General features: G+C 41.9%; 63 protein-coding genes and 1 riboswitch (1 of these 64 only partly in view). Of the genes, 13 read left to right on the forward strand and 50 right to left on the reverse strand.

Annotated features, from left to right (window positions below; genetic code table 11):
- Positions 1–13 precede the first annotated feature (13 nt).
- From MKZ05_RS14900 to MKZ05_RS14940, 9 genes are all read right to left on the reverse strand, one after another.
- Positions 14–1,051 (reverse strand): iron ABC transporter permease, encoded by a 1,038-nt coding sequence (locus MKZ05_RS14900; RefSeq protein WP_310425780.1) that lies wholly within the window; start codon positions 1,049–1,051, stop codon positions 14–16.
- Positions 1,044–2,060, reverse strand: coding sequence for an iron ABC transporter permease (locus MKZ05_RS14905; RefSeq protein WP_003213394.1), 1,017 nt, complete (start codon positions 2,058–2,060; stop codon positions 1,044–1,046). Before MKZ05_RS14905 ends, MKZ05_RS14900 begins: the two co-directional genes overlap by 8 nt.
- Before the next feature lie 70 nt (positions 2,061–2,130).
- Positions 2,131–3,084 carry an iron-siderophore ABC transporter substrate-binding protein gene (locus MKZ05_RS14910; protein WP_253622261.1) on the reverse strand — a complete coding sequence of 318 codons (954 nt, stop codon included), beginning with the start codon at positions 3,082–3,084 and terminating at the stop codon, positions 2,131–2,133.
- A gap of 139 nt (positions 3,085–3,223) precedes the next feature.
- On the reverse strand, positions 3,224–4,132 hold the full coding sequence (locus MKZ05_RS14915) for an alpha/beta fold hydrolase (protein ID WP_339160453.1): 909 nt from the start codon (positions 4,130–4,132) through the stop codon (positions 3,224–3,226).
- A gap of 581 nt (positions 4,133–4,713) precedes the next feature.
- On the reverse strand, positions 4,714–5,460 hold the full coding sequence (locus MKZ05_RS14920; protein ID WP_339160454.1) for a transporter: 747 nt from the start codon (positions 5,458–5,460) through the stop codon (positions 4,714–4,716).
- On the reverse strand, positions 5,453–5,998 hold the full coding sequence (locus MKZ05_RS14925; protein ID WP_106035554.1) for a PadR family transcriptional regulator: 546 nt from the start codon (positions 5,996–5,998) through the stop codon (positions 5,453–5,455). Before MKZ05_RS14925 ends, MKZ05_RS14920 begins: the two co-directional genes overlap by 8 nt.
- A 228-nt stretch (positions 5,999–6,226) precedes the next feature.
- Positions 6,227–6,655 carry a phosphate-starvation-inducible protein PsiE gene (gene psiE, locus MKZ05_RS14930; RefSeq protein ID WP_003212694.1) on the reverse strand — a complete coding sequence of 143 codons (429 nt, stop codon included), beginning with the start codon at positions 6,653–6,655 and terminating at the stop codon, positions 6,227–6,229.
- Positions 6,656–6,692: 37 nt separating this feature from the next.
- Entirely contained in the window at positions 6,693–8,000 is a 1,308-nt protein-coding gene (locus tag MKZ05_RS14935; protein ID WP_339160455.1) for a HAMP domain-containing sensor histidine kinase, read from the reverse strand.
- Positions 7,987–8,682, reverse strand: coding sequence for a response regulator transcription factor (locus MKZ05_RS14940; RefSeq protein ID WP_050944081.1), 696 nt, complete (start codon positions 8,680–8,682; stop codon positions 7,987–7,989). Before MKZ05_RS14940 ends, MKZ05_RS14935 begins: the two co-directional genes overlap by 14 nt.
- A gap of 252 nt (positions 8,683–8,934) precedes the next feature.
- Between MKZ05_RS14940 and MKZ05_RS14945 the strand changes: the two genes are divergently transcribed.
- Complete coding sequence (locus MKZ05_RS14945) at positions 8,935–10,134, forward strand: DUF418 domain-containing protein (protein WP_339160456.1); 1,200 nt, start codon at positions 8,935–8,937, stop codon at positions 10,132–10,134.
- A gap of 76 nt (positions 10,135–10,210) precedes the next feature.
- On the opposite strand, the gene MKZ05_RS14950 is transcribed toward MKZ05_RS14945, so the two are convergent.
- Positions 10,211–11,143 carry a WYL domain-containing protein gene (locus MKZ05_RS14950; protein ID WP_339160457.1) on the reverse strand — a complete coding sequence of 311 codons (933 nt, stop codon included), beginning with the start codon at positions 11,141–11,143 and terminating at the stop codon, positions 10,211–10,213.
- Positions 11,144–11,226: 83 nt separating this feature from the next.
- Between MKZ05_RS14950 and MKZ05_RS14955 the strand changes: the two genes are divergently transcribed.
- Positions 11,227–11,877, forward strand: coding sequence for an NAD(P)H-dependent oxidoreductase (locus MKZ05_RS14955; RefSeq protein ID WP_339160458.1), 651 nt, complete (start codon positions 11,227–11,229; stop codon positions 11,875–11,877).
- 66 nt (positions 11,878–11,943) lie between these two features.
- Here the strand turns inward: MKZ05_RS14955 and sufB are convergent, their stop codons facing one another.
- The 19 genes from sufB to MKZ05_RS15050 form a co-directional block, all read right to left on the reverse strand.
- Positions 11,944–13,341 carry a Fe-S cluster assembly protein SufB gene (gene sufB / locus MKZ05_RS14960; protein WP_003213112.1) on the reverse strand — a complete coding sequence of 466 codons (1,398 nt, stop codon included), beginning with the start codon at positions 13,339–13,341 and terminating at the stop codon, positions 11,944–11,946.
- A 17-nt stretch (positions 13,342–13,358) separates the two neighbouring features.
- Entirely contained in the window at positions 13,359–13,805 is a 447-nt protein-coding gene (gene sufU, locus MKZ05_RS14965) for a Fe-S cluster assembly sulfur transfer protein SufU (protein ID WP_003212941.1), read from the reverse strand.
- Positions 13,795–15,015 (reverse strand): cysteine desulfurase, encoded by a 1,221-nt coding sequence (locus MKZ05_RS14970; protein ID WP_339160459.1) that lies wholly within the window; start codon positions 15,013–15,015, stop codon positions 13,795–13,797. Before MKZ05_RS14970 ends, sufU begins: the two co-directional genes overlap by 11 nt.
- Positions 15,015–16,328: a Fe-S cluster assembly protein SufD gene (gene sufD, locus MKZ05_RS14975; RefSeq protein WP_050944088.1), complete on the reverse strand. Its 1,314-nt coding sequence runs from the start codon at positions 16,326–16,328 to the stop codon at positions 15,015–15,017. The genes MKZ05_RS14970 and sufD overlap by 1 nt, the downstream gene beginning before the upstream one ends.
- 18 nt (positions 16,329–16,346) lie before the next feature.
- A complete protein-coding gene (sufC, locus tag MKZ05_RS14980; protein WP_003213654.1) occupies positions 16,347–17,132 on the reverse strand; it encodes a Fe-S cluster assembly ATPase SufC in 786 nt (261 codons plus the stop codon).
- A 211-nt stretch (positions 17,133–17,343) separates the two neighbouring features.
- On the reverse strand, positions 17,344–17,481 hold the full coding sequence (locus tag MKZ05_RS14985) for a hypothetical protein (protein ID WP_162839378.1): 138 nt from the start codon (positions 17,479–17,481) through the stop codon (positions 17,344–17,346).
- Between the two features lie 215 nt (positions 17,482–17,696).
- On the reverse strand, positions 17,697–18,065 hold the full coding sequence (locus tag MKZ05_RS14990; RefSeq protein ID WP_003212803.1) for a carboxymuconolactone decarboxylase family protein: 369 nt from the start codon (positions 18,063–18,065) through the stop codon (positions 17,697–17,699).
- 104 nt (positions 18,066–18,169) lie between these two features.
- The gene (metQ, locus tag MKZ05_RS14995) at positions 18,170–18,991 is read right to left on the reverse strand and encodes a methionine ABC transporter substrate-binding lipoprotein MetQ (protein WP_003212678.1); all 822 of its coding nucleotides are present in this window, start codon (positions 18,989–18,991) and stop codon (positions 18,170–18,172) included.
- Positions 18,992–19,005: 14 nt separating this feature from the next.
- A complete protein-coding gene (locus tag MKZ05_RS15000; protein ID WP_024423401.1) occupies positions 19,006–19,674 on the reverse strand; it encodes a methionine ABC transporter permease in 669 nt (222 codons plus the stop codon).
- Positions 19,667–20,692: a methionine ABC transporter ATP-binding protein gene (locus tag MKZ05_RS15005; RefSeq protein WP_137054426.1), complete on the reverse strand. Its 1,026-nt coding sequence runs from the start codon at positions 20,690–20,692 to the stop codon at positions 19,667–19,669. Before MKZ05_RS15005 ends, MKZ05_RS15000 begins: the two co-directional genes overlap by 8 nt.
- A gap of 154 nt (positions 20,693–20,846) precedes the next feature.
- Positions 20,847–20,955: riboswitch (SAM riboswitch) on the reverse strand.
- A 102-nt stretch (positions 20,956–21,057) separates the two neighbouring features.
- Entirely contained in the window at positions 21,058–21,399 is a 342-nt protein-coding gene (locus MKZ05_RS15010) for an SCP2 sterol-binding domain-containing protein (RefSeq protein ID WP_003212918.1), read from the reverse strand.
- A gap of 120 nt (positions 21,400–21,519) precedes the next feature.
- Complete coding sequence (locus tag MKZ05_RS15015) at positions 21,520–21,822, reverse strand: thioredoxin family protein (protein WP_339160460.1); 303 nt, start codon at positions 21,820–21,822, stop codon at positions 21,520–21,522.
- Between the two features lie 12 nt (positions 21,823–21,834).
- Positions 21,835–22,179, reverse strand: a complete 345-nt coding sequence (locus MKZ05_RS15020; protein ID WP_339160461.1) for a toprim domain-containing protein — start codon at positions 22,177–22,179, stop codon at positions 21,835–21,837.
- Positions 22,180–22,307: 128 nt separating this feature from the next.
- Positions 22,308–22,544 carry a YusG family protein gene (locus MKZ05_RS15025; RefSeq protein WP_044140883.1) on the reverse strand — a complete coding sequence of 79 codons (237 nt, stop codon included), beginning with the start codon at positions 22,542–22,544 and terminating at the stop codon, positions 22,308–22,310.
- A gap of 44 nt (positions 22,545–22,588) precedes the next feature.
- On the reverse strand, positions 22,589–22,972 hold the full coding sequence (gene gcvH / locus MKZ05_RS15030; RefSeq protein ID WP_003213614.1) for a glycine cleavage system protein GcvH: 384 nt from the start codon (positions 22,970–22,972) through the stop codon (positions 22,589–22,591).
- 66 nt (positions 22,973–23,038) lie between these two features.
- Positions 23,039–23,395, reverse strand: a complete 357-nt coding sequence (locus MKZ05_RS15035; RefSeq protein ID WP_003213086.1) for an arsenate reductase family protein — start codon at positions 23,393–23,395, stop codon at positions 23,039–23,041.
- A gap of 276 nt (positions 23,396–23,671) precedes the next feature.
- Positions 23,672–25,453, reverse strand: coding sequence for an acyl-CoA dehydrogenase family protein (locus MKZ05_RS15040; protein WP_003213312.1), 1,782 nt, complete (start codon positions 25,451–25,453; stop codon positions 23,672–23,674).
- A gap of 14 nt (positions 25,454–25,467) precedes the next feature.
- Complete coding sequence (locus MKZ05_RS15045) at positions 25,468–26,643, reverse strand: acetyl-CoA C-acetyltransferase (protein ID WP_339160462.1); 1,176 nt, start codon at positions 26,641–26,643, stop codon at positions 25,468–25,470.
- Between the two features lie 12 nt (positions 26,644–26,655).
- On the reverse strand, positions 26,656–29,043 hold the full coding sequence (locus MKZ05_RS15050; protein WP_339160463.1) for a 3-hydroxyacyl-CoA dehydrogenase NAD-binding domain-containing protein: 2,388 nt from the start codon (positions 29,041–29,043) through the stop codon (positions 26,656–26,658).
- Positions 29,044–29,242: 199 nt separating this feature from the next.
- Here MKZ05_RS15050 and MKZ05_RS15055 point away from each other — a divergent pair, with 199 nt between their 5' ends.
- Genes MKZ05_RS15055 through MKZ05_RS15065 form a run of 3 tightly spaced genes read left to right on the forward strand, consistent with a single transcriptional unit; the run spans position 29,243 to position 30,017 of the window.
- Positions 29,243–29,380, forward strand: coding sequence for a YuzL family protein (locus tag MKZ05_RS15055; protein WP_003212904.1), 138 nt, complete (start codon positions 29,243–29,245; stop codon positions 29,378–29,380).
- A gap of 44 nt (positions 29,381–29,424) precedes the next feature.
- Positions 29,425–29,658 carry a hypothetical protein gene (locus MKZ05_RS15060; RefSeq protein WP_223250686.1) on the forward strand — a complete coding sequence of 78 codons (234 nt, stop codon included), beginning with the start codon at positions 29,425–29,427 and terminating at the stop codon, positions 29,656–29,658.
- A gap of 11 nt (positions 29,659–29,669) precedes the next feature.
- Complete coding sequence (locus tag MKZ05_RS15065) at positions 29,670–30,017, forward strand: spore coat protein (protein ID WP_058013724.1); 348 nt, start codon at positions 29,670–29,672, stop codon at positions 30,015–30,017.
- A gap of 33 nt (positions 30,018–30,050) precedes the next feature.
- Here MKZ05_RS15065 and MKZ05_RS15070 read toward each other — a convergent pair whose 3' ends face one another.
- The 3 genes from MKZ05_RS15070 to MKZ05_RS15080 form a co-directional block, all read right to left on the reverse strand.
- On the reverse strand, positions 30,051–30,302 hold the full coding sequence (locus MKZ05_RS15070; protein WP_003213733.1) for a YusU family protein: 252 nt from the start codon (positions 30,300–30,302) through the stop codon (positions 30,051–30,053).
- A gap of 71 nt (positions 30,303–30,373) precedes the next feature.
- Positions 30,374–31,204 (reverse strand): ABC transporter ATP-binding protein, encoded by an 831-nt coding sequence (locus MKZ05_RS15075; RefSeq protein ID WP_003213584.1) that lies wholly within the window; start codon positions 31,202–31,204, stop codon positions 30,374–30,376.
- A 148-nt stretch (positions 31,205–31,352) separates the two neighbouring features.
- Positions 31,353–31,799 (reverse strand): YusW family protein, encoded by a 447-nt coding sequence (locus MKZ05_RS15080; protein WP_339162428.1) that lies wholly within the window; start codon positions 31,797–31,799, stop codon positions 31,353–31,355.
- 111 nt (positions 31,800–31,910) lie between these two features.
- On the opposite strand from MKZ05_RS15080, the gene MKZ05_RS15085 reads away from it, so the two are divergent.
- Complete coding sequence (locus MKZ05_RS15085) at positions 31,911–32,756, forward strand: oxidoreductase (protein ID WP_339160464.1); 846 nt, start codon at positions 31,911–31,913, stop codon at positions 32,754–32,756.
- 45 nt (positions 32,757–32,801) lie between these two features.
- Here MKZ05_RS15085 and MKZ05_RS15090 read toward each other — a convergent pair whose 3' ends face one another.
- Complete coding sequence (locus tag MKZ05_RS15090; RefSeq protein ID WP_226804020.1) at positions 32,802–34,172, reverse strand: trypsin-like peptidase domain-containing protein; 1,371 nt, start codon at positions 34,170–34,172, stop codon at positions 32,802–32,804.
- A gap of 336 nt (positions 34,173–34,508) precedes the next feature.
- Between MKZ05_RS15090 and MKZ05_RS15095 the strand changes: the two genes are divergently transcribed.
- Positions 34,509–35,186 (forward strand): response regulator transcription factor, encoded by a 678-nt coding sequence (locus MKZ05_RS15095; RefSeq protein ID WP_339160465.1) that lies wholly within the window; start codon positions 34,509–34,511, stop codon positions 35,184–35,186.
- The gene (locus MKZ05_RS15100; protein WP_106032222.1) at positions 35,183–36,514 is read left to right on the forward strand and encodes a HAMP domain-containing sensor histidine kinase; all 1,332 of its coding nucleotides are present in this window, start codon (positions 35,183–35,185) and stop codon (positions 36,512–36,514) included. Before MKZ05_RS15095 ends, MKZ05_RS15100 begins: the two co-directional genes overlap by 4 nt.
- A 20-nt stretch (positions 36,515–36,534) precedes the next feature.
- Here MKZ05_RS15100 and spxO read toward each other — a convergent pair whose 3' ends face one another.
- Entirely contained in the window at positions 36,535–36,699 is a 165-nt protein-coding gene (spxO, locus tag MKZ05_RS15105) for an anti-adapter protein SpxO (RefSeq protein ID WP_003212782.1), read from the reverse strand.
- Between the two features lie 192 nt (positions 36,700–36,891).
- On the opposite strand from spxO, the gene MKZ05_RS15110 reads away from it, so the two are divergent.
- Positions 36,892–37,770 carry a TetR/AcrR family transcriptional regulator gene (locus tag MKZ05_RS15110; protein WP_050944099.1) on the forward strand — a complete coding sequence of 293 codons (879 nt, stop codon included), beginning with the start codon at positions 36,892–36,894 and terminating at the stop codon, positions 37,768–37,770.
- 79 nt (positions 37,771–37,849) lie between these two features.
- On the opposite strand, the gene fumC is transcribed toward MKZ05_RS15110, so the two are convergent.
- Positions 37,850–39,244, reverse strand: coding sequence for a class II fumarate hydratase (fumC, locus tag MKZ05_RS15115; RefSeq protein WP_137054422.1), 1,395 nt, complete (start codon positions 39,242–39,244; stop codon positions 37,850–37,852).
- A gap of 88 nt (positions 39,245–39,332) precedes the next feature.
- Positions 39,333–39,500 (reverse strand): YvzF family protein, encoded by a 168-nt coding sequence (locus MKZ05_RS15120; protein ID WP_003213147.1) that lies wholly within the window; start codon positions 39,498–39,500, stop codon positions 39,333–39,335.
- Between the two features lie 114 nt (positions 39,501–39,614).
- Here MKZ05_RS15120 and MKZ05_RS15125 point away from each other — a divergent pair, with 114 nt between their 5' ends.
- The 4 genes from MKZ05_RS15125 to MKZ05_RS15140 are packed head-to-tail and all read left to right on the forward strand — an operon-like array spanning position 39,615 to position 43,644.
- Positions 39,615–41,039 carry a spore germination protein gene (locus tag MKZ05_RS15125; protein ID WP_339160466.1) on the forward strand — a complete coding sequence of 475 codons (1,425 nt, stop codon included), beginning with the start codon at positions 39,615–39,617 and terminating at the stop codon, positions 41,037–41,039.
- Positions 41,026–42,120 (forward strand): endospore germination permease, encoded by a 1,095-nt coding sequence (locus MKZ05_RS15130; protein WP_339160467.1) that lies wholly within the window; start codon positions 41,026–41,028, stop codon positions 42,118–42,120. The genes MKZ05_RS15125 and MKZ05_RS15130 overlap by 14 nt, the downstream gene beginning before the upstream one ends.
- Positions 42,117–43,238: a Ger(x)C family spore germination protein gene (locus MKZ05_RS15135; protein WP_339160468.1), complete on the forward strand. Its 1,122-nt coding sequence runs from the start codon at positions 42,117–42,119 to the stop codon at positions 43,236–43,238. The genes MKZ05_RS15130 and MKZ05_RS15135 overlap by 4 nt, the downstream gene beginning before the upstream one ends.
- A 37-nt stretch (positions 43,239–43,275) precedes the next feature.
- Entirely contained in the window at positions 43,276–43,644 is a 369-nt protein-coding gene (locus tag MKZ05_RS15140) for a hypothetical protein (RefSeq protein WP_003212877.1), read from the forward strand.
- Positions 43,645–43,691: 47 nt separating this feature from the next.
- Here MKZ05_RS15140 and MKZ05_RS15145 read toward each other — a convergent pair whose 3' ends face one another.
- From MKZ05_RS15145 to MKZ05_RS15210, 14 genes are all read right to left on the reverse strand, one after another.
- Positions 43,692–44,327, reverse strand: coding sequence for a response regulator transcription factor (locus MKZ05_RS15145; RefSeq protein ID WP_003213157.1), 636 nt, complete (start codon positions 44,325–44,327; stop codon positions 43,692–43,694).
- Complete coding sequence (gene liaS, locus MKZ05_RS15150; RefSeq protein ID WP_003212649.1) at positions 44,324–45,388, reverse strand: two-component system sensor histidine kinase LiaS; 1,065 nt, start codon at positions 45,386–45,388, stop codon at positions 44,324–44,326. The genes MKZ05_RS15145 and liaS overlap by 4 nt, the downstream gene beginning before the upstream one ends.
- Positions 45,385–46,149: a cell wall-active antibiotics response protein LiaF gene (liaF, locus tag MKZ05_RS15155; RefSeq protein WP_034620120.1), complete on the reverse strand. Its 765-nt coding sequence runs from the start codon at positions 46,147–46,149 to the stop codon at positions 45,385–45,387. The genes liaS and liaF overlap by 4 nt, the downstream gene beginning before the upstream one ends.
- A gap of 30 nt (positions 46,150–46,179) precedes the next feature.
- A complete protein-coding gene (locus MKZ05_RS15160) occupies positions 46,180–47,049 on the reverse strand; it encodes a DUF4097 domain-containing protein (RefSeq protein WP_339160469.1) in 870 nt (289 codons plus the stop codon).
- A gap of 111 nt (positions 47,050–47,160) precedes the next feature.
- On the reverse strand, positions 47,161–47,826 hold the full coding sequence (locus tag MKZ05_RS15165; protein WP_003213665.1) for a PspA/IM30 family protein: 666 nt from the start codon (positions 47,824–47,826) through the stop codon (positions 47,161–47,163).
- A gap of 15 nt (positions 47,827–47,841) precedes the next feature.
- The gene (locus tag MKZ05_RS15170; RefSeq protein WP_050944105.1) at positions 47,842–48,234 is read right to left on the reverse strand and encodes a hypothetical protein; all 393 of its coding nucleotides are present in this window, start codon (positions 48,232–48,234) and stop codon (positions 47,842–47,844) included.
- 166 nt (positions 48,235–48,400) lie between these two features.
- Positions 48,401–48,970, reverse strand: a complete 570-nt coding sequence (locus MKZ05_RS15175) for a cob(I)yrinic acid a,c-diamide adenosyltransferase (protein ID WP_339160470.1) — start codon at positions 48,968–48,970, stop codon at positions 48,401–48,403.
- Positions 48,971–49,092: 122 nt separating this feature from the next.
- Positions 49,093–50,373, reverse strand: coding sequence for a heme ABC transporter ATP-binding protein (locus MKZ05_RS15180; protein ID WP_106029306.1), 1,281 nt, complete (start codon positions 50,371–50,373; stop codon positions 49,093–49,095).
- On the reverse strand, positions 50,370–51,428 hold the full coding sequence (locus tag MKZ05_RS15185) for an iron ABC transporter permease (RefSeq protein WP_050944108.1): 1,059 nt from the start codon (positions 51,426–51,428) through the stop codon (positions 50,370–50,372). The genes MKZ05_RS15180 and MKZ05_RS15185 overlap by 4 nt, the downstream gene beginning before the upstream one ends.
- Positions 51,394–52,344, reverse strand: a complete 951-nt coding sequence (locus MKZ05_RS15190) for an ABC transporter substrate-binding protein (protein ID WP_050944109.1) — start codon at positions 52,342–52,344, stop codon at positions 51,394–51,396. Before MKZ05_RS15190 ends, MKZ05_RS15185 begins: the two co-directional genes overlap by 35 nt.
- Before the next feature lie 172 nt (positions 52,345–52,516).
- Positions 52,517–53,908, reverse strand: coding sequence for a glycoside hydrolase family 28 protein (locus MKZ05_RS15195; protein WP_137054416.1), 1,392 nt, complete (start codon positions 53,906–53,908; stop codon positions 52,517–52,519).
- Positions 53,909–53,928: 20 nt separating this feature from the next.
- Entirely contained in the window at positions 53,929–55,422 is a 1,494-nt protein-coding gene (locus MKZ05_RS15200; protein ID WP_251190829.1) for an altronate dehydratase family protein, read from the reverse strand.
- The gene (locus tag MKZ05_RS15205) at positions 55,419–56,876 is read right to left on the reverse strand and encodes a tagaturonate reductase (protein WP_339160471.1); all 1,458 of its coding nucleotides are present in this window, start codon (positions 56,874–56,876) and stop codon (positions 55,419–55,421) included. Before MKZ05_RS15205 ends, MKZ05_RS15200 begins: the two co-directional genes overlap by 4 nt.
- A gap of 59 nt (positions 56,877–56,935) precedes the next feature.
- Positions 56,936–57,671, reverse strand: the 3' portion of a protein-coding gene (locus tag MKZ05_RS15210) for a LacI family DNA-binding transcriptional regulator (RefSeq protein ID WP_253622245.1). Its footprint extends 275 nt past the window's final position; only the last 736 of its 1,011 coding nucleotides appear in the window; its start codon lies off the right edge, out of view — the gene reads right to left on this strand; its stop codon occupies positions 56,936–56,938.

Here is a 57,671-nt window from a genome sequence, read left to right on the forward strand (position 1 = left end):
CTCCATCTTTCGTTTATCGATTTCTCTGCTGGTATAACAAATAAATAAAGAACGGTGCCCCAATTGCAGCTGTGAATACACCTGCTGGTACATCTAACGGTAGAAAAGCCGTTCTAGCGACTAAATCTGCGAGCATCACGAGAATACTTCCAACAAGCGCAGATGCCGGGACCAGCGCAATGAAGGAACGGCCGATGATCATCCGTGCAACATGCGGCGCCATCAGTCCAACAAATTCAATACCGCCAGCAAAGGCAACGGCAATCCCCGCCAATGTCACACTCATCAGTAGAAAGAATAACCGTTTTGCCTGCACTTTTACCCCGAGACCTGTTGCAAGATCATCTCCAAGCTCCTTCACATTCATCGTTCTTGCTAACACCATGACAATCGGTAAAATGATCATGATCCAAGGAAGCATCGACGTGACGTCCTTCATCGTAGAACCATATAAACTGCCTGTCAGCCAGATATATGATTTTGTCGTTGTCATCGTATCACTAAGAACAAGAGTAAACGTCACACACGCCTTCATAATGGCAGAAATCCCAATGCCCATTAGGACAAGTGTGATCGGCTTGACCCCTTTTTTCCATGAAAGCAAATAAATCAGACACGAGACAGCAAACGCACCTGCAATCGCCCATAACGATTGATACGCAATAGGCACAGTGCCCATCCAAAAAACAATAAACATAATCGCACCGAACGAAGCACCACTCGTAATCCCGATGATGTCAGGCGATGCAAGCGGATTGCGAATTAACCCTTGCAAAATAAGCCCTGATACCGCAAGTGCGGCTCCCACTAAGACAGCCAGCAATGTTCTTGGAATCCTCAGTGTATTGAGCACAAAGGTATTTCCCTCTCCCTGACCGATTATATGAAGAAGCACATCCACAGGCGAAATCAATCGGCTGCCCATACAGAGACTGAGAATAAACAACCCAAAAGCAATGGCCGTCAATAAAAGTAAAATCAAAAACGTCCGCTTTGAAAATTGAAATGAAATGCGCCCGCCCTTTGAACGCACTGTATATGTTTTAGCCACCTGTCTTCAACCCCTTGCGCACGAGATAAACAAATAGAGGCGCTCCTGCTACCGCCGTCATGACACCAATCGGTACTTCCTGCGGCATGATCAGAAAACGAGCCGCAAGGTCTGCGACAAGTAAAAGCGACGCCCCCACTACGGCACAATACGGCAGTACCCAGCGGTGGTCAGGTCCGACAAGCTTTTTCACAATATGCGGCACTAGAAAACCAACAAATCCAATCGATCCTGCGACAGCGACGGAACCACCCGCTAAAAAGACGACGAGAACTCCCATCGTGATTTTCAGCGCCAGCGTACGTTGACCAAGTCCCTTCGCAATATCATCTCCTGACAAAAGGACATTGATGGAGCGTCCAAGAAGCAGCGCCACAACTGTCGCACCTAAAATATAAGGCAAAACAGGCAGCAGCATATCAATGCTTCTTCCAGACACTGAACCCGCCATCCAAAACAGGATGCTTTGAATCGACTGTTCATTCACGATTAAAAGACCTTGTGTAAAGGACGCAAACAGTGCAGATATCGCCGCACCTGCAAGGACAATTTTGACCGGTGTCAATCCATCTCTTCCAATAGAGCCCAAGAGAAAAACGAGCATCCCTGCAATTGCCGCACCTAGAAAGGCTGTCCACATATAGCCTGTTAATGACTCTGTTGAAAAGAAAACAATTGAAATGACGATAAAAAATAGTCCACCTGCATTAATTCCTAACAAATCTGGCGCTGCAAGCGGATTTCTCGTTAATGCCTGCATCAGTGCACCTGAAATCGCTAGACTTGATCCAACAACTGTTGCAATTAAAGCTCTTGATAATCTGGATGTCATGACAATGACACTGTTTGGATCCGATTCATCAAAATGAAGAAACGCATGGATGGTGGCTTTGAGGGAAATCGAGGTTTGCCCAAGAGAAATGCTGAGTATAAAAAAGACCACCATCAATACGACGAATCCAGCAAACAGCAGCGCCTTGCTCGAATCCTTTTTTAATAAACTTCTCATCTGATTCCCGCTTTCAATCTGTTATGGAAAAAGGAGAAAATGGTTTTTCACATTTTCTCCTCTGTTATCCTTATTTATCAATTCCGAGACGATCATCAATATCATCAAGCATCATGTTTGCAGCGATAATACCTCCGCCCATGTTCCAAGTGATTTCATCCACTTTATGCACTTGTTTCGCTTTCACTGCGTCAAGCTGCTTCCATAAAGGATGACTCGTCCACTCTTTATATGCTTTTTCAACGGCTTTATCCTGATCATCCATGAAGTAATAGATGACATCTGCATCCATTTGCGGAATGCTCTCTTTGTCTGTCAGTGTAATGATGTCTTGCTTTTTATCTTTGACATTCTTAGGTCCTTCAAAGCCTAGCTCTGTTAAAATGGACCCTGCGAATCCAGTTTGATAGATTCTAGCATGATCTGCACGGAAGTTCACTACAGACACACTCATTGGCCAGTTTTTGATGTCTTTTTTCGCTTTTTCTTTGAAGTCAGCGACGCGGTCATCCCACTTCGTTAGCAATTCTTTTGACTTGTCTTGCTGGTTTAACGCTTCACCCATTAATTTTACTGTATCTTTAAATGTGAACACTGTTTCTGTTGCAACAGTTGGAGCGATTTCTTTCAGCTGATCAAAAATTTGCTCATGGCGGACTTTTGATGCAATGATCAAATCTGGGTTAAGCTTTTCAATTTCCTCTAAGTTTGGCTGTATTTCCTGTCCAACAATTTTGACACCCTTTAAATCATCTCTTAAATATTTATACGTAGGTGCTTCAAGCCAAGATTCTACAACACCCACTGGTTTAATGCCCATCGCGACTGCTGCATCTGTTGCTCCTTGGTACAGCGTCACCACACGTTTAGGCGATCCTTTAATTTCAGTTGAACCGATAGCGCTTTCAACAGTTCTTGCTTTTTCTTTACTGTTTGACTTGCCTTCACTGCTATTGCTGCCGCAAGCTGCAAGTAAAACGATGGAGAGCACAACTAATAGTGACCAAAAAGATTTTTTGAACATGTACCTCACCTATCCATTCTATATGTAGTCATATCGTTTGATAACGATTCTCATTATCACACTATGATTTTATCATAGAAAAGGATGGTGTCAATGTAAATTTTTAAGAAAAAGGGAGAGTGTTGACTAGTTGTTCATACTAAATAGAACGATTCCACATTTGGATGGCCCTTCCAATCTGTTTTCCCGCTTCTAGTAACACCGACAAATGTGTATGTCCATCCAGCACTTGATAGACTGATTGTTTTCTGATCGTTTCATCGGGCAGTTCATGATAGGCAGGAAATTTTTCTATATCATACAGCTCATCCTCACTTCCTACTAACATCGCATATGGCCGATCCATCATCGCAAATTGTTTTTTAGGTGCAGACGGGGTTAAAGCAAGTGACAGATTGACGGTGATGGCTGTCAACAAAAGCGGATCCTGCTCGACTGCCCATATTGGATAGTGAAAACGAACGGCTTCAGAATGACTCATCAGCAATCCTTTTGTCATGGCAGACAGAACGAATTTCCATACTTGAACGGTTGCAAAAGGGATTTGATTAGGGCTCGCAGTGCCTGATTTATAGCCAAATTCAGGGGCAATAAAAAAGTAACCGTCTACTTCTCTTTTTTTCGGCCAAGATAGGTAGTTTAGCAGTAATCCCGCTCCAGATGAATGCCCGCTTAGATAAACAGCTCCTTTATGCTGCTGTTTGACCATATTCACAAACTGCGAAATATCGTGCCACACATCTGTGACACTAGGTGTATCACCCTTTTTTCCATCAGAATAGCCGTGACCTCTTAAATCGATTAAAAACGTATTCACATGAAAATCATGTTGCAGCGTATAGGCGATATGCTCGTAACCAGCTAGGCTGTGAGCGCCTCCACCATGGATCAAGATGACATTTGCCACGTTCTTTTTTTCTGCTAAAAACGGATAATACGCAAGACTTGTGCCGTCGTGTGATGGCATGAATTGTCTTTCTGGAATATGAACAGGAGCTGCCTGCTGCATACTTGTAAATGAAAATGGTTCTGTCCTCGTGTCTGTCAATTTTTTCGCTCCTTCAAACAGAAACGAGAATGGCAAGCGATACTGGCCATTCTCATGACTACATTCTATTAAGTAATATCCCGCAAAGGAAAGGTCTTGCTTTGAGTAATGGCAACAATTTGTTTTAACGCTTTTTATGCTTCGGGTATAGGAAAGACGTAATTTATTTCATAGCTTTTCATGCTTTTTTGGGCAGTGCAATGACAATATTTCTATAAAGCTTTTTTAATTTTCAGCATCAATTTCTAAGTCCGCATTTAACGATAATTCTTCATGAACAAATCCATTGATATCGTTCTTATTTATTGTCCTATTGTATACCAACTTTTAAATAGCAAGTAATGAATTTATTATTACCCACTATGACTTTTTAGCATTTTAATAAAGAAAAATATCACCATTCTCTTTATACATATTATTGTGACCGCTGAGCAGAAAGAGATACTTTTTTACTAGATATGATGACATGCTTTTTTCCAGTTAATGATGTTCATTTCACCCGGCGGTCACAACAATAAGCCATATGCTGATGAATTTCAGAAAAACAATCATTTTTTTATGATTATCTATATGTATTGAATCTAATTGTTTAATAAATAGACATTTTCTATTTTTGTTATAGACTTAGATTGCAAACTGTGATTATCCATTTCTACGTAAAGGGAAAAATCATTGTTTTTAACAAAAATTATATCGCTTCCATTATTAAGTTTTATTTTTAATGCATTGCCTTCTTTTTGAGTATTACGAAAGGTATTCTCAATCATATTGTAGTCTAATTCAGTCCACTTGCCATTGATTATAATTTTGGTCATCCCCATTATCTTATGACTGATACTATTGGGGATCATTTTCTTTTGAAATTTTTCAGAAATATCTTCGTTATCTAATTGCTGAAATCCAATTTGAAAGGCCTCTTTTTCAAAATAAGGTAAGTACATGTTTCTCCATCGTGATGAAATTTTAAGTAGTCCAAATAATTTATATTCGATTCTTTCTGGCGTTTGTACATCAAATGCTTTGTCTAAAAGCGATTGATGTAAATAATCAATATCTGATACATCAATCATTAAGCATATTGCTCCTCTTGTGCCTCGATTATACAACTCTGTCCAATCTTTTTTCCAGCCACCGCCATCCTTCTGTGTTATATTCACTAATTCAAGATACTCCTTTCCAATCCAAAGATTGCTTATTTTAAAGCCTTTTGTTCTTTTACCTTTTTTAGGTGCATACGGAAAACCATTTTGTTGTATCATATCTATCATTTTTTTGTCTTTTTGATATTTCTCATCAACATTGATAACAATATGATCGATTTTATTCATCGGTTAACTCCCTCGTCTTAATTAAATGAATAGCTTCATAAAGATACTTCATTTTCATTTCTTCCATTTCATAAATGTAATCAAACGTTAGTCTTGTTAAAGGAGGTAGATTCATTTGTTTCTCTTTTTCTTCTTCACCCTTTTTTATTTCTGCTAAATGTCTTTTTTGCGCTTCAATTTGAATATTTAATGATTTAACAGCTTCTTGTTTTTCAATTTCGTCAGCAAACATTAGTCCAGCAAAAAGTTGAGTTGGATAAGTATTTTGAGATTCTACAAGACATTTCATCACACATTCTTTCTTGTGTTCTTTTCCAAGTTCTGTAATTTTGTAAATTTTAGTACTCTTTTTCCCTACCGTCCTAGTTTCACAAACTTTTATATAGTTTCCTTTTTCTAATTTATTTAGCGCATAATAGATTGAGCCAACTAGAATTCCTCCCCATCTATCGACCATTGTATTTTTTAAATTCTGCTCAACATCATACCCTGACATCGGTTTCATCGATATTAATCCTAATATATATAAGTCCGTCATCAGATTCCTCCTATTCAATATCTATTTACACAATACTCAACATTGAGTATTATTTCAAGATTAGATTTAAATTTTCTTTCATGCTAAGCACTTTTTCAGAGCTCTCAAAAAATCCTGTAAGCAAGCGTTAGCGTGATGTTTATAGAGGTGTGCAATACGATGAGTGAGCCACCTTGATCAAACAAAAAAAGACGAACGGCAACCGTTCGTCTTCTTCCCTCACTTCCCTCACTTCACTTCTTCATGCTCCTGAACAGCATGTCGTTTACTGGCAATAAAGAGTGCAACGGTCATGGCTAGAATGGTCAGCGCCCACCAGAAGGTCGATACAGCCTCTTTATGATCGATGATAATCAAACGGATGACGGCTGTGATGCCAATATAAATAAAATAGCGAAGCGGAAAATGAAAGTTTGATTTAAAGTACTTAATAATTAAGGCAATAAACTCAAAGTACATAAAGAAGATCAGCAGCTCACCAAGCATTTCATAATAGCTTTCTCCTTTGTTGACCACATTCTTGTAGACAAATTGGACAATATACCAAGTTTCACTAATTAAGAGGACGCTTAAAGCAAGGGCTAGAAAGAATAGACAGATATTCAGAAGACCTTGCAAGAGATCGGGTACTTTTTGGAAGTTGTTGAATCGTTTCATTAGATTGTCTCTCCATTCCATGTTATTCATTTGTCATCTATATTTTGATGTGCCAGAATCGCAGCACGATGTAGTAAACACCGCTTTTTTCCATCTTTTCAAACTGCCCGTGCATGCGGGACATCATTCGTTTGATGCTTCGTTCACCAAGTCCAGTGCTTTCCTGCGTGTCATTTGTCTCTTTTATCGCATTGCTCACATGGATCTCAAAGATTTCTTGATCGGATAGAAACGTGAGATTGATGTCTTTTTTCGGATCGGCGTATTTCAGTATGTTCGACATCAGATTATCAAACACTCTGCCAAGCTCCTCGACATTCACGTTGATATAGCTGTCAGGTAGCTCTCCTAAAAGATGAACCTTGAATGTCTCTTGCTGCAAGATCGTCACCTGATCTGATAAGAGATCGTAAATGACCTCTTTGACTGCAACGGTCTCAAGCTCAGGTTCATGTTCTTTATCAAGTAGAAAATAGGCAAACAGATTATCAGATAGATTTTTCAATTGCAGTGCTTTTTCATAAGCACTTGCTATATATTGATCTTTACGTGTATCCGCTCCAGCCGCCTCTTTTTTCGCAAACTCTAAATTCATCATCAGCGATGTCAGCGGTGTTCTCATATCGTGTGACATTTCAGTAACCAAGCTGCGACTCTCTTCTTGTAGCTCGTCAATGGCTTGGAGCTTGTCCAGAAAAGCTTTACGAAGATCCTCAATACTTTTGGCAATCATCGCTAATTCATCATGCCCTTTCACCGTCATCTCATAGTCCAGCTCGCCGCCTTCAAGAATATGAATGTCTTGGTGAATCGTTTGCAGGTAGCGTAAACTTTTGCGAATGCCAAGCAGAACAATGAGGAGAAAAATAAGCGTCGCCCCAAGCAGCTCGAGTGTAAAGGCGAGATCGTGGTAACGAGACGAATAGAAACCATCCACCATAACCCGGCCTTCACCATCGCTAAACTGAACTGGATACGAATGATGCTCAGCGTACTGGGTCACCTTTTCTTTTCCATACGCCGATTCATCAGCAGACGAATAGATGGAGTCATATTGCAGCACTTCATCCTTGAAGATGGTCAAATTAATGTAATTCTCTTTTTTCACCCACTCACCAAATGCTTGTCGATCTGTAGAAGACAGCTCATTCTCAGACACATAGCGGCTGAATTTTTGAATATATCTGGCTGACTCCGCCTCGTAATACTCGTCCGAACTCAAATATCCGTCAATGAGGTCATCGGTGATCTTTTGCAGCGTCAAAAAGACAAGTCCACTCACGACCGTAGCTGTCAAAATCAATAGTGCTAGCTTTTTGGCTAGTGTATATTTACGATGTGCCAAATCGGTATCCTCTTCCCCATTCTGTTTTGATATATACAGGACGTGCAGGATCATCTTCAATTTTGGCACGCAGCTTTCGAATATGCACCATCACCGTATTGTTGGAACAATAGAAATAAGGCTGTCCCCATACACTCTCATAAATATTTTGGGCTGAAAAGATTTTGTTTCGCCTGCTCATGAGCAGCTTCAACATACGGTATTCTAAATCAGATAGCTTGATTTGTTGATTTTCTTTCCACACTTCATTAAATTCTTCGCTCACCCTTAGCTTGCCCCCAACAAGAAACGTTTCTTCCTGTTCCTTCTTTTCCTGATAGACGGTGTACCTGCGTAATTGTGCAATGACTCTAGCATGAAGCTCCTCTTGTGAAAAGGGTTTTGTCATATAATCATCCCCGCCGGCAAGTAAGCCTTCGGTTTTATCGAATGTACTTGATTTAGCTGTTAGAAATAGAATCGGGACGTTAGAAGAGGCTCTCATTTGCCGGCACGTTTCGATGCCTGATATGCCTGGCATCATCACATCCAAAATCACCAAATCGAGCGAATCGTCCGCAAACTTCAATGCTTGCTCGCCATTCATCGCTCTTTGCACCTCATATCCAGCACGTGTAAGGGATTCCTGCAAAAGGTCTCCAATATCCTGATCATCTTCTACGACTAATATTCGATGCGTCATGTTTCTCTCACCTCATGATACGTGATGTACTTTCTTTTATGTCTTTACTATATATCATCTAGCTATGTGAAAAGATACAGCAGAAATCTTAACAGTTTATGAATTTGACCATCTTCCATCAATTTGTCACATTTATTTTCAAAAAATTGGATCTTCATAAATTGTTAAGAATTGGGACGTATATTGATTCATTGTAAGGATCGATGGATTGATCCGAATGACATTTATCATAACAAGAAAAGGAGCATGGATATGAATGCAAACAAAGTAGAACACGCGATGAGTTTGAAGGATCGGGTTCATTTCTTAGACATCGTACGGGGATTTGCCTTAATGGGAATTATTCTGGTGAATTACTTTTTGATCGTGGATTCGGCGAAGGGGTTCGATATGGAAGCAAATGATGTCTTTCACAACTTGGTGAATTGGTTCGCCTCAGGGAAATTTATTACGTTGTTCTCCTTCCTATTCGGGGTTGGTTTTATGATTTTTATAGATCGCGCTGCTCAGAAGGTGGACAGTCCGAACAAGCTGTTTGCCCGCAGATTAACCATTCTCTTAGGGTTTGGCCTTCTGCATGTCACCTTTGTTTGGATTGGTGATATTTTAGCGTATTATGCAGTCGCTGGCTTTTTATTGCTTTTCTTTTACAAACGTACAGCCAAAACCATCCGATACTGGCTGATCACACTCTTTATGATTCAATTGCTCACACCCTTTTTCACAATGCTGCTTCATACCATCAGTACAGGCTCATCGGGCAAGCCGGACTTTGCCGATTTTGATTTGACCAGCCACAACAGTCTGACTTATTTAGCATCTATTGGTGACCGATGGACAGATATGGTGACGATGGCTTCCAGCTCATTTTCAATCGTCTATTCCATGTTCTTCATGTTTTTGCTTGGTGTTTATTTTGTGAAAATGGCGTTTTTCAAAAACATGGAGGCGAAAAAAACGATTTGGAATCGCATTTGGATCATTTGTACCATCGCTTTTCTCATCACACAAAGCAGTACGATTATAGCAACGGTCAATCCTTTTGAACATACACTCTGGGTGAACATGGCCACTGCTCTGGAACAAAACGGGGGATTAACTGGCAGTATGTTCTATATGAGTACACTTGCGATGCTGTTTCTGCACGTTCCTCAGCTGCGAGGTGCTTTGATGGTCTTTACCAAAGTCGGACGGATGTCCCTGACCTGTTATTTGCTTCACTCGATCATTGGAACCATGCTATTTCTAAAGTATGGAGCGGGGCTTGTCGATCATCTTCAGCCGGCTGGTACGTTCTTCATGGCTATTGGCGTGTATGTCTTCCTTGTGCTTTTCAGTACGTTTTGGTTAAAGAGGTTTAAGTATGGACCGATGGAATTTATTTGGCGTCAGCTGACGTATGGGAAGGTCAATGACAGATCGAAAACCAATACATTTCATGCGGCGAAGTAAAAGAAAAAAGGCGAATGGCTACAGTTCGCCTTTTTTAATATGTTAAGTTTGTGATTCAGAGACAATCCGTTCACTTTCAATACTGCTCAATCATTTCTTGTAATTGAGTCAAATAACTCTCTTTTAATTCATCTGGGTATTCAATTTTCACATGCTTCCCAAATGAGATCAAATAGTGGGTCATATACGATAATTCTTCTTGGTTGTACCCACCCATAATATATGGAGTATCATCAATGATCTCCAATCTCATATTCGGGTAATGATTCTTCAAAAACTTTTCTTTTCCTTGTTCCGTTAATCGACATTTAAATGAGATATCATGATAAGTTTTTTCGTACTCGAGCTGCAGTGTTTTTAATTCTTCCTTCGTAAAGGTGCCTCTGCCTTCTTCTTCAATGATCAAGTCCTTCATAAAGTCACATCTATAGATGCCCCACTTTTTGTTTTGAACATCATATGCTTTGGTGAACCAAATCCCATTTCGATAAAACAACTCAAGAAATTGCAGCCTGATCCTTTTATTTTCATATTGCGTGTACGTCATCTTCACGATTTGATCTTCCATCATCGCCTGTAAAATCAATTCCAAATGATTTTGTTCACTAACTGGTGCGACATTATAGTAATGAATCACATCCAAAGTCTCCGTGATCATTCGTTTTCTCTCATCAGACATTGTGGCAAACAGCTTTTGCCGAATTTGTGAGTAGGACTTTTTAAATGGTGTTGCTGACACCAGGTCTAGCGCTTTAAGCGCGAAAAAAATAGCTTGAACTTCATCGGTATTGAAATAAATAGGGACCATTGGAGATTGTTTCACCAGTCGATATCCTCCATGTCTGCCAGGTTCAACGTAAAAAGCTAAACCCATTGACTCTAGCTCTTCCATATCTCTTAAAGCCGTACGTTTCGATATGCCAAATTCGGTTTCTAAATCCTTTAACTGAAATGAGTATTTATCACTTAAAAAAATAAGCTCTTGGTTTAATCGTTCTGATTTTTTCATTTGATTTTCCTTTTGAAAAAGGTGACATGTTTTGTCACCTTTATATTTTATACTCAGTTTATCAAAAGAAAAGGAGCATGTATATGCAAACATTAATCATTAACGCGCACCCTGATTTCACTCATCGAGAAAGTTATTCAAACAAACTGCAAACACTATTTTTAGAACAGTTTAAAGAAAGATTCCCTCATGAAGAACCAACAATTTTACCTTTACATGAAACAGAAATTCCTCGTATCGAAAAAGACCAACTGCTACGTATTTGGGATAAGCAAGCATCTGAACAAACATTAACAGCTACCGAAGAAAAAATCGCTGCTGCTTCATCTGCTTTATTGGCTCAATTCAAAGCACATCATCGAATCGTCATTGTGTCACCTGTTCATAATTTCAATGTGACTTCACGTATGAAAGATTATATAGATAATATCTTTATTGCTAGAGAAACATTTAAATATACAGAAGATGGTTCAGTTGGTCTGATGACTGACGATTATCGTGTACTTTTGCTTCAAGCAAGTGGCTCAATTTTCACAGATAACGATCGATACACACCTCTGGAATTTTCACATGACTACCTAAAAGAAATATTCCAAAACTTGATGGGCTTTCAACAATTTCATATTGTCCGAGCACAAGGAACAGCGATTTTAGAGGAAGAAACGATCTTGTCATCTGCAGCTGACGATTTGTCTAAAGCCTTTGATGCGTTTTACTCGCCTAGCGGGATGTAAGATTTGTTTTTTCAAAAACAAAAAGACCCAAAACGTTCGATATCACGTTTTGGGTCTTTTTTATTATTAACCGATTGAACCTTCCATTTCAAACTTAATCAAACGGTTCATTTCAACGGCGTATTCCATTGGTAGTTCTTTTGTGAATGGTTCGATGAAGCCCATGACGATCATTTCTGTTGCTTCTTCTTCAGAAATTCCGCGGCTCATCAAGTAGAATAGCTGCTCTTCTGATACTTTTGATACCTTCGCTTCGTGCTCTAATGAAATGTTGTCGTTTAAGATTTCATTGTAAGGGATCGTATCAGATGTTGATTTGTTATCCATGATGAGTGTGTCACACTCGATGTTTGAGCGTGCACCCTCTGCTTTACGTCCGAAGTGAACGATTCCGCGGTATGTGACTTTACCGCCTTGTTTGGAAATCGATTTCGATACGATCGTTGAAGATGTGTTTGGTGCAAGGTGAATCATTTTTGCACCTGCATCTTGGTGCTGACCTTTACCTGCTAGGGCAATACTTAATGTCATACCACGAGCGCCTTCACCTTTTAAGATGACTGCTGGGTATTTCATTGTCAGCTTAGAACCGATGTTTCCATCAATCCATTCCATTGTCGCATTCTCTTCACATACTGTACGTTTTGTGACAAGGTTGAAGACGTTGTTTGCCCAGTTTTGAATCGTTGTGTAACGGCAGTAGCCGCCTTTTTTCACGACAATTTCAACAACCGCACTGTGAAGTGAGTTTGTTGTGTAAACTGGTGCTGTACAGCCTTCTACGTAATGCACATGTGCGCCTTCATCAACGATGATGAGTGTACGCTCGAACTGACCCATGTTTTCAGAGTTGATACGGAAGTATGCTTGAAGTGGTGTATCTACTTTGACGCCCTTCGGTACGTAGATAAATGAACCACCAGACCATACAGCCGAGTTAAGCGCAGCAAATTTGTTGTCAGTCGGAGGAATGACTTTTGCCCAGTGCTCACGGAAGATGTCTTCGTTCTCTTTTAATGCGCTGTCTGTATCTTTAAACACAATGCCTAGATCTTCAAGGTCTTGCTTCATGTTGTGATACACAACTTCAGATTCATACTGAGCAGATACACCTGCTAAGTACTTTTGCTCTGCTTCAGGGATCCCAAGCTTATCAAAGGTTTCTTTGATTTCTTCTGGTACTTCATCCCAAGAACGCTCAGAGCGTTCTGATGGCTTTACGTAGTACGTAATTTCATCAAAGTTTAATGCATTTAAATCTCCGCCCCATTGTGGCATCGGCATGTTGTAAAAGAGCTCAAGAGATTTCAAACGGAAGTCGAGCATCCACTGAGGCTCTTCTTTCATACGAGAAATTTCTTCAACGATCTCTTTTGTCAGTCCGCGCTCTGAACGGAAAATGGAAACGTCTTTATCAGAAAAGCCGTATTTATATTCACCAACATCTGGCATTTTTTTAGCCATCCATTTTCACTCCAATCTTATGATTTGCCGTTATCTTCGGCAGATGCGCCTTTTTCAAGCGCCTTCCAGGATAATGTTGCACATTTGATGCGAGCAGGGAATTTTGCCACTCCCTGCAGCGCCTCAATGTCACCAAGATCAATGGAATCGTCGTATTCTTTTCCTAGCATCATATCGGAGAAAATCTGAGACATTTTCAAAGCTGTTTCAATATCTTTCCCTTTAATCGCCTGCGTCATCATAGAGGCAGATGCCATCGAAATGGAGCATCCTTCTCCTTCAAATTTCGCATCCATGACTTTTTCGTCTTCGATTTTCATTGTGAGACGAATGCGGTCACCACACGTTGGGTTGTTCATATCGACGACAATGCTATCGTTTAACACACCTTTGTTTCTCGGATTTTTATAATGATCCATAATCACTTGTCTATACAGTGTGTCTAAGTTTACATTAAAAGACATTCGTAAAATACTCCTTTGTCTTACGGAGCGCTGCAATGAGTTTGTCAATCTCTTCTTCTGTATTGTACAGATAGAAGCTTGCTCTTGCAGTCGCTGATACACCAAGCCATTTCATGAGCGGCTGTGCACAGTGATGTCCAGCACGAATGGCGACACCTTCCGTATCCAGAACAGTCGACGCATCATGCGGATGGACGTCATCTAAATTAAACGTCACAAGCCCAGCTCGGTGCTGCGGTCCATAAACAGTCGCACCTTCAAGCTCCTTGAAGCGCTCAAGCGCATAAGTGGCAAGCTGATGCTCGTAACGGCTGACTTCCTCCATACCAATGTCATTTAAGAAATCAATCGCTTTTCCTAGTCCAACTGCTCCGGCAATAATCGGTGTACCCGCTTCAAATTTCCACGGGAGCTCTTTCCAAGTAGAATCATACAGATCCACAAAGTCGATCATTTCACCGCCAAACTCAGCAGGCTCCATATTATTCAAAAGGTCCTTCTTCCCGTAAAGCACACCGATGCCAGTCGGTCCACACATTTTATGCCCGGAGAATGCGAAAAAGTCACAATCTAGATCCTGAACATCAATTTGCATATGCGGCGTGCTTTGTGCACCATCGACGACAATGATTGCCCCATGATCGTGGGCAATTTTGGCGATTTCTTTAATCGGGTTGATGGTTCCTAATACGTTTGAGACATGTGTGACAGCGACGATTTTCGTTTGATGTGTGATCGTTTGGTTTACATCTTCAAGCGATAGCGTGCCGTCTTCCTGTAACGGAATGTATTTCAATGTGGCGCCAGTTGCTTTTGCTGCTTGCTGCCAAGGGATGATATTCGCATGGTGCTCCATGTGCGAAATGACAATCTCATCGCCTTCTTTGAGGTTTGCTCTAGCATAGCTGATCGCCACTGTGTTTAGTGCAGTTGTTGTCCCTCTAGTAAAAATAATTTCTTGGACAGATGAAGCACGGATGAATGCACGAACTTTCTCTCTCGCACCCTCGTATGCGTCCGTTGCTTTTGTGCCAAGGGTATGAACACCCCGGTGGACGTTCGAGTTGTAAGACCGGTAATACTCATTCATTGCATCAATGACCACTCTTGGTTTTTGAGAAGTCGCTGCACTGTCCAAATACACCAAATCATGTCCGTTCACTTGCTGATGAAGGATTGGAAATTGCTCACGAACGTCTTTGATATTCATTATTTTACTTTCCTTTCAATCACAGAAACGAGCTGCTTTTTAACTCCTTCAATCGGCAGTTCTTTGACGACTGGATTTAAGAAGCCATAAATCACAAGTCTTTCTGCATCTTCTTTGGAAATCCCGCGGCTCATGAGGTAATAGAGTTGAATTGGATCGACACGTCCAACAGAAGCAGCATGCCCTGCTGTTACATCATCTTCATCAATTAATAGAATTGGGTTTGCATCACCGCGTGCTTTTTCACTCAGCATGAGAACACGTGATTCCTGCTCGGCATTTGACTTCGTTGCGCCATGCTCGATTTTACCAATTCCGTTAAAGATAGAGGATGCTTGATCCTTCATCACACCATGCTTCAAGATATACCCTTCAGAGTTTTTACCGAAGTGGATGATGCTTGTTGTAAAGTTTTCCGTTTGATTCCCGCGGCCGACAACAACTGATTTTGTATCACCGAATGTCCCGTCGCCCATAAGCTTTGTGATGTTTTCAGACACGACGTCTCCATCATTCATAAGGCCAAGCGCCCATTCGATTTTACTGTCACGGCCATTTGCCATACCGCGTCTGTTCACATAGACTGTGACACCTTCTGAAAGGTTATCTACTGCGCCGTATGTGACGCGGGCATTAGCTCCCGTGAACACTTCGGACACGATATTGAAGATTGCTTCTTCAGGTTTTGCTGTACTAATGTAGTTTTCTACATATGTCACTGCACTATGATCGTCTGCTACGACGATGACATGGTTGAACAAAGTCGTGTCGTCATTTTCATGCAGGTAGACGGCTTGAATTGGCGCTTCAAGTTCTACATTTTTTGGTACATAGAGGAAAGCTCCGCCATTGACTAAAGCTGCATGTAAAGCTGTTAGTTTATGCTCATCTACTTTCACTGCATCCGTCATGAAGTATTTCTTCACTAGATCACCATGTTCGCGAAGCGCTGTATGAAGATCAGTGAAGATCACACCTTTGTCTTTCGCTTCCGTTGAAAGAGACAAGTATGCTGGCGTTTGATCACGCTGAATGTAGACTGTCTTATCCGTGTCCTCTAAATCAATGAGAGATTTCACTTCTTCAGGAAGCTCTTCTAATGATCCAAATGGCGCACTTTCGACTGTATGCTGTTTGAAATTGGTTAAATTCCATTTAGAAATATTCGTTTTGTCAGGCTTTGGCATTGGAAGGTCTTCTGCTTTTTCAAGAGCCTGTAAGCGAAGGGAACTCATCCATGCCGGTTCCTGATGCTTCTCGGAGAAGCTTTTGACATAATCTTGATCTACTGATAATTTCGTTTCTAATGTCATCAATAATCCTCCTAACGCTTACGCTTCTTGACCAACAGTTTCGTCTTCAATTCCTAACTCTTTTTTAATCCAGTCATAGCCTTCTGCTTCTAGACGTTGTGCAAGCTCTGGTCCGCCAGATTTCACGATACGTCCTTGCATCATGACATGAACGTGATCTGGTGTGATGTAGTTCAGTAGACGCTGATAGTGAGTGATCATTAAGCAGCCGAAGCTTTCGCCGCGCATTCTGTTAATTCCTTTAGAAACCACTTTCAACGCATCGATATCAAGACCAGAATCGATTTCATCAAGGATCGCAATTTTAGGTTCAATCATCATTAATTGAAGAATTTCATTGCGTTTTTTCTCTCCGCCTGAGAAACCTTCGTTTAGGTAGCGTTGCGCCATGTCTGGGTCCATTTCAAGGAACTCCATGTTTTCGTCCATTTTGCGGATGAATTTCATTAGAGAGATTTCATCGCCTTCTTCTCTGCGAGCGTTAATAGCAGAACGAAGGAAGTCCGCATTTGTCACACCACTAATTTCAGATGGGTATTGCATCGCAAGGAAAAGACCTGCTTGAGCGCGCTCATCTACTTCCATTTCAAGTACATCTTCGCCATCAAGCAAAATGCTACCTTTTGTTACTTCATATTTAGGGTGACCCATAATGGCAGCAGATAAAGTTGATTTACCTGTACCGTTTGGTCCCATTACTGCGTGGAATTCTCCACCTTTTATCTCGAGGTTTACACCCTTTAAGATTTCTTTCCCTTCAATCTCAACGTGCAAGTCCTTAATTGTTAATGTCGAAGCAGTCATATATCGATACCTCCAAAATAATCATTATTCTCAATTTATTCTCATTCTAATTTTATAACAAATTAAAACTGAATACAACACATTCACGATATGCGTGAGAGGATGCTCTCAAAATTCTAACAAAAAAAGCCGGTAGATAAAAGGATTTATGTCGAAAAGACTGTTTTCATAAAGAAAGGACGGGAATCTGTTCTCCCCGCCCCTTAGCTATTTAATAGCCTCGTATATTCATTTTTGCGAGCTGTCTTTTCTCATCTCGATAGGACTGCTCTCGTTTATATTCCACTTTCATCCGTAAGTCATGGTCTCTTTCGTACTCTGCATAGCTCATGCCATGAGCCTTATGCATGGCCTTTTCCATCTCGGCGGTATAATCCAATCCCAGTGTACTATGGTCCGAACAAATAATAAACCATTCCCTTCTTTGAGTGTAGCTTCATTGTATCAAAGACATGTGGCTTCACTCAAAAGGGATATGACGCGCTATGCTGGCATATTTTCTCACACAATCGGCTGAGAAGGACTCAACTCCCTGATATGGATAAATGCCATCTTATCCTTCCCTTAATGCGTCTGTCCTCCAAATTCGTCAATACATTGCTGAACAACTGTGATGCCTTGACTTAGTGCAGCACCGCCGCCGAACGCTGCCGCCACACTGACGACCTCTAGCAAATTCTCTTCTGTCGCGCCTTGGTCGAGCGCTCCCTTTGTATGATAAATCATGCAGTATTCATCCTGTGCATGAATACTGATGCCAAGGGCAATCATTTGTTTTTCCTTTTGCGTTAATGAATCGCTCTGAAAGCACTGCTCCGTGAATTCATTGAATTTCTTCCCAAACACCGGCATTTTCTTCTGAAATTCACCCATTGCGGTTTTATAATCAGTCAGTGATTGCTGCATGGATCCGCTCATATGCTGTTCATTCATCTTCATTCCATCCCTTCAGGTCATTTGTACATTTTTATTATGAGCGAGATTTGAAAAAATACACAAAAAAACCTCGCTTTGATGAAAGCGAGGTTAACACATTGTTATTCAGATACCGGTAGTACAGCACCGTCATATTTTTTGTCGATGAATTCTTTGATTTTATCAGAGTGAAGAACTTCCATTAATGTCTTGATCTTATCTGATTTTTCTTCACCTTTGCGAACCGCCACGATGTTTGCATATGGGTTGTTCTTTGTTTGCTCAAGTTCAATTGAATCTTTTTTCGGATTCAATTTATTTTGAATCGCATAGTTGACGTTAATAAACACAGCATCGCCTTCACTGTTTTCATAAGCTTTCGCTGTTAGTTCAGGAGCGATTTTTTTGAACTTTAGGTTCTTCGGGTTTTCTTTGATGTTCTTTACTGTTGCGTTGATTGTATCAACTTTAGGATCAATCTTAATGACACCAGCATTTTGCAATAGTGCAAGCATACGGCCTTGTTCAGCTACGTTGTTTGTCATGATGATCGTTCCGCCGTTTGGAATATCTTTTACTGATTTGTATTTCTTAGAGTAGATACCGAAAGGCTCAAGGTGAACCGCACCAGCACTAACTAGGTTGTAATCTTTGTTTGATTTATTTTCTTCATTTAAGTAAGGGATATGTTGGAAAAAATTTGCATCCACTTCTTTTTCAGCTAACGCTTTGTTGTACATTTTATAATCACTAAGTACTTTCACTTTTAGATCGTAGCCTTTTTCTTTTAGAAGTGGTTTTGCTTCTTCAAGAATCTCGGCATGGGGTGTTTTTGAAGCGGCAACCGTAATGGTTTTGCTATCACTTGCGTTATTAGATGAACCGCATGCAGCTAAGATGCCTGCAAATGCTAGAAATAGTGCACTTAAAATCAATTTCTTCATGAATAAATCCTCCCTTAACGTTTATCAATTTTATTTGTAATCAAATCACCGATTATTTGAATAATAAAGACGATGATGAGAATAAACACAGTGGCAACAAGTGTAACATCTGTATTACCAGATTGGTATCCTTCCACATAAGCAAGGTCACCAAGTCCGCCAGCTCCAATTGCACCTGCAATCGCAGTTGAGCCAATTAAAGCAATCGCTGTTACGGTAATACCTGAAATGAGGGCTGGCAATGATTCTGGCAGCAATACTTTGAAAATGATGGTCGACGTTTTCGCTCCCATTGACCGTGCTGCTTCAATGACTCCTTTGTCTACCTCACGCAGTGCAATTTCGACAAGACGTGCATAAAATGGAGCTGACCCAATGACAAGGGCAGGGAGTGCTGCATTTGGACCTAGAATTGTATGCATTAAGAATTTCGTGAACCCTAATAAAAGAATAATTAAAATGATAAAAGGAATCGATCTGAAAATGTTGACGACTGCACCGATGACAGCATTGATCGGTTTATTTTCCCAAAGACCGCCTTTTCCTGTAAGGAAGAGCAGGAGTCCTAGGATAATCCCGATTGCAAAAGCAAATGCCAATGAAATGAGTGTCATATACACTGTTTCACCTGTTGCACTCCAGATGACGTCTAGATCAACGTTCGGAAACCATTTCTCAAACATGTGTCATCACCTCAATTTCAACCTGTTTGCTTTGGATATAGGCGATGGCTTTTTCTACCTCGGTCTCTTCTCCATTTATATGGATAAAGAGTGTTCCAAACGCGCCTTCCTGCGTTTGAGAAATCTTTCCTTGAAGGATGTTTACATCGACATTGAAGGATCGAACGATTTCAGTGATGAGCGGCTGCTCGGCAGAATCGCCAATAAAGGACAACCGTACGACCTGACCTTCTTTTACACGCTCTAAGACGTGCTCGATTGTTTCTTTCGCTTCCTCTGGTTCAGCAAGCTGCTGTACAAATCGCTTCGTCATCTCTTCCTTCGGCTGTCTGAAGACGCGTAATACTTCGCCTTCTTCGACAATGCGTCCATTTTCCATGACCGCGACGCGATGACAAATTTTGCGAATGACGTGCATTTCGTGTGTGATGAGCACAATTGTCAGCCCTAAACGTTTATTGATATCCGCTAAAAGATCAAGGATAGAATCCGTTGTTTGCGGATCAAGCGCTGACGTCGCTTCGTCACAAAGAAGAACCTTTGGATCATTTGCTAATGCTCTCGCAATCCCCACACGCTGCTTTTGTCCGCCGCTAAGCTGAGACGGATACGCATTTTCTTTTCCTTCTAAACCGACTAATTTAATCAGTTCATTCGCACGCTCTCTCCGTTTCGATGTAGGTACACCTGCGATCTCAAGCGGGAACATAATATTTTGTCTCACTGTTCTTGACCAAAGTAGGTTAAAGTGCTGGAAAATCATGCTGATTTCTTGTCTTGCTTTCCGAAGTTTCGCATTCGATACTTCATTGATCCGGTTGCCTGCCACTTCAACAATTCCTGCTGTTGGCAGCTCCAGACCGTTTAATAGGCGAATAAGCGAGCTTTTTCCGGCACCGCTATACCCGATAATTCCGAATATTTCACCTTTATCAATATCCAAGTTGACGTCTTTCACGGCATCAACATTTCCGCTTTTTGAGTGGTACGTTTTTGATACATTCTGTAAATGGATCACAGTCTGTTCACCTGCTTTCTTGCTGAATCTATAGGTTGCCATCACATACGTTATTTATTCTTCCTGCTGTAATGCTTCGCGCCTGACGTGAGGTCAGTAAAAAAGACCTAACTGCAATGCAAGCAGAAAGGCCTTTTATGTTCAATACGCCTTTCTCTCATCTTTCAAAGCATTGCGGCTTTGAGTGAATTGGCACCAATTTCAGCTATGCTGACGGTTGCCGGGTTTCATAGGGCACGTCCCTCCACCTCTCTTAATAAGAGAAAATATGTTGTTTTATGTGATGTTCATGTTTTTACTAACGTAGAATATCATGCTACCCGAGATATGTCAACGCTGTAAATCGCTAATTTCCAAGTAAACGACTAAGTTATCATTTTTCGAAAAAAACCGTTCGTCAGCCAAAGTACCGCCTCTAGTCTTAGGAGCGCACGGAATGACCCTTTTACTTTCACTTGTCCCCTGCTGATTAACTGCTGTAAGGACATATCTCCATCTAATAATTGAAGTATTTCTTTTCTCTCACCATAAAAGATGAGATCCGATAACTCAATTGCAGGTAGTTTCTTCACTTCACCACGCTCATCCACAATCAATGTACAAGAGTCAGTTTCCGCCTCAAATGTAATCTTCAAGGATGATGATGAGAGCAGCGGTTTTAGCAATAATCGCTGCCCTGTGTTACCATGGGTTTTCACTTTTTCCACATGTATAACCTCCCTGTCATTTGGTTATACATAACATTTCTCTACAAACATTCGCTTGTCCTTTATAAATAACTCGACAAATTTTCAGATGAATTGCTTGAAATATGACAAAAAACCGCTTTATTTAGCGGTTTCAATCATTTCATGAAGATATGGTACGGAGTGAAAGGCATAGCCTTTTTGCACCAGCTCACCTTTTTTAAACAGTAGAAAGCAAGGAACGCTTTCGATCTCAAAAGCCTTCGCAAAGCCTGGTGAGTAGTTTAAGTTATTTTCATAAAAAGGTACATCCGGCTGCATGGTGTCTACGACAGCCAGCATTTTCTTTGCAAGCTGACATGTTCCGCAAAACGGTGTATATAAGTATAAAAGAAATAAATCGTCCTTTATCTCCTTGAATTCGTGTTCTACAATCTCTTTCATATACGTCCACCCTCATAAATATTTCGAATGAACATCAATGTTTGCAGCTAATAGGATAGATGCAATGTGGGCTGACGGTGAAGCGGCCACTTCGCGGTACGTTCTGTCGACAAAAAGATGAAATGCTTCAGGGAATTCTTTTCGAAATTGCTTCCGCAGTTTGTCGCCTGCATCGTCACTGTCTGCTAATATGTAAACGTCTTTCCCCAATAATTCGTCTACGAGCTGATCCAGCTTCGATGTACTGATCGTGCCATTGGTGCAAATGATGGTAACAGGTTCACTTATGGCTTCTTTTAGCTTTTGTTTGTCTGTTTTACCTTCTACAATGATGACCTTTTCTACCTCTACATTCATCACGATCACCCGGCCCTTTTGACGTTGTTCACTTCTCCCTTAGATTACAATTTTTCATTCAGGTTGTAAAGATTGGGCGCTTGCACTAAAAAGACTGCAGCTTATGCTCACTGCAGCCTCATCTGTGATTAGCACCAGCCATTTTCATCATCACAGTCTACATATTTTTCTGTCCCGTGGGTCAATGTATCCGTCAAACGATAAAAACGATTTTGATCATAGGAATAACCTGATTTTAACTCATATTGGTTTTCACTAATCATCGTGCCAATCTCTTCATTTTGATGATACAGCACCATGCCGCTTTCTTTGAATCGTCCAGTGACATGATCTGTTATATCCACATGTTCTTTTTGAAAAGACAAATTGGACACCCCCCATAAAGGTAGAGTGTCCAATTTTACGTGAATTAGTCTTCTTTTGTCATTTCTTCATATTGCTCAGCAGTCATCAAGTTCTCAATTTCAGATGTATCAGCTGGCTCTACCACGATCATCCATGCTTTTTCGTATGGAGAGTCGTTGACGAATTCAGGGCTGTCATCCAGCTCATCGTTCACTTCGACGATTGTACCGTTGATCGGTGCGTAAAGCTCAGAAACTGTTTTCACTGATTCTACACTTCCGAAAGGCTCGTCCGCTGTAATTTTGTCTCCTACTTCAGGAAGCTCAACGAACACGATATCGCCTAGCTCAGATTGAGCAAAATGCGTAATACCGATACGCACCTTATCTCCTTCTACTTTGACCCATTCATGTTCTTCTGAATAACGTAAATCTTTTGGTGTGCTCATTCAATACCCCTCCAGTCTTTTCTTTCAATCTATATTGAAGATACCACAATCTGAATGAAAGTTACATCATTTCCAGACGCTTTTAAATGTATCTTCATTAAATCCAACTGTGACTCGTTTACCGTCTGTTGTAATCGGGCGCTTGATCAGCATTCCGTTAGATGCGAGTAATTCTAGCTGCTCGCCTTCTGACATTGCAGGAAGTTGATCTTTCAGCTGTAGCTCTCGGTATTTCTGTCCGCTTGTATTAAAGAACTTCTTCAGCTCTAAGCCACTTTTTTCGTAAAGCGCTTTTAATGTTTCTTTATCAGGCGTCTCTTCGACGATATGTATGCTGTTGATATCTTTATTGTGTTCTTCCAGCCATTTTTTTGCTTTTCGGCATGTACCGCAAGATGGGTATTCATAAAAATCTAAAGCCACTTTTTTCACCTCCTGCAAGTAGTGAGAACATTTTATCACAAAATATTTTAAAAACCTAAATGTATGCTTACAAAAAGGTGCGGAGTGATATCCGCACCTCAGATTGTTGACAAAGGGCTAAAATGATTTTATTTTAGCCCTTTGTCTTCTTTTCAGCGTGATAGAAAACCTTTGAAGTCTAGGATGGACGAGCATCGGAGCGCAGACCTGACAACGAATGCGAGGGTTTGTCTACACGCTGAGGTGCGGAGTGATATCCGTACCTTTTCAGCCGTCTTATACGATATATTTCTCTGCTTCAAAGATTCGTTTCGCCACTTCGCGCTTTTTGGCGATGACATTGATCGGGGTGAATCTTGTCAGTTTGCGAAGAGCTGACAGACTCATGCGGAGTGCATCTCCTTCTTCCATCGCGATCAAGGATTCTTTTGCATGAGCTTCAATTTTTAAGAAGGCTTCCTGCGTGAAAATTTGTGTGTAAGCAAGCTTTTGAGTATTCTTATCTAGCCCTGATGCAGCGATTGCCTTTTCAGTACGCAGAATCGCCGATTCAGCAGCAAAAATTTCATTGACGATATCCGCTATGTTCACAAGGATCTCTTGCTCTTTGTCTAATGCTTTTCCATACTTCATCGCCGCCATTCCAGATACCATTAAGGCGATCTTTTTCGCATGGGCGAGCAAGTATTTTTCTTGATCGAGCGGCTGATCACCTGGCTCTTCTGGCATCATCATCATGAGCTCTTCCTGTAAGGTTTGCGCCTTTTGAAGCAGCGGAAGCTCTCCCTTCATCGCTTTCTTCAAGAATGTGCCTGGTACAAGCAGACGGTTGATTTCGTTTGTCCCTTCAAAAATACGGTTAATCCGCGAGTCACGATAGGCTCTTTCGACCTCGTATTCTTGCATGAATCCATATCCGCCGTGAATTTGCACGCCTTCATCCGCTATATAGTCTAAAGTTTCAGAGCCAAGTACTTTACAAAGAGAGCATTCAATCGCATATTCTGCAATGGACTGGGCAATTTGTTTGCCATCCTTTTGCTCTTCTTCACTTAATAGACCCATGCGCTGTTCAAATAATCCGACTGTGCGGTAAACAGCACTTTCCATCGCATAGAGCTTTGCCGACATGTTGGCTACTTTTTCACCAATTAAGCTAAATCGAGAAATTGGCGTTTGGAATTGCTTACGTTGGTTTGCATATTCTGCCGATAATTGAATGACACGTTTTGACGCACCAACTGTTCCGACAGCCAGCTTGTAGCGTCCGATATTCAAAATGTTAAAGGCAATGACATGACCTCTGCCAGCCTCACCTAGTAAATTCTCCTTCGGCACTTGAGCATCTTCGAGAATTAACGTTCTTGTCGATGAACCTTTAATGCCCATCTTTTTCTCTTCAGGTCCCGTTTTGACACCTGGAAAATCCTTTTCTACGATAAAAGCAGAGAAGTGTTCACCATCAATTTTCGCATATACGACAAAGACGTCGGCAAATGCGGAGTTTGTGATCCACTGTTTTTCCCCATTCAGCACATAATGAGTTCCGGCTTCATTTAAGACCGCAGTTGTCTTTGCTCCAAGGGCGTCAGAGCCTGATCCTGGCTCAGTGAGGGCGTACGCTGCAATTGTTTCTCCAGAAGCGAGTCCAGGAAGATATGTTTCCTTTTGCGCTTGATTTCCAAACAGCACGATTGGCAGAGACCCAATGCCGACATGGGCGCCATAGGAAAGCGAGAAGCTCCCTGCTCTGGAGAATTTCTCGGTAATAATGGCTGAACTGATTTTATCTAATCCGAGCCCGCCGAATTCTTCAGGCACGTCAGCTCCTAGCAGTCCAAGCTCTCCAGCCTTTTTGAGAAGCCTGACAGAATGCTCAAATTCATGGTTTTCAATTTGATCTATATATGGAACAACGTCTTGTAAAATATAATCCTCTGTTGTCTTTCCAATCATTTGATGCTCATCAGAGAAATCCTCTGGTGTAAAGATATGCTCATAATTCGTCTCATCAATTAAGAAGCTTCCACCCTTTTTTACCTCTTCCATTGCTTTCATTCTGTTTTCCCCCTTTAGATCAATTCAAAAATTCCTGCTGCTCCCATGCCCCCGCCGATACACATTGTGACGATGCCAAATTGCTCGTTTCGCCGCTTCATTTCATGAATGAGTGACAGTGTCAGTTTCGTTCCTGTACAGCCGAGCGGATGTCCTAGCGCGATTGCCCCGCCATTGACATTCACTTTCTCTTCATCAATCCCTAAATGACGAATGACTTGAATGGCCTGAGAGGCAAACGCTTCGTTTAATTCAAACAGCCCGATATCCTTCAACTCAAGTCCAGCGATTTTCAGCGCACGCGGAATGGCTTCAATTGGACCAATTCCCATCACCTCAGGTGGTACACCGCCAACAGCAAATGCTCTGAATTTAGCGAGCGGCTGAAGGGAAAGTGAGGATGCTTTCTCACGATCCATCATCATCACACACGCAGCACCGTCACTTGTTTGTGAAGAGTTTCCTGCAGTCACTGTGCCTTTTGTCGAGAAAGCCGGACGCAAAGTGGAAAGAATCTCTTCCGTTGTCCCTGCTCTCACGCCTTCATCCTGTGAAAACTTAAATTGATGTTCTTCTAATTGATATTGCTCCCCTACCCGCCGCTCTGTTACATCAACGGAGACAATTTCATCTGAAAATTTTCCTTCCTGTAATGCTTTGGCTGCCTTTTGATGACTTCTTACCGCAAAGGCGTCCTGATCTTGACGTGTGACCTGATACTTTTGCGCCACCTGCTCTGCCGTGTGCCCCATGCTCATATAGTATTCAGGCGCTTGTTCTGCCAATTGAGCATTCGGACGAATGGAATGACCCATCATCGGCACCTGTGACATCGATTCGACTCCTCCAGCTAAGATCGTTTCTGCCTGACCGAGCATAATCCGCTCACCTGCATAAGCGATTGACTGAAGACCAGATGAGCAGTAGCGGTTGATGGTGATGGCAGGTACTGTATACGGAAGTCCTGCTAACGCCCCAATATTCCGAGCCACATTTAACCCCTGCTCTGCTTCTGGTGTTGCACATCCGATGATCAAATCATCTATCTGTCCTTCGTAATCACCGGCACGCTTTAATGTTTCTTTTACACACAATGCGCCCATATCATCAGGCCGAACATGTTTTAACGATCCTTTTTTCGCCTTCCCTACTGGTGTTCTCGCACCAGCGACAATGACTGCTTCTCTCATTTTGACTCCCCCTTAGTTACGTAAAGGTTTTCCTTTGACGAGCATGTGCTGCATGCGTGCTTGTGATTTCACTTCTCCTACAAGACTTAAAAAGGCTTCTCTTTCAAGCTCTAATAAGTATTGCTCCTCTACCTCTGTTCCAAATGGCAGTTTTCCGCCGGAAATAACATGAGCTAATTTTTTTACAATGGTCATGTCATGCTCTGAAATGTATCCAGATAATCTCATATTTTCAGCCGCCAATACCATCGCTGCATAGCCTGTTTCTCCCATGACGGGCACCTTTTGCTTGAGCGGCGCACGATAACCTGCTTCATCAAGAGAGAGCACAAGTTGTTTCGCATCATAGATCAGGTGATCACCGTTCATACTGATTCGGTCACTCGCGCGCAGCATGTTCATATCCCGCGCTTCCTCTGCCGAAGTGGATACTTTCGCCATTGCAATTGTTTCAAATGTTTTCATCGTGGCATCTTGTATAGCGGTCTGCGATGGCTTCGCTGATCCTTGCAGATGGCGAAGGTATAATTCTTTGTTTCCACCGCCGCCTGGAATCAGTCCAACTCCCGCTTCGACAAGACCCATGTATGCTTCACTCGACGCCTGAATAGCTGCTGCCGGCAGACAAACCTCTGTTCCACCTCCAAGTGTCATACCAAACGGCGCAGCAACGATTGGACGGTCGCTATATTTCACCTTCATCATTGCCTGCTGGAAGCGGCGGATCACAAAGTCAATTTCAAAGAAATTATCGTCCTGAGCTTCCATTAAAATCAGAGCAAGGTTGGCACCAACACAGAAGTTCTTGCCTTGGTTTCCGATGACAAGCCCTCTATAATTTTCTTCCACCTCATCGACAGCGCGATTGATCATGTCAATGACATCTAGTCCAATGGCATTGCTTTTGGAGTGAAATTCGAGCAAGGCGACATCATCACCGATATCAATCAAGCTCGCACCAGCATTTTTGAAAATCACGTCGTTCTTCTTTTTCAATTTCGCTAAGGAAATATTCTTGTCGTTTCCTTTTTCCTGTTCGTAAGCCCCATTGTGATAAAACGCACGCTCTCCATCAGCATTTTCTTGATAGAATGTGTCGTGTCCTTCTGACAGCATGTCTTGCACCCACTGCGGGATGCTGTGACCTTCTGCTTCCATACGCTCGACTGCTTTTTTCACACCAATTGCATCCCATAGCTCAAATGGACCGTGCTGCCAGCCAAATCCCCATTTCATTGCGTTATCGATGGACTGAATATCATCCGCAATTTCGCCTGTTAACTGAGCTGAGTAAAGGAGCACAGGTGCCGTCATGTTCCAGAGCAATTGTCCTGCACGACCATCTTGATAAATAAGCGCTTTCAATTTCGCTTTCGTTCCCTTTTGCTGCTTCGCCATCTCAATGCCTGGATCTTTCAACTTCGTTCGTTCTCCGTATGTGAGCGTCACAGGATCAAGTTCTAAAATGGTCTTTCCATTTTTTTGATAAAATCCTTGCCCTGCCTTGCTGCCAATCCATCCCTTTTCAAGCATTCTTTCAATAAACTCAGGCAACTGGAAAATATCTTTTTCCTTTCCTTCTACTTGGTCATATACGTTACGGGCTACATGGAAAAACGTGTCGAGCCCTACGACATCAAGTGTACGGAAGGTCGCACTTTTCGGTCTTCCAATGAGGGGTCCTGTGACCGAATCCACCTCTCCAATGGTGTATTTGTTTTCAAGCATTTCACGCACTGTCACAAGGAGTCCATAAGTACCAATACGATTGGCAATAAAGTTCGGCGTATCTTTCGCTTCAACGACGCCTTTACCAAGTACATCCTCGCCAAACGTTTTCATAAATTGGAGTACTTCTGGATCTGTTTCTTGAATAGGAATGATTTCTAAAAGCTTTAAATAACGAGCTGGGTTAAAAAAATGTGTACCTAAAAAATGGCGTTTAAAATCCTCTGATCGGCCTTCTGCCATTTTTTCAACCGAAATTCCAGATGTGTTACTTGATACGATACTGCCTTCTTTGCGGTGTTCGTCGATGAGAGAGAATACATGTTGTTTGATGCTGAGCTTTTCAGTGACGACTTCAATGATCCAGTCAGCATCATGTAATAAGGAAAGGTGATCTGTGAGATTTCCCGGTGTGATGTATGATAGGTTTTTTGCTGAAGTAAGAGGTGCTGGCTTTTGCTTTAACAATTTTTTCATCGCTTCTTGACTTAATCTATTCCGAACACTAGGGTGATCAAGCGTTCGCTTTTTTGCCGTTTCTTCCTTTGTCAGTTCGTTTGGCACAATATCTAGCAATGTTACTGGTATCCCGATATTGGCTAGATGCGCAGCAATGCCTGAGCCCATGACACCTGAACCAATGACAGCCGCCTTGCGAATATGTTTGCCCATAAATATCCCCCTAAACATTTTGAATGAACAGTCATTCATTTTTTGTCCAAAAAAAATCAATGCCTCTTTCTTTATCTTAAAAGATTTTCCGAAACAGTTCAAGAGCGGATTTCAAAAATTTACACATTCTCATGTGCCTTACTTTGCGGCGTATGAATTAAAGATGAGAGGGCATTGTAAGAATGGAGGTGATGTCCACATGTCTCGTTTGAAGAAAAACCCATCGAAAGCAGGCGTAAGTGCTGCAAGTGTAAAAGGAAACGCAGGTCCATCACAGGAAGCGGACCTAGGCGGCAAAAAGACTAGTCAAAATCAACAATATAAAAAAAATCAGTAAGGAAACAAAATTGTAAGGAGGAACACACCTTGAACAATCAGCAAATGAATATGCCCCCGCAAGTCATTTCAGTGAAGGATTCCTTGTACTTAGAGGATATGCTGAATTGGAACTTGATCGCTATGAAAAAGGCTCACTTTATGGCTGAGCATTGCCAGGATCAAACATTGAAACAAGAATTAAATCAAGTGGGCCAAATGCACCATCAGCATTACACACAAATTCTTCAGCATTTAGGCAGCTCAGGGCAAGGCCAGTCTACTGGCTTTATGCAATAGGAGGAAAAAACATGGAACAACAAAACCAACAAAAAATCGGGAATCCTCAAACTCCGGTTCCCACGACAACAAACATGAATGATCGTGATTTTGTCACAGATCTCTTGTCGACTGAAAAATATATGACAAGCGGATACAACACAGCGCTCAATGAATTCAGTCATGAATCTCTTTATCAGGATATTCAGCGAATTGCGCTAGAAACTCAGAAAACACAAAGACATTTATATGATGTCATGTTCCGATATGGCTGGTATTCTGTTGAAGCCGCTGAACAGCAAAAGCTCCAGCAGGCGCACCAGAAATTCCAGCAAACACTGACAGAACAATCTCCATACGGACCATCACAGATGTCATAAAGAAAAACTGCCAGTATGGAGCTGGCAGTTTTTTTAACGATCTTGATTCGCTCGATGAGCTTCGTTCATTTGTTTGATTCGCTGAATGGTTTCTTTGATTTCTTCCTTAGCCTCTGGATACGATTCATTAAAATGCTTTGCTAGAGGCGGCATGCTTTTTGCGATATGAGAGTAGATCACCCATTGTTTCACATCTTGTTTCAGTGCGTCTGTTGATTCGCCAAGGAGTAGCTCAGTATATTTCTCAAGCAAGCCTTCCAGCTTTTCATCTAGTTCATTTCCCATTGATCTTCCGCTCCTTTTTCAGAAAAAAGCCTGACTCTGTACGTAACAGATGTCAGGCTTTTGACATACAATTATCTTGCAGCGAGAAATGTCTCCGCTTGCGCTTGCTGCACAATACAGCGTCCTCTGCCGTGCGGAATACATAATGGAGTTCCGAATAAAGGATCTGTTGTCACTTGGCAGTTCATATCGAAAACATTTTTCACAAGATCACAATTAATGACCGTTTCTGGTCTTCCTTCTGCATAAATCGTCTTGTCTTTAATCGCTACAAGGTGATGAGCATATCTACATGCGAGATTCAGGTCATGAAGAACCATGACAATCGTGCGCTGCTCTTTTTCATTTAAGTCAAACAGAAGGTCGAGAATTTCAATTTGATGCGTCATATCTAAATACGTCGTCGGCTCATCTAACAAAATGATATCCGTCTCCTGCGCTAACGTCATCGCAATCCATGCACGCTGCCTTTGTCCACCTGATAATGAATCGACCGTTCGATCAGCGAGGTCTTCCATCTTTGTTGACTTCAGTGCACGATTCACTGCTTCTTCGTCTTGCTTTGACCACTGCTTCAGCCAATTTTGATAAGGATATCTGCCTTGCTTCACTAGCTGATGCACGGTTAATCCTTCTGGCGCTTCTGGTCCTTGCGGAAGAATAGCGAGCTGTTTCGCTACTTCCTTTGTTGGTAATTTGGCAATGGAATGACCTTCAAGCAGGACAGACCCACCCATTGGCTTCATGAGACGGGCCAAAGAGCGAAGTAGCGTGGATTTACCGCATCCATTGCTGCCAATAAATACTGTGATTTCACCCTTAGGGATCGATACATTTAGTTCATCTATGATCATTGTTTCTCCGTAGCCTAAGCTTAAACCTTCAGTAGAAATGGCACTCATTCCGCTCAAACGCTCCTTTTCTCATGTAAATTTTTTATATGAAATATCGTCTATATATAGACGCAAAAGATCACTTATCTCAATTTAGTGTATCAGATTTAAGTGATTTTGAAAATCATTTTCAATTAAAAAATGAGAAAGTTCCGTTTTACTTCTTCTTTTGGAATGTACGTTTGGTCCCATCTTCAAGCTTCATATCGACCTGAATTCGCTGATAATCATCGTCTAAATTAAAAGCAGCTAATAGCTCATTGACATACGTTTCATTGATCTTCGCACTAGGAATCGACATATCATTTAGCTTCATCTTCATCTCGCGTAAAGCTTCTTCACCTTCATAGCGGACACCGTTCAAATGATCACGAATCAGTGCTTCTTCTTTTCCTTTCGCCTGACGATAGGTGGCTTCGTATAATTCGCTTTTCTGCCCGTATTGAACATGCAGGTGGAGATGCTCAAATGGAAGTTCCTTCATTTGAACCGCTGAGAGACTCTCTGCTTCCGCTTCCTTTGTTTGCTGGAGCGGCTCAATCGATTGGCAGCCAGACAGCATAAAAAGCAGCACTCCTATTTGTCCCGCCTTCTTCCAACACATCATGCGCTTCCTCCTATTTCTTATCATCGCTTTTTATTCTTCTCCATCCTTCTTTTCGTTATTCAATAAAAGAGCGGGCTATGGTAAATTGAAACAAAAAGGAGGTACGAGATGATGAAAAGGACAGCCATTGTAACTGGTGCCAATAGCGGCTTTGGCAAGCTCATCACGATAGGGCTCGCCAAGCAAGGCTATACAGTGATTGCAGGTGTCAGGCAGGAAGCCAATGCGAAAAAGCTTGCTGAAGAAATCGAGCAAGCCTCGTTAGCCGAAGCGATACATATTGAAGCATTAGATGTGACAGACACGCAGTCGATTCAAGCATTTCAGAAAAAGTTGCATACTTACGCCCCCATTACCTTGCTTATCAACAATGCTGGAACAGCCTATGCGGGTTTTGCTGAAGAGGTTCCTGTTGACACGTACCGCCAGCAATTTGATGTCAATGTTTTCGGAGTCATGGAAGTGACACAAGCCGTCCTTCCGCTGATGACAAATGGTGCAAAGATATTCAATATGAGCAGCATCAGCGGATTAATGGGAATGCCCGCACTTTCTCCTTATGTATCCTCCAAGTTTGCTTTAGAGGGCTACACAGAGAGCTTACGCATTGAACTGGCATCGTTCGGTATACAGGCAGCCTTGATCGAGCCAGGCTCTTTCCAAACGAATATTTGGAACACGTCTATGAACGAGCACATGTTGCAGCCAGAGGAAGGCTCGAAATACATACACCTCTATCAAAAAATGATGGCTCATATCAATGCCCAGAAATCAAACTACGGGGACCCGCGTGAAGTCGCAGAGCTTGTGATTCGATTAGCCGAGAAGAAGCGGCTGAAAAAGCTGAGATATCCGATTGGGAAAGGAGTGCGGCTTTCATTCACAGCAAAGCAGCTCCTGCCTTGGAGCATGTGGGAAAAGATCATATTACGTACACTCTCTTCAAAAAAATAAGCATAAAAAAACAGGTAGACTTTTAACGTCCACCTGTTTTTTCATTTATTCTGTTTCAGACTGTCCAAGGGTAATGTCTAGGTTCTTGTTTTTCCCTTCACGAATAACAGTCATTGTCGTTTTATCGCCGACTTTTGTTTCTTTGTACAAAATTTCTTTCAGCTGAGAGCTGTTCGCCACGTTTTTCCCTTTAAACTTGATGATGACATCGCCAGACTTCAAGCCTGCTTTTTGTGCAGGTGATCCTTTTGATACATCCTTTACGTAAATCCCTTTGCCGATTTGTTTATCAAATAGGCCGAGCGTATTTTCTTGATACGTTTCAGGCACTTGCTCAAGGTCAATCATTTGTACGCCAAGATAAGGACGTTCAACCTTTCCGTTTTTCAACAGCTCATCTACAATCGGTTTGACATCGTTACTTGGAATCGCAAAGCCGAGTGATTCCACACCGCTTTCGCTAATTTTTAAGCTATTGATACCAATGACTTGACCATCTGTATTGATAAGCGGTCCACCGCTGTTTCCTGGATTGATCGCTGCATCTGTTTGCAGTACATTCATTTCCACCGTACCAGATGATGTGTTCGCTTCAACTGTACGATCAAGACCACTAATAATCCCTTCTGTCACAGTACCAGAGAACTGGGCACCAAGCGGGTTCCCAATTGCAATCACTTTGTCTCCAGCACGGAGCTTAGAAGAATCACCAAAGCTCGCCACTTTATCAATGCCGTCTGCATTGATTTCGACAACAGCTAAATCTGTCATCACGTCACTGCCGACAAGCTTCGCGTCTTTTGTTTTTCCGTCATAAAGTGTGACCTTCAATTTATTGGCACCCTCGACTACGTGGTTATTTGTAATAATGTACGCTTTTTTGCCATCTTTTTTAAAGATGACACCAGAACCCGTTCCAGCTTCAGCTTCTGTTGAATCACCGCTAAGGCCAAACGAATTTTGGGTAGATTGATAGTTTGAGACTCCCACAATGGTTGGCTCTAAATCTTCTACCATATCAGAAACATTCGTGGCATTGGTGATTTGTTTTGTTGAGAAATTTTCAGAGGCTGCCGGTTCACTTGACGCTGTTTGCGTTTGAGTGTTTGCTGCTGTGTCCTGTGACTGCGGCAAAAGCGGTGTAATGCCAAGCACAAGGCCTCCGCCAATAATTCCTCCAAGGATCGGACTGAGCCATGCTGCTTTCCGCTTTTTCTCCTTTTTCGACACACGGTCATCCCCCATTTGAGGAGAATGGTTTGTCACACTCTCCTGAGTGGCAGAAGCTTCGTTTTCATGAGGTTGAAAAACGAGTTCCTTTTCTTTTTCAGGTTCGTCTATTTGTTTCTCATTCTCTTGATGTACATCTTCTTGTTGATTCAACTTCTTCTCTTCATCTTCTCTTCGGAAATCCATCGCTTACACTCCTTTACATCATGTTCATGACTTGCTTGATTCATATGTGTAGATCGGACTCATGTCCTCTTAATGGCAACATCATTGAAGATACTACATGACAATATGTCAAATTATATAATACTTATTCATAGAAAAAAAGCAAGGTGCGCACATTCGTGAAAAGCACCTATTGATCTGCCTTTTGTCTATGCCCTTTTTTCCCTTGAGCTTATCATAAACAAACATTATGGGATAATGATGAGAAGAATATGTGAAATTGTGAAAAAAGCATGTGATTGTTGACATGCCGCCTTTATATCCCGTTATAATGACGTTGAGAGGATGTGGAAGACTTTGTCGTACACCATTTATTTAGTGGAAGATGAACAAAACTTAAACGAACTTTTAACCAAATATTTAGAAAGTGAAAATTGGAATGTCTCCTCTTTTTTAACCGGAGAAGCGGCACGCGAAGCAATGAATAAGCCGCCGCATCTATGGATTTTAGATATCATGCTGCCTGATACAGATGGCTACACACTGATTAAAGAAATCAAAGCCGCATCACCTGACGTACCGGTCATTTTCATTTCAGCACGCGACGCAGATATTGATCGTGTCCTCGGTTTAGAGCTAGGAAGCAGTGACTATATTGCGAAGCCATTTCTTCCGCGCGAGCTGATCATTCGGGTGCAAAAGCTGCTTGAGCTTGTGTACAAAAACAGCGATACTCCGCAGCAGCAAAGTGTCACACCCGTCTCCTCCTATGTCATTCATGAGGATGTAAGAGAGGTGTATGAAGGAGATCAGCTGGTTAACTTAACTTCTAAGGAATTTGACTTGCTGCTTTTATTTACACATCATCAAGGACATGCTTTTTCTCGTGAAGATATTCTCGTCAAAATTTGGGGACACGATTACTTCGGGACAGATCGTGTGGTGGATGACCTTGTCAGACGATTGCGCAAAAAAATGCCCGACTTAAAGGTCGAGACCATCTATGGATTTGGCTATAGGATGCTAAAAGGATGAAGAACAAACCACTCGCTTTTCAAATTTGGATCGTCATCTCTGGTATTTTGCTCACCATCTCGATTGTTCTGATCATCCTATTTTCCAATACATTACGAAATTTTTTCACGAATGAAATTTATAAAAATATCGAAAATGAACAGCAGGTGCTCACAGAATATCCGTTGAACCGAGACGGCTCGCCAAAGTCGACACCGGAAAACCGCTCGGTGCAACACATTCTGATTCCGTCAGATGAATTAAACCAAATGGGGCAGTTTTTCCCGCACGCCTTTATTGAGAAAATCCAAGCCTTTGTGAAAAAACAAAAAAGCGCAACGAAACGCTATTCTGAAGAGGTGAATGGCCAGCACATCTTTTTTGTCATCAAAAAAGTATCAACAGGCAATACACAATATATTCTTTTGTCTTATGCGCCAGACTCTTATCGAGATGACCTGTCCTTTACGCTGTTTAAACAGCTGATCTTTATCTTGGGCACCGTTATTTTATTAAGCTGGATTCCATCGATTTGGCTTGCCCGCTACTTATCCCGTCCAATCGTTGCGTTTGAAAAACACGTGAAGCGGATTGCACAAGAGGACTGGGACGATCCTGTCATCGTTGACCGGCAAGATGAAATTGGAAAGCTTGGTCATACCATTGAAGAAATGAGACAAAAACTCATTCAAAAGGATGAAACAGAACGGACTCTTTTGCAAAATATATCACATGACTTAAAGACACCTGTCATGGTCATCCGCGGCTATACGCAGTCGATTAAAGATGGTATTTTTCCTAAGGGAGATCTTGAACAAACAGTGGAAGTCATTGAAGGTGAAGCGGAAAAGCTTGAGAAGAAAATCAAGGATTTGCTGTACTTAACAAAGCTTGATTATTTATCAAATCAACACCCTGCACATGCTTCCTTCCTACTCAGTAATACGATGCTGGAAGTGGTCGACCGAATACGCTGGTCGAAAAATGAATTACAGTGGAACGTGGACTTAGATGATGAGGCTGCTCTTGAAGGCGATCCAGAACAATGGAGCAAATTATTTGAAAATGTCCTAGAAAATCAACTTCGCTACGCAAAAAGGAAAATTGATATTCAAATGAAACAGGAAGAGGATCAAATACGCATTGTCATTCGTAATGACGGTCCTCCAATTGAAGAACATATGCTATCCAGCCTATACGAACCTTTTAGTAAGGGAAAAAAGGGCGAATTCGGTATTGGATTAAGCATTGTCAAAAAAATTCTCTCCATGCATCAAGCGTCTATATCAATTGAAAATGATGATCTAGGTGTACGTTATACGATCACGGTACCAAAGAAGAGACTGTAGGTTTTTGACCGCAGTCTTTTTTAGATGAATGAATACCCATTGAAATCACGGTATGTGGCTTTGATTTTCTTGCCAGCTTGATACATCCATTTCTTTTCAATGGTTGTCTCTTTCGGCATTTTGACTTTTTCTACTTGAATTCCTTTTGTTCGCAAGCGTCTTATCATATCATCGATTTCTCTCATGGAACATCATCCTTTCACATTTTTTGACCAGTTGGTCACCTTACTTTATAATATAAAGAATTACACTGTAAAAAACAAGTTACAATCTGATTAATTTTTGAAAACTTTCGTCGTTTATGACCGATAAGTCACATCTCTTTGCGCACGTTTCCTAAGACATTTGTCTCTCGGTAAGAAAGGATGACATTCATATTGAAAAAGAAAGAGAAAATGATCATTGAGGCTGGCATGAAATTGTTTGCCAGTAAAGGCTACAATACAACGTCTGTTCAGGAAATTGCGGATGAATGCCACATGTCAAAGGGTGCTTTTTATCTTTATTTTAAATCAAAGGAAGCACTGCTCATTTCAATCTTACATTACTATTACGATAAGGTATTTACCCGGATCCACGAGGTTCAAACAGAGGGCGGCACACCAAAGGAAGCCTACCGCAAGCAGCTTACTGTCTACTACGATAATATTTTGCAGCAAAAGGATTTTATTAAAATGCAGCTGAGCGATCGAGCACTGCCAATGAATGAAGAAACGCAGCAGCTCGCAAAACAAATCAGACTTGCCACCATTCAGCTTCACATTGATAACATTAAGCAGGTATATGGAGATGCAGCGATTCCTTATATGGCTGATCTTTGTTTGACAATTGAGGGCATGAGCCACGTTTATTTCGAGCTTGCGATTTTATATGATTTTCAGCTGGAGGCTGAGGAGCTAGCCGCAACGATGATTCACCGTATCGATGATTTGATGGGCGGTATGATGGCGCGACATGATCTTCCGCTCATCTCTGTAGATCAAGCGAGCGATTGGTTTGGTCCTATTTATGAACGGTCATTCGACCCGCTGACAGAATCTCTTTTAAAAGAATTAAGAGAGCAAGCTGAAGCACACTATGAAGTGAAAGACGAGCCTGATTTATTTGAAGCACTCGGCATTCTAGAAAATGAATTAAACAAACAAAAACCTAGACAAGTCATCGTGAAAGGTATGCTGCATCAACTGAAATTGTTCGCACCGCTCCAATCCGTATCTGAGTCACTTTTGCGTATTTTGAAAGAGGATCATTTGTAGAACCCAAGGCAGAACCTGGGTTTCATTTTTGTCCACATCACGTTCAATGAAAAAAACCAAGGGCAGCCGCCCCTGGTTTTTATTTTGCTTTCGGTGTCACCATTTCTTCTGGTTTCACAAACTCTTCAAACTGCTCTTCTGTTAACAGCTCTAATTGAAGTGCTGCTTCTTTTAACGTTAATCCTTCTTTGTGAGCAAGCTTTGCAATTTTCGCTGCATTTTCATATCCGATGTGCGGGTTAAGTGCCGTCACAAGCATCAATGAATCGTTCAAGTTTTTCTCGATTGTTTCTAGGTTTGGTTCGATTCCAACTGCACACTTGTCATGGAATGAGTTCATGCCGTCAGCAAGTAATTCAACTGATTGCAAGAAGTTATAGATGATGACCGGCTTAAATACGTTCAGCTCAAAGTTTCCTTGGCTGGCAGCAAAACCGATAGTTGCATCATTTCCCATAATTTGCGCTGCAATCATTGTTAATGCTTCACTTTGAGTTGGGTTGACTTTACCTGGCATAATGGAGCTTCCTGGCTCATTTTCAGGAATGATCAATTCACCAATTCCGCAGCGAGGACCACTTGCCAGCCATCTCACATCGTTGGCAATTTTCATTAAATCAGCTGCAAGTGCTTTTAGGGCACCGTGTGCATACGTAATTTCATCATGGCTTGTCAGCGCATGGAATTTGTTTGGTGAAGAATTGAAATTTTGACCTGTCAGCTTGCTGATTTCCTCAGCGACATATTGGCCAAACTCAGGATGTGCGTTAATTCCTGTACCAACAGCTGTTCCGCCAATCGCAAGCTCTCTCATTTTTTCAGTTGATTCTAGAATCATTTCTTTTGAACGGTCCAGCATGTACACCCAGCCGCTAATTTCTTGACCTACTGTCAGTGGAGTTGCGTCTTGCAAATGCGTACGACCGATTTTAACAATCTCTTGATATGCTTTTGCCTTCTCATCAAGAGTCGCTCTTAATTGATCAATCGCAGGCAATAATTTTTTGTACACAGCTAAAACAGCTGCCACGTGCATAGCAGTTGGGAATGTGTCATTTGAGCTTTGGCTGCGGTTGACGTCATCATTCGGATGAATGCTGAACTCACTATTTTTATCTTTCAAGTAAGCAGTTGCTCTATTTGCAACGACTTCGTTCATATTCATGTTACTTTGTGTCCCGCTACCTGTCTGCCATACAACAAGCGGGAAGTGCTCGTCATACTTTCCGCTGATGATGTCATCACATACAGCAGCAATTGCTTCTGCTTTTTCGCTCTCAAGGTTGCCAAGACGTTCGTTGGCAATCGCTGTGCTACGTTTCAAAATTGCAAACGCATTCACAACTTCCTTTGGCATTTTCTCAGAACCGATTTTGAAATTTTCTTTGCTTCGTTGTGTTTGTGCACCCCAGAACTTGTCCTTTGGCACCTTGATTTCGCCCATTGTATCTTTTTCGATTCTAAATTCTGTCATTATGTATCCCTCCATAGCTTTATACACTCAACTCTATTCTATACAAAAAACGAAAATCCTTTAAGCGTTTTCAATTAAAATTTTATCTTTATTTTAATTTTAGTTCAATATAAACGCGGACATCTTTCGAATATTTGTATTTTGGGTTCGTTTTTCCGTAATCCTTTGATGTATATGTCACTTCATAATGCTTGTCAAACGACTGTAGAATACGGTCAATCTCCTCTTTTGTTCCTGCTAAACGAATTTGTGCCATCCTGTTTCCTCCAAAACCCTCATTCTTTCTTTTACCACAAAATAATGTAACACAGAATATTGTTTTTTCAAGCAGGTAATGCTAAGAAAAAGTTATTTGAGGCGGGTGATCCTTTTGAATCAGACTCCATTGAAAGAACACTTATACGATAATCTCTCCGTCATTCTCCCGCAATTAAAGGAAATGGATGATTTGGTCCATGAGAAAAAAACGCTGCCTCACGGGCAGGTTGTTTACTATTTATACATAAAAGAAATGAACGAAAAGATGGAGATTCAAACCTTTTTAAAGCTGCTTCTCCAAGATCATACCTCTCTTACAAAAGAGAAGTTGGAATCTAATTTATCCATGATGACGACACGTTCGGTGAAGACCTCTGAAGAATTGGTCGATGCGATTTTTGAAGGGCATTGCGTGGTGCTGATTAATGGATTTCAGCATGCGTATATTTTAGAAACGCATGGAACGAAGAAACGCAGTTTAGGGGATTCTACATCTGAAACAGTCGTAAGAGGGCCGAAAGTTGGCTTCATTGAAGATTTAAACACGAACTTAGCTCTCGTGCGACAGCGCTTGAAAAACCCTGACCTCAAAACAGTTAACATGAAGATCGGGGAAAAGAAATACACCCAAGTGACCATCATGTACATTGACGGTATCGTTGAAGCCTCTGTTTTAAAAGAGGTAAAAAAACGGCTCAAGCAAGTCACCATTGATGATATACAGGACTCTGGTGTTCTTGAGGAGCTCATTGAAGACAATGTGTATTCTCCTTTTCCGCAAATTCAAAACACAGAACGGCCGGATAAAGTCGCGTCTGCTTTAAATAATGGCCGGGTTGCTATCTTTGTCGATCATTCACCTTTTGTGTTAATTGTACCTGCTTCGCTCGCGACGATTATGCAATCACCGGATGATTATTATGAAAGATGGATCGCCGCCTCTCTCATTCGTATGCTGCGGTTTACCTCGATCTTTCTGACATTATTTTTATCAGCCATTTATATTGCGCTTGTGTCGTTCCATCAAGGACTTTTACCAACAACTCTAGCTATTTCGATCTCAAGTACAAGAGAAAATGTCCCCTTTCCGCCTATTGTGGAGGCACTCATCATGGAGATGACGATTGAGCTTCTGCGGGAAGCCGGCTTAAGGCTGCCAAACCCGCTCGGTCAAACGATCGGACTTGTTGGCGGGGTTGTTATTGGCCAGGCAGCCGTTCAGGCTCATATTGTGAGCTCAATCATGGTGATTATCGTCAGCGTGATGGCCCTTGCGTCCTTTACTGTTCCTCAATACGGGATGGGCATGTCCTTTCGTGTGCTCCGCTTTGTGTCCATGTTTGCTGCGGCTACCTTTGGTTTATACGGGATTGTGCTGTTTATGCTCGTACTCCTTACTCATCTCACACGGCAAAAAAGTTTTGGCACACCATATTTCTCACCAGATTTTGTGTTCAGCTATAAAAACGAGGACAATTCCATTATTCGATTGCCCTTAAGAAATCAACAGAAAGGAGAACGAGATGGTCAATCATAAAGAGTCGATATCAAGCTATCAGGCAAGTGCCATTATTGCAAATACAACACTAGGCGCAAGTATGATGATTCTGCCAAGAGCAATGGCTCAGGCTGCGGCTACACCTGACGGCTGGATTGCACTCTTACTCATGAGTGTCATTTACATTGTGTTTATTTTTGCAAATGTCCTGATGATGAAAAAAGTCCCCTTCTCCTCATATTATGATTATACGAATGAGGGTCTTGGAAAATGGATTGGCACGCTTGCCAACCTCTTGATTATTATTTATTTTCTTGGCGTTGCTAGCTATGAAGTACGGGCTATGTCGGAAATGGTGAAGTTCTTTCTGCTTCAAAACACACCTGTAGCGATGACAATGATCAGCTTTATTTTGGTTGGTTTTTATCTTGTCATTGGAGGGATTGGTGATTTAGCCAGGCTATTTCCTTTTATTCTGATTGTGACGCTCATCATCTTATTTGTCGCTTACGGACTGAGCGTGCAAGAATTTAAGCTTGATAACCTCCGTCCCGTTTTAGGAGAGGGATTCTCCCCTGTTTTCAAATCTTTGAACGCATCAGCCATTTCGTTTGTAGGCATTGAAATGATTCTGTTTATGCCTGCCTATTTGAACACGCAAAAACACACCTTTGCTTATGGTACAGTCGGCTTTTTGATTCCTGCGATCATCTATATTTTCACCTATATTCTTGTGGTTGGTGCGTTCACGGTGAAAGAAACGGCGACTTTGACTTGGCCGACCATTGCCTTATTTCAATCATTTGATATTCAGGGGATTTTTATTGAACGCATTGACTCCTTTTTGCTTATCGTTTGGCTGATTCAGCTTTATACAAGCTTTGTCGGATATACATTTTTTGCTGCAATCGGGGTGTCTAAACTGACCAAGTTTCCTAAAAAAGTGGTCCTTGTTTTAATGGGAATTGTCATTTACTTTGCAGCGATTTTTCCAAAGGATGTCGATACAGTGCGAAATTATTTAACCTATGTGAACAACCTCTTTTTCCTGCTGTTCGGCATTCTCCCGTTTCTCTTATTCATTATCGTGTTTTTCAAAAGGAGGCGGAAAACAGCATGAAAAAGAAGGCAGCTTGTGCTCTTTTGACGCTGGTTCTATTAAGCGGTTGCTGGGATAGCACAAATATTGAGGAGCTTAACATGGCGATTGGATTTGCAGTAGACAAAGGGGACCAAGGGAATAAATTAAAGGTATCTATGCAAGTCCTCGTTCCTCAAAAGATCTCTCAGGAATCAAACATCAAAGACCCTACGAAAATCATTGAAACAAACGGGAATTCTGTGCATCAAATATTCCGCACAACGGCGCTGAAAAGCCATCGCATTTTCGCACAGCAGCTACGGGTGTTATTGTTTTCTGAGGAACTCATCAATGAGAATGATTTCGACCTCGTCATTAATCAATTCATTCGAGACAATGAAACGAGGAGAGGAGGCCTCGTCTTTATGACCTCTAAGAATCCTGGAGACATGCTGAAAATCAATGACGACGGACAGCCAGCCTCTACGACCTTATACGATCTTTCTGAGAATAGAAAATCGACCATTCGCATGTTTAAGACTAGCTCATTAGGAGATATTTCTTCTGCCATGCAAAACAATGTATCTTTCGCTATTCCGAAAGTCAGCGTCGATCAAGGAAAATTAATGATCAATGGAGCCTCTATTATTAAGAATAAGCGATTTCTCACCAATATCTCTCCGTTAGCAGTACAGTCATACAATCTGTTAACTGGAGACGGACTGGGTGGAATCATTGAATTTGAATATGAACACAGCAGCTACTCTTTTGAGATTTTCAAACTCAAGCACCATATTAAAACCAATAAATCAGCCAGCGGAAAATATCAATTTGATGTGTCAGTGGAACTTGATGGACGATTGTCTGAGGATTGGAATGAACGTGAAAACGCTTTTAATGAAAAGTATCTCAGAGAAATTGAAGGCGTTGTCAAGCGTCGAATAGAGACAAGCGTTAAAGAATTCATCGGTGAATTACAGCACGAGATCAAAGCAGATATTTGCGGATTCTATCAAAAGGCGAGTATTGCCTACCCGAAAGATTTTCGAAAAGAAGCAAAACATTGGGATGAAATTTTTAGTGAATCAGATATTCGTTACAAAGCAAATGTGAAAATCCGTGACTTCGGGACTAAGGGCGCAACACAATCCTTATAGAGTATGTTAAAATGGTAAGAAAAAAAGGGTGTCAATCATGAAACGAGCTTTACTTTCGGCCGGCATTCTATTTTTGATTCTAGGAATACTCCTGTTAGTTGTTGTATTCATGCAATCAAAAGAAGATTTCTTCATTGAAGCCGACAGCTTTTCGAGCACATTTTTGATCGTGATTTATTATGGACAAACCCCTGCGCTCCTTCTTGTTGGAGGCGGTATATTCGTCGGACTTTCACAGATCATTGGTTTGCAAGAGAAAAAGGCAGCATTGGCAAAGGAGAGCGTAAAGCTATTATCCGAGATGAAGAAAGCCCTAGAAGACAAATCGGCCGAGGAGCAGGAGGCTTTTCCAGTTCCTGAGCTCCATCAACTATCCGAACGTCCGATCACAGGACAGAAGGACTAAATTTACGCATGTTCTAGCAGCTTTCTTTTGAAAGCTGTTTTTTTATTTTATTGAATCAGCTTATGACGATGCGCATACACAGCCGCTTGCGTCCGGTCTTCTACATCGAGTTTGGAAAGAATGTTTGTAATATGTGTCTTCACTGTTTTAATTGTAATAAATAGTTCCTCAGCGATGACCTTATTCGATTTCCCATCGGCAATCAGCTTCAAGATTTCCATTTCCCTTGCTGTTAATGCATCATGAAGGATCGATCCATTTGAGGAATGACGAAGTTTATTCATCACCTTTCCAGCTACTTTTGATTCTAGTCTTGGTTCGCCGATACTTGCAGACCGAATGGCATCTGCAATTTCTCCTGCCTTGGATGTTTTTAATAAATAACTTAAAGCACCTGCTTCAATCACTGGATAAACTTTATCATCGTCAATAAAGCTCGTCAGAACGATAATTCGAGCATCTTCAATTTCCTGACAAATTCTTTTCGTTGCTTCGATGCCATCCATGCCTTCCATGACAAGATCCATTAAAATGACATCTGGCCTTAATTCAACTGCGAGCTCTACACCTTTTTGTCCATCTGACGCTTCACCAATGACTTCAATATCAGCCTGTGCCTCTAAAAAAGCAGCAAGCCCCATTCTCACCATTTCGTGATCGTCGATTAAAAGCACTCGAATCATCGAACGTTCTCTCCTTTTCCTTCATCAAAAATGGGAACCTTCACATCAATTTGTGTTCCTTTTCCCTCAAATGACATAATCTCTGCGACACCGCCTACTTCACTTGTTCTTTCACGAATTGATTCCAGTCCGTAGGAGGCCGTCTTCACATGATCGGTTTGAAAGCCGATCCCATTGTCGATAATCTTCAGCTGCACCTGCCGATTTCGAATGAGCAGACGAACCGTCACCTTTGTCGCCTTTGCATGCCTGAATACATTTGACAGGGCTTCCTGTACAATTCGGAAGAGGTGATCCTCTACTCCTTTTGAGAGCGGAACATCATCTTCTATTTCCCAATCAATATCAATCGGCTGTTTTGCTTGAAATTCATTTAGGAGCTCAATCAAGCCCTTTTTCAAGTCTTTTCCTTCAAGGGTGATCGGTCTGAGATGAAGCAAAAGCGCACGCATTTCATTTTGTGCATCGCCAGCCATTCGTTCGACTAGGCGCATTTGCTTTAAAATCTTTTCATCCTTTTCCTTCATGACTTCAAGAATCGCAGAGGTCATCATCGAGATCGCAAATAACTGCTGGCTAACCGCATCATGCAGTTCTCGTGCTAAACGCTGACGTTCTTCTGAGACGACCGACTTTTTCATTTGCACCTGCCATTCTGCCCGCTCATTCGAGAGCTTTTGCAAAGAGGCTACTTGACCTTCCACTCGTTTCGCCATTTCATTTAATTGATCAGCCGCTAAGCCAATTTCATCGTCGCCAAGAGACGGCAGTCTGTATGCAAAGTTCCCATTTTCAAACTTTAAAATCGACTCTACAAGCTGATCAAGACGCTTTTTATGCTGATAGCCAAATACATGTGAGGCAGAAAACCCAATGGCAAGACTAATGATCAGTAAAATACAAAAAAACGGGATGCCAAACCAGCGGGTAGAGAGGAGAATCATCGGATCAAGCTGATAATAAAAAAACATGGGCAGCATCGTCATGATGACAACACCAAGCGAGATCCCTACTCCAAGACGAATAGATTGCCACTGGATACCTAGATGGAGTTTCCTCATAAGTATCTCACATCCACATCTCCGATCAGTAAAGAGATGGAGATTTTCACTTTTCGTTTGCTCTCATCGTAATTGTCTGTCATCACATACACTTTACTGCCGAATCCGCTTCTTTTTTCATCAATAATTTTCATATCACCAATGGCAGCTGATGCACTCACACATACTTCAATATCCTGCGGTACGAAAATATCCACATCTCCGATGAGCCCGCTTATCACGATCGTGCTCTCTTCTTCTGCGATGATGGCCTTTGATAAGTCGATTTTGACATCCCCGATAAACCCTGAAATCGTCAAATCACTTAATTGAAACGGCTTTTTCATCAGCCTGACTTCACCGATAAAAAAGTCATGCTCCTTGCGCGGCTTTGTCTGGCTCTTTGTTTTCTTTTGCTCGCCCTCTTTTTCAAGATTGACTTTCAATGAAGGCTTATCGCTCTCCGGTGCTTCCTTTTTATCGACATCAAAAACAGGTTTGTTTTTCAATAAGCGATAGCCGGCATATATCAAAAAGGCCGCAAATAAATATCCTGTGAGACTAAACGTAATATTGAGCAGGAATTTTAAAAAGAGAAAGCCGGCAAAAATATAGGAAACTGAACCGAGCCAACGTTTGGATCTTGAGTGCAGCCAATAGCCCGCAAGCGCAAAAAACACAGGCCAAAACAAATCGGCTCCGATCCCAATAATTTTGAGAAATAGATTAATACCAAAAATCACGACAATGATGCCTAAAATTTGATTCCTTGAAAAACGCAGTTGACTCGCCTCCTTCCTTTGTTTCGTTCATTACCGCAGCTTTAAGTTTCCGCTTGTCATTTCAATATCGACTAAGTGTGTCCCTTTTCCCCGCGTGCCTGTAAAGCCTCGACCTTCACTATCTGCTTGATCAAAGTGATAGGTGTGATCGACACTTCCACTTGTTTTTTTCACTTGGACATTAAAATCTCCTTCATCCGGCAGGTTAAATTTTGCGCTGCCTGATGTCATGTGAAAAGAGACAGGTGATTCAATGGTATTAAAACTTGCCGTCAATCTACCACTTGTCATTTCTAGCTGCATTTCGCCTTTGACATCTTTAATATCGGCACGCCCTGAGGTTGCTCCAATATCGCTATTTTTCGCATCGATGTGAGACACAGAGAGTCTGCCAGATGTCGCTTTGATTTCGACATTGTTTGCTGAGAAATTCTCGGCATTGAGGTTTCCGCTTGTTGATTTGAGGATCACATCTTCAAGTGCCAGCTTCCCTTCGCCGTCCATCTCACTGACCCCGCTTCCACCCGTAATCTTCACATTTTTATGATAATCTGTTGGCATTTTGACTAAGAGTTCTCCTTTTTCAAATGAAGTGAAAAACAAGAATCCTTTATTTTCAGCACGGATTTTAAATGTACTGCCTGTTTGTTCCGCATACATTTTCCCTTTTCCACCTACGACCATCACGGAAATATCGGAACGATTTTCAGGTTTTACCTTCACGCGAAATCCAGAAAGAGAAATATCTAATTGATCAATTTCATCTTTTTTCGCTGAAGCTTTTGTGACTGCTTTTTCACGGGAGAAACTCAAATGAAAGAGATTTTCGTTTTTGAAAAGCATCCCAATCATTAAAAAGACACCTACAAGTATACAAATTAGACCGATTAACCGCTTCATTCATACCATCCCTTTATCTTCTGACCTTTTCATTATAAGGAAAAGCGAAACAGAAAGAAATCAAATATCGGAAGAAAAATCCTGCTTTTCTTCCGATCTGCCATTGATTTCTTAGTTTGCTTGCTGCTGCTCAGGCTTCTTCTCCAGCTTGAGCTTCTGCCATTCTTTTTCAACCTCATCAGCATAGTCTAGATGAGCATATGCTCCTTGATCCTCAAATTGTGTATAGCTGCCCGCTTTTGTCTCCATTTCTTCGATACGGTTCTCCATTCGAAGAAATTCTTTATATGCACTTTCACTATCTACTTTATTCATAGATTCGTTCATATGCTGCTTTGCTTGTGCGGCATTTGCTCTTGCTATGAGTGCCTGCTTCTTGTCTTTAATATCACGCAGCTTCGTTTCTAACTGTTGCAATTGCTCTTTTAGCTCCTTTAATTGTTTCACAGATTGCTGATAAGCTTCCTGATATTCTTGATGCTTTTCTTCAAAATACTTCATTTCTGTGAGCGCTTTTCGTGCTAATTCTTCTTCTCCTGCATGAAATGCCAGCTCAGCCTGCTTCTTTCTTTTATCAGCAAATGCTTCCGTCTCTTCTGCTTTGCGCAGGAAGCCTTGTTGAATCGTTTGCTGTTTGATGATCGCATGTTTCGCTTTGGCAATATCGTCCTCCATATCACGAACGTACTGATTCAGCATGACACGTGGATTCTCCATTTTATCTAAGCCCTCATTGACCGTTGCAACAAACATATCTCTCATTCTTCTGAATACCATTTGAATTTCCTCCTCTTATTTTTTCTTTAAAAAGTCTTCCCATTCTTGATCAAATGACGTGTGCATAGGTTCTTCCATTTTCGGTGACGTGTTTGGCTCCATATATGATCTACTTGATGATTCTTTTGCCTGTTTACCATTGATCATCGTCCAGCCGAAGTAGAGAAGCCACCCAGCTAGTGCGATTCCAAGGATAAATGGAAGAGCTTGCACAACGATCATGACACCAATGACTGCTAGAATGACGCCGAAGGTTTTACTGCCTTTTTCATATTTCTTTACACCTACATAGATGAGCCACGCCCCAATCAGAATTGGGATCAGCCCTCCTAGTGAGCCACCGAAGAAGATGGATAGACCGACAAACATTAAAATCGAACCGATGATGGTTTTACTTGTTATTTTCATCTTCATGCCTCCTTTCTTGCTCCTTGCTTTTACTATAGTCAAAAAAGAAAGCTGGCAAAACGTGTCGCAGATTGATCTTTCATTGCGACCAGAGTCGTAACTTCGCTCAGACTGAGCGGTAGAACCCAATAAAAAAGCACTCTTCTCATTTGAAGAGTGCTTTCCTTTATTTAGACCGAAATACGTTTGCACTTCGTTCATATTCAACATCCGCTTCACCGAGCCGATGATTCACGATTCGGGCGGCTGCAAATAAATAGTCAGAGAGCCGGTTTACATATGTGAGCGCAACTGCTGGAATCTCCTCCTGCTTCGCAAGCGTCACCATATGCCGCTCTGCTCTTCTGACGACTGTCCGCGCCACATGTAAGAGAGCTGCGCCTTCCTGGCCGCCCGGTAAAATAAACTTCGTGAGAGGCGCGGCTTCTTCTACATAGTCATCCATTCTTTGCTCAAGGACTGCTACAGACGCTTCAGTTAATTTACCTTCTTTCGGTGGTTTGACTGCTGCCAAATCACCGCCGCAGTCAAACAGCTCGTGCTGTATCACAATCAGCTCTGACAAAATGTCTTGAAACAATTCGCCATGCTGACGTAAATGTGCATGTGTGAGTCCAATGAAGCTATTCGCCTCATCTAACGTGCCGTATGCCTCTACTCTCACATCATCCTTATCGGCTCTCCCGCCGATCAAGCCTGTTTGACCTTGATCCCCTGTTTTTGTATAAAGTTTCATTGGTGTTCCTCCTTTTCTTTTGCTTTGTCCTTTTAGTATAACCTGAAGTGAAAAGGATGTATTTGTTTAACTAAAGTACTGTGATCGCATCATAAACAAAAAGCGAACCATTTGGTTCACTTTTAAATGGCATTCAATGAATAAAGAAGAAGGTGCACTTTCTGCTTTAATCTTTCATGTAAATGCTCATCACCTTCTGTTTCCTGCATACCCGCAGCAGCGATACAAAGATGATGAATGGACATGCTCGTCTCCTGTTTTATCATGTGGACAAGCTGCCCCATAAGCTGAACAGACGATCCGTCTGATATAGACTCTTTCAATACAAGCCAAATGGTCAGCTCTTCTTGATGACGCATACCGTAAAGCACCATGTCGTCGTCTGTGTCTTCAGCAGCAAATTGTTTTGGTCCACTCGTTAGGTTATAAAACAATAGTCCCTCACGATCATCCAACTCGTCACGAAGCATGTCACTTCCCGTTCCGAGTGACCTTTTCCAAAAGAAGCCGCCCTTTTTCTGATGTGAGGAAAGGATGCGGAGCGGCTGTTTGAGGGAAAACGTCATTCCTTCTCCTCCATACGTTTTCCACCCATCCGCTAACTTTGCATTTGATGCTACAGAAGCCCCCGCAGGTTCAATGATCAGCTGAGGATTTGCCCTTCGCGGGTGTTGGAGCGGTGTTACATCTGTTTCATACACACGGTTGATTCGCTCAGGCGTCAAGACGTGATGCGGCAGCCCTACTATTTCCGTCTTTCCTTCATCAAGCAGCAGCAGCCGGTCACAATACAAACTGGCGATGTTCACATCATGAAACACACCGATCACCGTTAGCCTAGAGGAAGTGGTCTCTTCTTTAATTAAATCAAGCAAATCCTTTTGATAGGCCAAATCAAGAAAACTGGTTGGTTCATCCAGCAATAAATATTCAGGCTGCTGGGCTAATGCCTGTGCCAAGTACACACGCTGCTGTTCTCCCCCGCTTAGCTCATGAATAGATTGATTCTTAAACTGTGCAACATCCGTTTGTTCCATTACTTTGTTTACGATTCGCATATCCTCTTGGGTAACAGATTGTAGCCATCCTTTTTGATATGGATAACGACCGAATTGAACCGTTTCTTCCACTGTAAATGAGAAGGCTTGGTCCGTTTTCTGCGGTAGAACAGCCATTTTTTGCGCAAGCGCCTTTGGACGATAGGATTGAATCAGTTGACCGCTCAGGCGTACTTCACCACTATCAGGTTCCAGCAACCCAGAGATCATTTTAAGCAAGGTCGACTTCCCGCTTCCATTTGGACCAAGTATACCGAGAAATTCCCCTTGATTTACCTCAAAACTGATGCCACGTATGACCTCTTTCTCTCCATATCCACCTTTGATTTCCTTCACTTGAATCATAGATGCGTCCCTCCTCTGTATTTACGGATGAGGATGATGCCGAATACAGGGGCACCAATTAACGCTGTGATGATGCCGATCGGTAATTCAGTCGGCTCAATGATCGTACGTGATAACACGTCTGCTAAAACGAGAAAGGAAGCGCCATTCAGCATAGACAAAGGCAGGAGGTGCCGGTGGTCTGTGATCGCTAAGAGGCGAATAAAATGCGGAATCACAAGTCCCACAAACCCAATTGTCCCTGACACTGCTACTGCACTACCAGTCAGAATCGATCCAGCAAGCAGCACGATATATTTGCTCCTTTTCACATGTACACCTAATAGCTTTGCCTTCTCCTCGCCATACGTCATGACATTCAAATCTCGCCCCATCAGCATTAATGCAAAGGTCCCAATCAGAAAGAAAGGAAGGAAAAGCACAATATAGCGCCAGCCCCTCATGGACACACTCCCAAGAAGCCAATGAATAATCTCTTTTAAATCATCACCCGTTAAGGCAATCATCAATGATATAAGCGCTCCCAAAAAAGAACTGAAAATCACCCCTGTTAAAATTAAAGAGGAGATGCTCATCCCCCGATGGACAAGACGCGCAAAAAAGAGGACGAGACATAGGGTCACAAGCGCTGTTGTCATACTGAAAAAAGGCAGTGTGAAACTGCCGAGCAAAGGGAGCTGCAAACTGAAAAATAGGGTCGCGACGGCTCCAACTGATGCCCCTTGTGATACACCAAGTGTATATGGGTCAGCAAGAGGATTTTTTAATAAACCTTGAAAGGCTGCACCAGATAACGCCAGCGCTGCTCCGACTAATGCCGCTAATATCACTCTCGGCAGCCGGATATTCATCATAATATTGCGATCAATTGAATCTATTGTGCCTATCTGCACACCGAATAGTTCATGAACAAATATACGGAGAATAGAAGGAATGGGAATCCCTAAGCTTCCAAAGGAGATTCCCATTCCAATGCTCATCACAAGAAGTAAAGCACTTAGTGTGTATGCGATGATGAATTTATTTGAACGTGTCAGGATAGATGCTTTTCGCAAGAGCCTCGACTCCTTCAACCAATCGCGGCCCCGGTCTTGATGCGAGATCCGTATTCAATTGAAAGACTTGTTTTTCCTTCACTGCTTTGATCGCATTCCAGCCGTCTCTCTTTTTCAGATCAGCTAAGCTGGAACCATCAATTGTGACGATTACGTCAGGGTTTCGTTTGATAATCGATTCTTCTGTCATTTGCACCCAGCCAGTTTGATCACCAGCAGCATTTTTCGCATGGATAACAGAAAGCATTTCATCCATAAATGTATGAGTACCTGTTGTATAAATTTCAGGCGTACCTGAAACTTCAACAAAGACTGTTTTTTGTTTGTCTTTCGAGATCGCCTCTGCTTGTTTCTTGATGTGATTCAATTTTGCTTTCATCTCGTCTACAAGCTTTGTTGATGCTTCTTTTGCACCTGTTGCTTCACCGATCGTATTGATCGATTTGTACACATCCTTAAAGGAAGTGGCATCATTTACAGTCAGTACTTGAATTCCTGCATCCTCTAGCTGTTTAAATCCCTCTTTTGATCCCAGCTGCGAGGCATGAGCTAGTACAAGATCAGGCTTTAAGGAAATCACCTTCTCGACATTGAATTCAAGTCCGCCAATCTTCTCTACCTTTTCAACTTCCTTTGGATAATTGTCAAAATCAGATCGTCCAACCATTTTATCTCCAAGACCAAGCGCATAGGCAACCTCTGTATTACTTGGAATTAATGAGACAATACGTTTAGGCTGTTCTTTGATTTCGACTGTTTTACCAGCTGCATCTTTAATCGAGACAGGAAATGCCGCAGCCGCTGTTTCGTTATTTTGTGAACTCTTTGCTTTATGGTCTGTTTCAGCACCTGCACATCCTGCTAAAACACCCATCACAAGCAATAGCGATAGCCAAATGGCCGTTAACTTTTTCATGAATGAACCCCCTGATTTATGTACTGCTTGACGAAAGCTCTTCCGTCAATTCTTTTCTAATTTCGGGAATATTATACTACAGTGCAGTTAGGTTGTATATGTGATTTCTAAAAGCGTCTTTTTCGTTCTGATAACAGAAAAACAGCCTCTAAAAAGACTGTTTTCCGCCCATCTATTTATTAATTTGTTCCCCATTGATGACGACTTTCTGAAAAGAAGGCGCTACTGCATGCTCCAAAGAAAGTGGATACGTCACATGATCTATGACACAATTTTTCATGTTGAAGTTTGTCACGGGGGAATGTGAGTAGGCGGCTATTTTCACACCATATCGTCCGCCGCTGCTTTTCAGTCCTTCCACTTGAATATGACGTACAACAGGACGATGTGGACCCGCATCTCCTTCCTCATACATCATGTCGATACAGACCACTTCATGCTTTAGGCTTTTGACTGTGTTGTTTTTAAAGTAAATATGTTCAATGGTACCGCCTCTGACAGAGTTGGTTTTAATCCGCAGTGCCCGGTCAAGGTTCGGACTATCCATGACATTATTCTCTGCATAGATATACCTTACCCCTCCAGAGATTTCACTCCCAATCGTCACTCCGCCGTGTCCATCACGCATCTCATTTCTACGAATGACAATGTTCTCAGATGGAATCCCTATTCTCCGTCCGTCCTCGTTCCTTCCAGATTTGATGGCAATACAATCGTCGCCATTATCAAAATAACAATCTTCAATGAGCACATTCCGGCAAGACTCCGGATTGACACCATCTGTGTTTGGTCCATGACCGATAATATGGACTCCACGGACAATCACATGTTCACTTAGTACAGGGTGAATTTGCCACATCGGTGAATCCTTCACTGTCACTCCCTCTATAAGAACTTGCTGACATTGGTAGGGCTGGATAAAGCTTGATCTTAAATAATGGCCTTCTCCAAACACTCTTTCTTCTACTGGTATTCTCTTTTCAGCCATGTCAAATAGAAGCTGACGATCCCGATCTTGAGAAGGCTGGCCATTCGTGCCATATTTCCAAGGCCACCAATGATGCTCATCTCCTCTGCCATCAAGCGTTCCAGCTCCTGTAATGGCGATGTTTTCTGCATGGTGTGCATAAATGAGAGGTGAATAATTATAAAGCTCAACCCCTTCATATCTTGTCAGTACAAGCGGCAAATAATCCTTTGGGTTTTGGCTGAATGCCACATACGCTTTCTCATGCAAATGCAGCTCTACATGACTCTTCAATTCTAGCGCACCTGTCACAAACGTCCCTTCTGGAATCAGCACACGTCCCCCTTTCAAACGGTGCGCATCATTAATGGCAGACTGGATAGCATCTGTTGAAAGCTCGGTTCCTTTTGCATCTGCCCCATAATGAACCACATTAAATTCACGATCAGGGAACAGTGGTGCTTTTATCTGCTTTAACACTTGATCGATTCCGTTTGCTTCTTTGTCTTTCTTCCCTTGCCTTGCTAAACGAGTGAGTCCGATTCCTGTGAGTACCGTTCCTGCTGTGATATACATCAAATCCCGTTTTCTAGACACATTCTCATCCCCCAGTCGCCTTAAAGTGTGACACCTGTTTTGAAAATAGCCAGCTCTCTAAAATTGTTTTTTTCATGATTTAATAGCTTCCCGCTCGCCACATCAATGACAGTTGAAATAAATTTTTCTAACACAATATCTTCTGGTACATCTTCAAGCAGTTCTCCCGCATTAAAGTCAATCCAATGTTTTTTTGTTTCATATAAGGCTGTATTCGTCGAGACCTTCATTGTTGGGACAAACGTGCCGAATGGTGTCCCTCTGCCTGTTGTAAAAAGAACCAACTGACAGCCAGAAGCGGCAAGAGCAGATGAAGCAACCAAATCATTTCCCGGTGCACTTAATAAATTTAGGCCCTTTCGCTTCAGCAATTCCCCATATTTCAATACATCTTGAATGTCAGAAGTTCCTGCTTTTTGTGTACAACCGAGAGATTTATCCTCTAATGTCGAAATTCCACCTGCTTTATTTCCCGGGGAAGGATTTTCATATACTGGCTGTCGATGATCCATGAAGTATTGTTTAAAGTCATTGATCATTTGCACAATATTGTCGAAAGTCGCTTCTGATTCCGCTCTCTCCATTAAAATCGTTTCTGCTCCAAACATTTCGGGCACTTCTGTTAACACTGTCGTGCCGCCTTGAGCAACAATAAAATCGGACAGCCTTCCTAAAAGCGGATTTGCGGTAATACCTGAGAATCCATCTGATCCCCCGCACTTCAAGCCGATTTTCAGCTCAGATAACGGGATTTCTTCACGGTGATCTTCTTTCGCTGCCACATAAATTTCCTTGAGTAAAGCGACTCCCGCCTCAATCTCATCTCCTACTTCTTGGCTTCTTAAAAATTTCACTCTCTCATGGTCATATTCACCTAATGTAGATTGAAAATCTTCAATGTCGTTATTTTCACAACCAAGTCCGAGGACAAGCACTCCTCCAGCATTGGGATGCTTCACGGCATTTTGTAAAATGATTTTTGTATTCTCATGATCGTCCCCAAGCTGTGAGCATCCATAATTGTGCTTTAATACAAGAGCTGTTTCAAACGGATGGATGCTTCCGCCCATTTCAGCGGTAAAAATTTGAATGATTTGATCGGCGATGCCATTTACGCATCCAACGGTTGGGACAATCCAAAGCTCATTGCGAATCCCGCTTTCCCCATTTTTTCGTTTATATCCTTTAAATGTAAGATTCGTTTTTTTATAGGGGTTATTTGTAAATGAAGGCTCGTATTCATAATCGAGCTTGCCTGATAGATTGGTTTTGATGTTATGTGTATGCACCCATTCTCCAGCAGAAATGGCAGTCGTTGCATGCCCAATGGGGTAACCGTATTTCATAATATTCTCTCTTTGCTTGATATCAGCCAATGCAAACTTATGACCTTTGGCGATGGTCTCTTTTAAAATAACAGAATGATCTTGATAATGCAGCTCCTCCCCTTGTTCAAGCACTTTTAAAGCAATACCGACATTATCTGAAGGGTGAATCACAATAAAATCTTTCATGCCTTCTCCCCCTGACTTTCATATTGATGCTGCAGCATTCGTTGAACAGCCGCTCTCATTCCTTGTTCCTGTATGAGGGTAAGCTGATCGGCTACAGCGTGAACCAAATCATTTATATCCGTTAAATTTCCCCCCCATAATGACTCACATGATAGAATCTTAGCTGCGATCGCTTCATTAGATTGGTTCTCTCCTTCAAAGGCTTCCTTCATGAATACCAGTACAGTCTCATCATCCTTTATCTTTTCTGCATGTGCTCTGTAAAAATAAATGAGGCTGCTGAGTGAAAACACGAGTTTCATTGGCAGTTGTTTCTTTTGCTCAACATAATCAAACAATGACGGAAGAATACGGGTTCGAAACTTAGATACACCATTGAGCGCAATATCCAGCAATTGATGCTTCACAAATGGATTGCAAAAGCGATCCCAAACCGATTGTGTATAAAGAAGAAGCTCATCTCGAGAGAGCTCAAGCCCTGGCAGTATTTCCTCCTCCAGCATCCGCCTGATGAACGGGCCAACATCCTCATCATCCACAGCCTCTTTTACAGTTTCTACCCCGCATGAGTAAGCGATTGGCACCATCGCTGTATGGGCACCGTTTAAAATCCGTACCTTGCTCATGCGATAAGGCGCAATATCCTCTACAAAAAGGACATTTAAACCTGCTTCTTGAAAGGGCAGCTCTTTTTGTACGAAGACAGGTGCTTCAATAACAAAGAGGTGATAGTATTCTGCCGTGACAAGCAACTCGTCGATATATCCCTCTTCCTTTTGAACAATTTCAGCTGCTTCCTTAGAAAACCCAGGAACGATCCGATCCACAAGCGTATTACAAAACGTATTGGCTTCCTTGATCCATGTGATAAACGCAAGCGGCAGGTCCCACTCAGTTGCCATGTCTATCACATATTCCTTCAAGCGATCACCGTTATGTTCGACCAGTTCACATGGAAGGATGATCAACCCTTTTTGTTCATCTCCAGCAAATGCTTTAAACCTGTGATATAGGAACGCCGTCAGCTTTCCTGGAAAACTCGCTTGCGGTCGATCCTCCAAGCGATCCGCCTTTCTGAACATAAGTCCTGCCTCTGTCGTGTTGGAGAAGACAAAGCGGAGATCGGGGTTTTCAGCTACTTGTAAAAAAACATCATAATCCGTATACGTACTGATTCCTCTGCTGATCGATTGAATGACCATCCGCTCATTCATTTCTTGCTGGTCATGATAGCCCTGTATACATAATGTGTATAAGCCATCTTGTTCATTTAAAGCTGCAACAGATCCTTTTCTCGGGGGAACAACAACAGCTCTTCCTTTAAAAACTGTGCAGTCGTTCAGCTTTTGAATGTGCCAATTAATAAAGCCTCGCATAAAATTCCCTTCACCAATCTGCAAAATCGTTTCCGGATACTCAGGCACCGGGTATAGGGCTTTTGATAAACGTTTCAAATGGATTCCCCTCTCTGTAATTTATGCACACGTGAACATTCTTCTATAAAAGATGCTGATTACTGCACCTTTTTGACTGAATCCCTGATCATCAGCTCTGTGTGGACATACATTTTTTCCATATGATCCTCTTCCTGCTCTTCACCGTTTATGACGGATAGGATGGCTTCTGCTCCAAGTGCACACATTTTTTCGATTGGCTTTTTCACCGTTGTCAGTGCAGGCGTGGTATAGGATGAAAATGCAATATCATCAAAACCAATAATAGAGATATCGCCTGGACACGTCTTGCCCTTTGCGTATAAAGCATTCATCGCACCAATGGCCATGTCATCGTTAGAGCAAAAAAGCGCTGTTGGCGGATGATCAAGGGTCAGCAGAGATTCCATTGATTCATAGCCGCTTTTCATATGGTAGTCACCCGTGATCATATATTCTTTTTTCATAGGAATATGGTGATCAATTAACGCTTGGAGAAAGCCAGCTTTTCTCTCCTGAGTCGATTTAAAGCCTTCTTTTCCTTCAATGATGGCGATTTGTTGATGGCCTTGCTGAATGAAATAGTGCGCTGCCTGATATGCTCCTTGACTATCATCTGCTAATATATTCATCACTTCATTACTTTCTACACGGCGATTCAGCACAATGATTGGAATGCCCTGTTTCTTGACATGATGGATAAACGCTTCATCGTGCTCGCTTTGGCTCATCAGCAAAATGCCATCGTAGCGCTGTTTATGAATGGTTGTGTAATCGTGAAAATCGTCAATACCCCTAACAAACAAATTGTAATGC

It is taken from the genome of Bacillus sp. FSL M8-0277 (assembly GCF_037975305.1).
GTDB classification, from domain to species: Bacteria; Bacillota; Bacilli; order Bacillales; family Bacillaceae; genus Bacillus; species Bacillus pumilus.

Excerpts from the sequence above, each read along its gene's own strand:
- MKZ05_RS15165 (WP_003213665.1), bottom strand. The coding sequence starts at position 47,826 with ATGGTATTCAGAAGAATGAGAGATATGTTTGTTGCAACGGTCAATGAG.
- MKZ05_RS15190 (WP_050944109.1), bottom strand. The coding sequence starts at position 52,344 with ATGAAAAAGTTAACGGCCATTTGGCTATCGCTATTGCTTGTGATGGGT.
- MKZ05_RS15135 (WP_339160468.1), top strand. The coding sequence starts at position 42,117 with ATGAAAAAGAAGGCAGCTTGTGCTCTTTTGACGCTGGTTCTATTAAGC.
- fumC (WP_137054422.1), bottom strand. The coding sequence starts at position 39,244 with ATGACAGAATTTAGAATCGAAAAAGATACAATGGGCGAAATCAAGGTG.
- sufD (WP_050944088.1), bottom strand. The coding sequence starts at position 16,328 with ATGACATTAGAAACGAAATTATCAGTAGATCAAGATTATGTCAAAAGC.
- MKZ05_RS15100 (WP_106032222.1), top strand. The coding sequence starts at position 35,183 with ATGAAGAACAAACCACTCGCTTTTCAAATTTGGATCGTCATCTCTGGT.
- MKZ05_RS15160 (WP_339160469.1), bottom strand. The coding sequence starts at position 47,049 with ATGAAGCGGTTAATCGGTCTAATTTGTATACTTGTAGGTGTCTTTTTA.
- metQ (WP_003212678.1), bottom strand. The coding sequence starts at position 18,991 with ATGAAGAAATTGATTTTAAGTGCACTATTTCTAGCATTTGCAGGCATC.
- MKZ05_RS14940 (WP_050944081.1), bottom strand. The coding sequence starts at position 8,682 with ATGACGCATCGAATATTAGTCGTAGAAGATGATCAGGATATTGGAGAC.
- MKZ05_RS15050 (WP_339160463.1), bottom strand. The coding sequence starts at position 29,043 with ATGGGCAAACATATTCGCAAGGCGGCTGTCATTGGTTCAGGTGTCATG.
- MKZ05_RS15000 (WP_024423401.1), bottom strand. The coding sequence starts at position 19,674 with ATGTTTGAGAAATGGTTTCCGAACGTTGATCTAGACGTCATCTGGAGT.
- MKZ05_RS15045 (WP_339160462.1), bottom strand. The coding sequence starts at position 26,643 with ATGAGAGAAGCAGTCATTGTCGCTGGTGCGAGAACACCAGTAGGGAAG.
- MKZ05_RS15040 (WP_003213312.1), bottom strand. The coding sequence starts at position 25,453 with ATGAAAGCAATGGAAGAGGTAAAAAAGGGTGGAAGCTTCTTAATTGAT.
- MKZ05_RS14945 (WP_339160456.1), top strand. The coding sequence starts at position 8,935 with ATGAATGCAAACAAAGTAGAACACGCGATGAGTTTGAAGGATCGGGTT.
- MKZ05_RS14905 (WP_003213394.1), bottom strand. The coding sequence starts at position 2,060 with ATGAGAAGTTTATTAAAAAAGGATTCGAGCAAGGCGCTGCTGTTTGCT.
- MKZ05_RS14990 (WP_003212803.1), bottom strand. The coding sequence starts at position 18,065 with ATGAATGAACAGCATATGAGCGGATCCATGCAGCAATCACTGACTGAT.
- MKZ05_RS15060 (WP_223250686.1), top strand. The coding sequence starts at position 29,425 with ATGAATATGCCCCCGCAAGTCATTTCAGTGAAGGATTCCTTGTACTTA.
- MKZ05_RS14910 (WP_253622261.1), bottom strand. The coding sequence starts at position 3,084 with ATGTTCAAAAAATCTTTTTGGTCACTATTAGTTGTGCTCTCCATCGTT.
- MKZ05_RS15065 (WP_058013724.1), top strand. The coding sequence starts at position 29,670 with ATGGAACAACAAAACCAACAAAAAATCGGGAATCCTCAAACTCCGGTT.
- MKZ05_RS15130 (WP_339160467.1), top strand. The coding sequence starts at position 41,026 with ATGGTCAATCATAAAGAGTCGATATCAAGCTATCAGGCAAGTGCCATT.
- sufU (WP_003212941.1), bottom strand. The coding sequence starts at position 13,805 with ATGTCTTTTAATGTAAACTTAGACACACTGTATAGACAAGTGATTATG.
- MKZ05_RS15145 (WP_003213157.1), bottom strand. The coding sequence starts at position 44,327 with ATGATTCGAGTGCTTTTAATCGACGATCACGAAATGGTGAGAATGGGG.
- MKZ05_RS15120 (WP_003213147.1), bottom strand. The coding sequence starts at position 39,500 with ATGGCACAAATTCGTTTAGCAGGAACAAAAGAGGAGATTGACCGTATT.
- MKZ05_RS14985 (WP_162839378.1), bottom strand. The coding sequence starts at position 17,481 with ATGCATAAGGCTCATGGCATGAGCTATGCAGAGTACGAAAGAGACCAT.
- MKZ05_RS15070 (WP_003213733.1), bottom strand. The coding sequence starts at position 30,302 with ATGGGAAATGAACTAGATGAAAAGCTGGAAGGCTTGCTTGAGAAATAT.
- MKZ05_RS15175 (WP_339160470.1), bottom strand. The coding sequence starts at position 48,970 with ATGAAACTTTATACAAAAACAGGGGATCAAGGTCAAACAGGCTTGATC.
- MKZ05_RS15180 (WP_106029306.1), bottom strand. The coding sequence starts at position 50,373 with ATGATTCAAGTGAAGGAAATCAAAGGTGGATATGGAGAGAAAGAGGTC.
- MKZ05_RS15085 (WP_339160464.1), top strand. The coding sequence starts at position 31,911 with ATGATGAAAAGGACAGCCATTGTAACTGGTGCCAATAGCGGCTTTGGC.
- liaS (WP_003212649.1), bottom strand. The coding sequence starts at position 45,388 with ATGAGGAAACTCCATCTAGGTATCCAGTGGCAATCTATTCGTCTTGGA.
- MKZ05_RS15080 (WP_339162428.1), bottom strand. The coding sequence starts at position 31,799 with ATGTGTTGGAAGAAGGCGGGACAAATAGGAGTGCTGCTTTTTATGCTG.
- MKZ05_RS15090 (WP_226804020.1), bottom strand. The coding sequence starts at position 34,172 with ATGGATTTCCGAAGAGAAGATGAAGAGAAGAAGTTGAATCAACAAGAA.
- MKZ05_RS15075 (WP_003213584.1), bottom strand. The coding sequence starts at position 31,204 with ATGAGTGCCATTTCTACTGAAGGTTTAAGCTTAGGCTACGGAGAAACA.
- MKZ05_RS15140 (WP_003212877.1), top strand. The coding sequence starts at position 43,276 with ATGAAACGAGCTTTACTTTCGGCCGGCATTCTATTTTTGATTCTAGGA.
- MKZ05_RS15200 (WP_251190829.1), bottom strand. The coding sequence starts at position 55,422 with ATGAAAGATTTTATTGTGATTCACCCTTCAGATAATGTCGGTATTGCT.
- sufB (WP_003213112.1), bottom strand. The coding sequence starts at position 13,341 with ATGGCTAAAAAAATGCCAGATGTTGGTGAATATAAATACGGCTTTTCT.
- sufC (WP_003213654.1), bottom strand. The coding sequence starts at position 17,132 with ATGACTGCTTCGACATTAACAATTAAGGACTTGCACGTTGAGATTGAA.
- MKZ05_RS15015 (WP_339160460.1), bottom strand. The coding sequence starts at position 21,822 with ATGAAAGAGATTGTAGAACACGAATTCAAGGAGATAAAGGACGATTTA.
- MKZ05_RS14950 (WP_339160457.1), bottom strand. The coding sequence starts at position 11,143 with ATGAAAAAATCAGAACGATTAAACCAAGAGCTTATTTTTTTAAGTGAT.
- spxO (WP_003212782.1), bottom strand. The coding sequence starts at position 36,699 with ATGAGAGAAATCGATGATATGATAAGACGCTTGCGAACAAAAGGAATT.
- gcvH (WP_003213614.1), bottom strand. The coding sequence starts at position 22,972 with ATGAGCACACCAAAAGATTTACGTTATTCAGAAGAACATGAATGGGTC.
- MKZ05_RS14970 (WP_339160459.1), bottom strand. The coding sequence starts at position 15,015 with ATGAATATCAAAGACGTTCGTGAGCAATTTCCAATCCTTCATCAGCAA.
- MKZ05_RS15020 (WP_339160461.1), bottom strand. The coding sequence starts at position 22,179 with ATGAATGTAGAGGTAGAAAAGGTCATCATTGTAGAAGGTAAAACAGAC.
- MKZ05_RS15170 (WP_050944105.1), bottom strand. The coding sequence starts at position 48,234 with ATGAAAATAACAAGTAAAACCATCATCGGTTCGATTTTAATGTTTGTC.
- MKZ05_RS14925 (WP_106035554.1), bottom strand. The coding sequence starts at position 5,998 with ATGACGGACTTATATATATTAGGATTAATATCGATGAAACCGATGTCA.
- MKZ05_RS15055 (WP_003212904.1), top strand. The coding sequence starts at position 29,243 with ATGTCTCGTTTGAAGAAAAACCCATCGAAAGCAGGCGTAAGTGCTGCA.
- MKZ05_RS14920 (WP_339160454.1), bottom strand. The coding sequence starts at position 5,460 with ATGAATAAAATCGATCATATTGTTATCAATGTTGATGAGAAATATCAA.
- psiE (WP_003212694.1), bottom strand. The coding sequence starts at position 6,655 with ATGAAACGATTCAACAACTTCCAAAAAGTACCCGATCTCTTGCAAGGT.
- MKZ05_RS14955 (WP_339160458.1), top strand. The coding sequence starts at position 11,227 with ATGCAAACATTAATCATTAACGCGCACCCTGATTTCACTCATCGAGAA.